Annotated in this window: 53 protein-coding genes and 2 pseudogenes (2 of these 55 cut by a window edge); 30 read left to right on the forward strand and 25 right to left on the reverse strand. The window is 60.5% G+C overall.

The features are described 5' to 3' along the window. Nucleotides 1-370: the 5' portion of a type II toxin-antitoxin system VapC family toxin gene (locus tag AAE029_RS02105; RefSeq protein ID WP_371071131.1), read on the reverse strand. Its footprint begins 26 nt before the window's first position; the window shows 370 of its 396 coding nt (coding positions 1-370); the start codon lies at nt 368-370; its stop codon lies off the left edge, out of view. Further along, on the reverse strand, nt 370-609 hold the full coding sequence (locus tag AAE029_RS02110; protein ID WP_371071132.1) for a type II toxin-antitoxin system VapB family antitoxin: 240 nt from the start codon (nt 607-609) through the stop codon (nt 370-372). The genes AAE029_RS02105 and AAE029_RS02110 overlap by 1 nt, the downstream gene beginning before the upstream one ends. A 390-nt stretch (nt 610-999) precedes the next feature. Between AAE029_RS02110 and AAE029_RS02115 the strand changes: the two genes are divergently transcribed. Continuing rightward, nucleotides 1,000-1,191, forward strand: coding sequence for a hypothetical protein (locus tag AAE029_RS02115; protein WP_371071133.1), 192 nt, complete (start codon nt 1,000-1,002; stop codon nt 1,189-1,191). Nucleotides 1,192-1,233: 42 nt separating this feature from the next. Here the strand turns inward: AAE029_RS02115 and dxr are convergent, their stop codons facing one another. Further along, nucleotides 1,234-2,424, reverse strand: coding sequence for a 1-deoxy-D-xylulose-5-phosphate reductoisomerase (gene dxr, locus AAE029_RS02120; RefSeq protein ID WP_371071134.1), 1,191 nt, complete (start codon nt 2,422-2,424; stop codon nt 1,234-1,236). A 383-nt stretch (nt 2,425-2,807) separates the two neighbouring features. On the opposite strand from dxr, the gene AAE029_RS02125 reads away from it, so the two are divergent. The 16 genes from AAE029_RS02125 (at nt 2,808) to AAE029_RS02200 (ending at nt 21,340) form a co-directional block, all read left to right on the forward strand. After that, the gene (locus AAE029_RS02125) at nt 2,808-3,431 is read left to right on the forward strand and encodes a hypothetical protein (RefSeq protein WP_371071135.1); all 624 of its coding nucleotides are present in this window, start codon (nt 2,808-2,810) and stop codon (nt 3,429-3,431) included. Nucleotides 3,432-3,512: 81 nt separating this feature from the next. Next, nucleotides 3,513-3,779 carry a BON domain-containing protein gene (locus tag AAE029_RS02130; RefSeq protein WP_371071136.1) on the forward strand — a complete coding sequence of 89 codons (267 nt, stop codon included), beginning with the start codon at nt 3,513-3,515 and terminating at the stop codon, nt 3,777-3,779. A gap of 301 nt (nt 3,780-4,080) precedes the next feature. Beyond that, nucleotides 4,081-7,569 carry an indolepyruvate ferredoxin oxidoreductase family protein gene (locus tag AAE029_RS02135; protein WP_371071526.1) on the forward strand — a complete coding sequence of 1,163 codons (3,489 nt, stop codon included), beginning with the start codon at nt 4,081-4,083 and terminating at the stop codon, nt 7,567-7,569. Nucleotides 7,570-7,602: 33 nt separating this feature from the next. Further along, the gene (locus AAE029_RS02140; RefSeq protein ID WP_371071137.1) at nt 7,603-8,766 is read left to right on the forward strand and encodes an isovaleryl-CoA dehydrogenase; all 1,164 of its coding nucleotides are present in this window, start codon (nt 7,603-7,605) and stop codon (nt 8,764-8,766) included. 57 nt (nt 8,767-8,823) lie between these two features. Beyond that, nucleotides 8,824-10,431 (forward strand): carboxyl transferase domain-containing protein, encoded by a 1,608-nt coding sequence (locus AAE029_RS02145; RefSeq protein ID WP_371071138.1) that lies wholly within the window; start codon nt 8,824-8,826, stop codon nt 10,429-10,431. 10 nt (nt 10,432-10,441) lie between these two features. Continuing rightward, nucleotides 10,442-10,825: a RidA family protein gene (locus AAE029_RS02150; protein ID WP_371071139.1), complete on the forward strand. Its 384-nt coding sequence runs from the start codon at nt 10,442-10,444 to the stop codon at nt 10,823-10,825. A gap of 9 nt (nt 10,826-10,834) precedes the next feature. Then, nucleotides 10,835-12,820: an acetyl-CoA carboxylase biotin carboxylase subunit gene (locus AAE029_RS02155; protein ID WP_371071140.1), complete on the forward strand. Its 1,986-nt coding sequence runs from the start codon at nt 10,835-10,837 to the stop codon at nt 12,818-12,820. A gap of 1 nt (nt 12,821) precedes the next feature. Then, nucleotides 12,822-13,700 (forward strand): hydroxymethylglutaryl-CoA lyase, encoded by an 879-nt coding sequence (locus AAE029_RS02160; protein WP_371071141.1) that lies wholly within the window; start codon nt 12,822-12,824, stop codon nt 13,698-13,700. Then, nucleotides 13,697-14,485, forward strand: coding sequence for a crotonase/enoyl-CoA hydratase family protein (locus AAE029_RS02165; protein WP_371071142.1), 789 nt, complete (start codon nt 13,697-13,699; stop codon nt 14,483-14,485). Before AAE029_RS02160 ends, AAE029_RS02165 begins: the two co-directional genes overlap by 4 nt. 75 nt (nt 14,486-14,560) lie before the next feature. Then, nucleotides 14,561-14,932, forward strand: a complete 372-nt coding sequence (locus AAE029_RS02170) for an antitoxin Xre/MbcA/ParS toxin-binding domain-containing protein (protein WP_371071143.1) — start codon at nt 14,561-14,563, stop codon at nt 14,930-14,932. Then, complete coding sequence (locus AAE029_RS02175; RefSeq protein WP_371071144.1) at nt 14,925-15,443, forward strand: RES family NAD+ phosphorylase; 519 nt, start codon at nt 14,925-14,927, stop codon at nt 15,441-15,443. Before AAE029_RS02170 ends, AAE029_RS02175 begins: the two co-directional genes overlap by 8 nt. A gap of 98 nt (nt 15,444-15,541) precedes the next feature. Next, nucleotides 15,542-16,444, forward strand: a complete 903-nt coding sequence (locus AAE029_RS02180; protein WP_371071145.1) for a hypothetical protein — start codon at nt 15,542-15,544, stop codon at nt 16,442-16,444. A gap of 69 nt (nt 16,445-16,513) precedes the next feature. Continuing rightward, nucleotides 16,514-17,485: a quinolinate synthase NadA gene (nadA, locus tag AAE029_RS02185; RefSeq protein ID WP_371071146.1), complete on the forward strand. Its 972-nt coding sequence runs from the start codon at nt 16,514-16,516 to the stop codon at nt 17,483-17,485. Beyond that, entirely contained in the window at nt 17,482-19,023 is a 1,542-nt protein-coding gene (locus AAE029_RS02190) for an L-aspartate oxidase (RefSeq protein WP_371071147.1), read from the forward strand. Before nadA ends, AAE029_RS02190 begins: the two co-directional genes overlap by 4 nt. Nucleotide 19,024: 1 nt before the next feature. Next, nucleotides 19,025-19,882, forward strand: coding sequence for a carboxylating nicotinate-nucleotide diphosphorylase (nadC, locus tag AAE029_RS02195; protein ID WP_371071148.1), 858 nt, complete (start codon nt 19,025-19,027; stop codon nt 19,880-19,882). A gap of 273 nt (nt 19,883-20,155) precedes the next feature. Further along, nucleotides 20,156-21,340 carry a low temperature requirement protein A gene (locus AAE029_RS02200; RefSeq protein WP_371071149.1) on the forward strand — a complete coding sequence of 395 codons (1,185 nt, stop codon included), beginning with the start codon at nt 20,156-20,158 and terminating at the stop codon, nt 21,338-21,340. Nucleotides 21,341-21,342: 2 nt separating this feature from the next. Here the strand turns inward: AAE029_RS02200 and AAE029_RS02205 are convergent, their stop codons facing one another. From AAE029_RS02205 to AAE029_RS02220, 4 genes are all read right to left on the reverse strand, one after another. Next, entirely contained in the window at nt 21,343-22,185 is an 843-nt protein-coding gene (locus AAE029_RS02205; RefSeq protein ID WP_371071150.1) for an ABC transporter permease, read from the reverse strand. Between the two features lie 3 nt (nt 22,186-22,188). Next, complete coding sequence (locus tag AAE029_RS02210) at nt 22,189-23,067, reverse strand: ABC transporter permease (RefSeq protein ID WP_371071151.1); 879 nt, start codon at nt 23,065-23,067, stop codon at nt 22,189-22,191. Further along, nucleotides 23,064-24,170: an ABC transporter ATP-binding protein gene (locus AAE029_RS02215; protein WP_371071152.1), complete on the reverse strand. Its 1,107-nt coding sequence runs from the start codon at nt 24,168-24,170 to the stop codon at nt 23,064-23,066. The genes AAE029_RS02210 and AAE029_RS02215 overlap by 4 nt, the downstream gene beginning before the upstream one ends. A 66-nt stretch (nt 24,171-24,236) precedes the next feature. Then, nucleotides 24,237-25,412, reverse strand: coding sequence for an extracellular solute-binding protein (locus AAE029_RS02220; RefSeq protein WP_371071153.1), 1,176 nt, complete (start codon nt 25,410-25,412; stop codon nt 24,237-24,239). A 249-nt stretch (nt 25,413-25,661) separates the two neighbouring features. Between AAE029_RS02220 and AAE029_RS02225 the strand changes: the two genes are divergently transcribed. From AAE029_RS02225 to AAE029_RS02235, 3 genes and pseudogenes are all read left to right on the forward strand, one after another. Next, nucleotides 25,662-26,384 (forward strand): GntR family transcriptional regulator, encoded by a 723-nt coding sequence (locus AAE029_RS02225; RefSeq protein WP_371071154.1) that lies wholly within the window; start codon nt 25,662-25,664, stop codon nt 26,382-26,384. A gap of 136 nt (nt 26,385-26,520) precedes the next feature. After that, on the forward strand, nt 26,521-26,754 hold the full coding sequence (locus tag AAE029_RS02230; RefSeq protein WP_371071155.1) for an AbrB/MazE/SpoVT family DNA-binding domain-containing protein: 234 nt from the start codon (nt 26,521-26,523) through the stop codon (nt 26,752-26,754). Further along, nucleotides 26,751-27,156 (forward strand): annotated as a pseudogene (locus AAE029_RS02235) (type II toxin-antitoxin system VapC family toxin). Before AAE029_RS02230 ends, AAE029_RS02235 begins: the two are co-directional and overlap by 4 nt. Nucleotides 27,157-27,305: 149 nt before the next feature. Here AAE029_RS02235 and AAE029_RS02240 read toward each other — a convergent pair. Continuing rightward, nucleotides 27,306-27,974, reverse strand: coding sequence for an isoprenylcysteine carboxylmethyltransferase family protein (locus AAE029_RS02240; protein WP_371071156.1), 669 nt, complete (start codon nt 27,972-27,974; stop codon nt 27,306-27,308). A gap of 151 nt (nt 27,975-28,125) precedes the next feature. After that, nucleotides 28,126-28,566, reverse strand: coding sequence for a hypothetical protein (locus tag AAE029_RS02245; protein WP_371071157.1), 441 nt, complete (start codon nt 28,564-28,566; stop codon nt 28,126-28,128). A gap of 87 nt (nt 28,567-28,653) precedes the next feature. On the opposite strand from AAE029_RS02245, the gene AAE029_RS02250 reads away from it, so the two are divergent. Continuing rightward, entirely contained in the window at nt 28,654-29,118 is a 465-nt protein-coding gene (locus AAE029_RS02250; RefSeq protein ID WP_371071158.1) for a GbsR/MarR family transcriptional regulator, read from the forward strand. Nucleotides 29,119-29,397: 279 nt separating this feature from the next. Here the strand turns inward: AAE029_RS02250 and AAE029_RS02255 are convergent, their stop codons facing one another. Then, nucleotides 29,398-29,631 carry a hypothetical protein gene (locus AAE029_RS02255; RefSeq protein ID WP_371071159.1) on the reverse strand — a complete coding sequence of 78 codons (234 nt, stop codon included), beginning with the start codon at nt 29,629-29,631 and terminating at the stop codon, nt 29,398-29,400. A 351-nt stretch (nt 29,632-29,982) separates the two neighbouring features. Next, entirely contained in the window at nt 29,983-30,891 is a 909-nt protein-coding gene (locus AAE029_RS02260; RefSeq protein ID WP_371071160.1) for a LysR family transcriptional regulator, read from the reverse strand. A gap of 383 nt (nt 30,892-31,274) precedes the next feature. Here AAE029_RS02260 and AAE029_RS02265 point away from each other — a divergent pair, with 383 nt between their 5' ends. Genes AAE029_RS02265 through metB form a run of 3 tightly spaced genes read left to right on the forward strand, consistent with a single transcriptional unit; the run spans nt 31,275 to nt 36,059 of the window. Continuing rightward, entirely contained in the window at nt 31,275-33,113 is a 1,839-nt protein-coding gene (locus tag AAE029_RS02265; RefSeq protein ID WP_371071161.1) for an assimilatory sulfite reductase (NADPH) flavoprotein subunit, read from the forward strand. Nucleotides 33,114-33,123: 10 nt separating this feature from the next. After that, nucleotides 33,124-34,851: an NADPH-dependent assimilatory sulfite reductase hemoprotein subunit gene (locus AAE029_RS02270; protein WP_371071162.1), complete on the forward strand. Its 1,728-nt coding sequence runs from the start codon at nt 33,124-33,126 to the stop codon at nt 34,849-34,851. 50 nt (nt 34,852-34,901) lie between these two features. Continuing rightward, entirely contained in the window at nt 34,902-36,059 is a 1,158-nt protein-coding gene (gene metB, locus AAE029_RS02275; RefSeq protein WP_371071163.1) for a cystathionine gamma-synthase, read from the forward strand. A 45-nt stretch (nt 36,060-36,104) separates the two neighbouring features. Here the strand turns inward: metB and AAE029_RS02280 are convergent, their stop codons facing one another. The 3 genes from AAE029_RS02280 to AAE029_RS02290 all read right to left on the reverse strand — a co-directional run bounded on the left by AAE029_RS02280 (nt 36,105) and on the right by AAE029_RS02290 (nt 38,078). After that, nucleotides 36,105-36,809 (reverse strand): 5-formyltetrahydrofolate cyclo-ligase, encoded by a 705-nt coding sequence (locus tag AAE029_RS02280; protein WP_371071164.1) that lies wholly within the window; start codon nt 36,807-36,809, stop codon nt 36,105-36,107. Further along, the gene (locus AAE029_RS02285; RefSeq protein WP_371071165.1) at nt 36,799-37,497 is read right to left on the reverse strand and encodes a Tim44/TimA family putative adaptor protein; all 699 of its coding nucleotides are present in this window, start codon (nt 37,495-37,497) and stop codon (nt 36,799-36,801) included. The genes AAE029_RS02280 and AAE029_RS02285 overlap by 11 nt, the downstream gene beginning before the upstream one ends. 221 nt (nt 37,498-37,718) lie before the next feature. Further along, complete coding sequence (locus tag AAE029_RS02290; protein WP_371071166.1) at nt 37,719-38,078, reverse strand: hypothetical protein; 360 nt, start codon at nt 38,076-38,078, stop codon at nt 37,719-37,721. Between the two features lie 496 nt (nt 38,079-38,574). Between AAE029_RS02290 and AAE029_RS02295 the strand changes: the two genes are divergently transcribed. The 4 genes from AAE029_RS02295 (at nt 38,575) to msuE (ending at nt 42,436) form a co-directional block, all read left to right on the forward strand. Then, complete coding sequence (locus AAE029_RS02295; protein ID WP_371071167.1) at nt 38,575-39,438, forward strand: alpha/beta fold hydrolase; 864 nt, start codon at nt 38,575-38,577, stop codon at nt 39,436-39,438. A gap of 229 nt (nt 39,439-39,667) precedes the next feature. Next, a complete protein-coding gene (locus tag AAE029_RS02300; protein ID WP_371071168.1) occupies nt 39,668-40,432 on the forward strand; it encodes an SDR family NAD(P)-dependent oxidoreductase in 765 nt (254 codons plus the stop codon). Nucleotides 40,433-40,443: 11 nt separating this feature from the next. Then, the gene (locus AAE029_RS02305; protein ID WP_371071169.1) at nt 40,444-41,682 is read left to right on the forward strand and encodes a D-arabinono-1,4-lactone oxidase; all 1,239 of its coding nucleotides are present in this window, start codon (nt 40,444-40,446) and stop codon (nt 41,680-41,682) included. A gap of 190 nt (nt 41,683-41,872) precedes the next feature. Then, entirely contained in the window at nt 41,873-42,436 is a 564-nt protein-coding gene (gene msuE / locus AAE029_RS02310) for an FMN reductase (protein ID WP_371071170.1), read from the forward strand. Between the two features lie 32 nt (nt 42,437-42,468). Here msuE and AAE029_RS02315 read toward each other — a convergent pair whose 3' ends face one another. The 4 genes from AAE029_RS02315 to AAE029_RS02330 form a co-directional block, all read right to left on the reverse strand. Then, on the reverse strand, nt 42,469-43,491 hold the full coding sequence (locus AAE029_RS02315; protein ID WP_371071171.1) for an LLM class flavin-dependent oxidoreductase: 1,023 nt from the start codon (nt 43,489-43,491) through the stop codon (nt 42,469-42,471). 111 nt (nt 43,492-43,602) lie between these two features. Next, the gene (locus AAE029_RS02320) at nt 43,603-44,355 is read right to left on the reverse strand and encodes an ABC transporter ATP-binding protein (protein ID WP_371071172.1); all 753 of its coding nucleotides are present in this window, start codon (nt 44,353-44,355) and stop codon (nt 43,603-43,605) included. Beyond that, a complete protein-coding gene (locus AAE029_RS02325) occupies nt 44,349-45,413 on the reverse strand; it encodes a FecCD family ABC transporter permease (protein ID WP_371071173.1) in 1,065 nt (354 codons plus the stop codon). The genes AAE029_RS02320 and AAE029_RS02325 overlap by 7 nt, the downstream gene beginning before the upstream one ends. A gap of 3 nt (nt 45,414-45,416) precedes the next feature. Next, nucleotides 45,417-46,547, reverse strand: coding sequence for an ABC transporter substrate-binding protein (locus AAE029_RS02330; RefSeq protein ID WP_371071174.1), 1,131 nt, complete (start codon nt 46,545-46,547; stop codon nt 45,417-45,419). Between the two features lie 111 nt (nt 46,548-46,658). Here AAE029_RS02330 and AAE029_RS02335 point away from each other — a divergent pair, with 111 nt between their 5' ends. Continuing rightward, nucleotides 46,659-47,462: a class I SAM-dependent methyltransferase gene (locus AAE029_RS02335; protein WP_371071175.1), complete on the forward strand. Its 804-nt coding sequence runs from the start codon at nt 46,659-46,661 to the stop codon at nt 47,460-47,462. Nucleotides 47,463-47,508: 46 nt separating this feature from the next. Here the strand turns inward: AAE029_RS02335 and AAE029_RS02340 are convergent, their stop codons facing one another. From AAE029_RS02340 to AAE029_RS02370, 7 genes and pseudogenes are all read right to left on the reverse strand, one after another. Then, a complete protein-coding gene (locus AAE029_RS02340; protein WP_371071176.1) occupies nt 47,509-48,900 on the reverse strand; it encodes an LLM class flavin-dependent oxidoreductase in 1,392 nt (463 codons plus the stop codon). 30 nt (nt 48,901-48,930) lie between these two features. Next, nucleotides 48,931-49,914 (reverse strand): ABC transporter permease, encoded by a 984-nt coding sequence (locus tag AAE029_RS02345; protein ID WP_371071177.1) that lies wholly within the window; start codon nt 49,912-49,914, stop codon nt 48,931-48,933. 2 nt (nt 49,915-49,916) lie between these two features. Further along, complete coding sequence (locus tag AAE029_RS02350) at nt 49,917-50,936, reverse strand: ABC transporter permease (protein ID WP_371071178.1); 1,020 nt, start codon at nt 50,934-50,936, stop codon at nt 49,917-49,919. After that, nucleotides 50,926-52,476, reverse strand: a complete 1,551-nt coding sequence (locus AAE029_RS02355) for a sugar ABC transporter ATP-binding protein (protein WP_371071179.1) — start codon at nt 52,474-52,476, stop codon at nt 50,926-50,928. Before AAE029_RS02355 ends, AAE029_RS02350 begins: the two co-directional genes overlap by 11 nt. Nucleotides 52,477-52,528: 52 nt before the next feature. Beyond that, the gene (locus AAE029_RS02360) at nt 52,529-53,539 is read right to left on the reverse strand and encodes a sugar ABC transporter substrate-binding protein (protein WP_371071180.1); all 1,011 of its coding nucleotides are present in this window, start codon (nt 53,537-53,539) and stop codon (nt 52,529-52,531) included. A 115-nt stretch (nt 53,540-53,654) separates the two neighbouring features. Continuing rightward, nucleotides 53,655-54,713 carry an ABC transporter permease gene (locus AAE029_RS02365; protein WP_371071181.1) on the reverse strand — a complete coding sequence of 353 codons (1,059 nt, stop codon included), beginning with the start codon at nt 54,711-54,713 and terminating at the stop codon, nt 53,655-53,657. After that, nucleotides 54,710-56,195: pseudogene (locus AAE029_RS02370) on the reverse strand (sugar ABC transporter ATP-binding protein). The gene AAE029_RS02365 and the pseudogene AAE029_RS02370 overlap by 4 nt, the downstream one beginning before the upstream one ends. A 234-nt stretch (nt 56,196-56,429) precedes the next feature. On the opposite strand from AAE029_RS02370, the gene AAE029_RS02375 reads away from it, so the two are divergent. Continuing rightward, on the forward strand, nt 56,430-56,913 hold the 5' portion of the coding sequence (locus AAE029_RS02375) for a substrate-binding domain-containing protein (RefSeq protein WP_371071182.1). Its footprint extends 563 nt past the window's final position; the window shows 484 of its 1,047 coding nt (coding positions 1-484); its start codon is at nt 56,430-56,432; its stop codon lies off the right edge, out of view.

The following is a 56,913-nucleotide window of genomic DNA, read 5'->3' on the forward strand; positions in this document are numbered from 1 at the left end:
CAAAGTCACGCCCCTTGAAGAGAATTGGACTACGGTGGTGGGCAGCACAAGCGTAGGAAAGACAATCTCCAAAATTAAGGCCCGCGGGATGCCGCCCTTTCCCGAAACTGGCAAAGGCATCGACGGCAAGGCGGGCGACCTCGTCACTGGTTGGAAGCACGGTGATTTTTGCGTGTAGCAAAAAAGTGTCGAACAGCTCGGTTGCGGTGCTGATTTCCACGCCAAGTTTCTTCGTAAGGTTCATACATGCTTCCAGCCGAACATGGGCACCGGTGATTACATGGTCCGCTGCCCCTATTTTTTCGACAAATGCTTCCGATTCGGGCTCCAGGTTTAGTATGGCAATGATGGCTGACGTATCGACAAACATCAGCGATCCCACAAGGTGTCGCGCGCGTCCGGTGCGTTTACCTCCGGTGGGTTAACCGCCTTCGCCTTGGCTTTGGCTACCATTTCACGCACATGCGTCATCAAGGGAATTGTCTCGTCCGCCCGTTCGATTTCGTGTTGCAATGCGAGTTTGATGGCGGCAGTCATAGTTCCAGCACCGCATTTCTTCATAACGGTCTGGGCGAGAGTGCGAACTTCCTCATCGCGAATCGTGATCATTCCAAAAAGCTCCGTACTGACAAGCTATATATATACATATATACGGTCACTGTATAGATTAGCGGTTAGATCGCGTGTTGTCCGGGAATGAAAGATTTATGACTGCCCAGGAATCTCGATTAGGTAGCAATCATGAATGGCGGCAGGAAACCTTGGTTGTTGTGCGCCGCCGATCCCGCAAGGGGTCAGGTTATATGCCGGGTGCAGAACGCCCATCGCATGAGCTTTCAATCTGATAGCTGGAAGGCTAGTCGCACCTAAACCTTTGTACGATACAGCCGCCGAACACTGCTCGCTATAGTCCTCGTCATACAGCCGCTGTCAGCTTCAAAAGGCCAGCAATCGTGCGTGGCCGACCAATATACGCAACATCCGGGAAAGGATCTCGCTATGAGATTTGAGGATCCCAATTCACGCGAGGACGCCAGTCTCTCGACCAGATTCCCATTGCTTGTGATCGGCACTACCATGGCCGTTCTCATACTCTATCTTGTCATCGGTGAAAGTCTGAGGTCGGAGCCAAAGGTTCAGGCGCGGGTGTTCGTGCAGCCTGCAGTCGAGACGCTTGCGTTGAGCGAGTAACAGGCAAATAGCGGTCGCAGTGCATCCAATCGGACGCGCGCTCTATGCCGCCATTTCCTTTTGCGCGACCTGTTCCGCCGCATATCGGCGGGCTTCGCCATCCGCAGCAAAGACATCGTCCATTGTCGCGGCCGTACCGACCGCGATCATGCGATCCATGACCGCTTCGGCAATCGTCGCCATGTCGAGGAAGCCGATGCGGCCGTCGACGAATGCCTGGAAGGCGATTTCCTCGGCCGCGTTCATCACCGCGCCCTGCAGGCCGCCGCGTTGAAGCGCGGTGCGGGCAAGACGCAGGGCGGGGAAACGGGTTTCATCCGGAGCTTCGAAATCGAGCCGGGCGAGCTTGGCGAAATCCAGCCGCTCGACGTTTATGCGCGAACGGGCCGGATAGGTCAGCGCATAGGCGATCGCGGTCCTCATATCGGGGCAGCCGAGCTGCGCCAGAATGGACCCGTCCGCATAGCCGACCATTGAATGGATGATCGATTGCGGGTGAACGATGACCTCGATCTGACCTGGGCTGACATCAAACAGATGCTTCGCCTCGATCATTTCCAGCGCCTTGTTGAACATCGAGGCGCTGCCGATGGAGATCTTCAGGCCCATCGACCAGTTGGGATGGGCACGGGCGATTGCGGCCGTCACGCTGGCCATCTGTTCGCGCGTCCAGGTGCGGAACGGCCCACCAGAAGCGGTCAGGATGATGCGCTCGACGGCGTGACGCTGGTCGTCTTCAAGCGCCTGGAAAATGGCGCTGTGCTCGCTGTCGACGGGGATCAGCTTTCCGCCGCCTTCGGCCACGGCACGTACGAAGAGGTCGCCGGCCGAGACGAGGCATTCCTTGTTGGCAAGCGCAATATCGGCACCGCGATGGGCCGCAGCCAAAGTGGGAGCCAGTCCTGCCGTGCCGACGATCGCCGCCATGACCCAATCCGATTCGATCGTCGCAGCCTCGATCAGCGCCTGTCGGCCGGCTGCAACCGCAATGCCGGTCCCCGCGAGCGCGTCCTTCAATGTTTGATATTGCCCATCATCCGAGGTCACGGCCAGGGCCGCGCCGCAACTCAGCGCCTGGCGCGCCAGCAATTCAACATTGCCATGTCCGGTGACGGCGGCAATCTCGAAGGCCTCCCGGCCTCCAAGCTGGGCAATCACATCGAGTGTGCTTTGACCGATAGAGCCGGTCGAACCCAAGATCGTCAACCGTCGCTTATTGCTGCCGGTTTTCATTCAATAACCCGGATATTCGCTTGCATGGCTCGTCTCTACAGGGGATTGGAAGGGGCGGCAAGTGTGCGGTGCAGCAGATTTCTTGAGCCGAGGGGTTTACAAGCCGGGCATGGAATGTGATCATACTAACAGTCTTTGAGACTGCTGAACCGCAGCGGGTTGTCCACTTCCCGTATTGGATCGGTTCAGGGCGCATAGCGCAACCGGCAATTCGCCAATAGCCTCAGGCTCGGCAAAAAATTGACATTCTGGATATGGGGCTTCTAGGGCCTCAGCGCGCTCGACTGAGCGCATCTACAAATCAACATGCCGGGAATCGGCGCATTGTCTCAGTTGTTCAAATCGATCGGATTTCTATGACGAAACGCATACGATTTCTTCTGATGGTATTCATTGCTTTCTCGATGGGTATGGCGTCCGCGCAGGCTGATAGCCTCGTGATATGGAATCCCGTCAAGGTCGCGCCGCAGACTTACAAGACGACGATAGGCTTCCGCCTGCCGTTAGCCTGGGAGACGAGCGCCGGCGCGGATTTCGGTCTCGGTTCGAACAAGGGTGCAATCCTGCCCGATTCACAGCAGGCAATGCTCTGGGGCAAGCTCTTGAAGGAAAATATCACGCCCGCCAGCCGCTTCGTGCAGGAAGTCTCGGTCCAGGTCGATACCCTGCGCGGCACGGGAGCACTGCTGCTCAGCCGATCGCGTGGCTGGATATTGTCCGATTCCTTCGACATGGAAACATCCCGTTCGCTCAATATCGACTATGACGCCACGGGCGCCCAGCAGGCGTCCGTTAATGCTTCGCAGGCCGTCAAGCTGATCTATCCCTGGACGGGGACTTCCCTCTCTGCCCAGGGAACGATTGCCGATGCCAGCGGCGATGTAACGACCACTCTCGGCTTCAATCAGGCGATCCTGTCCAATCTCAATTTCAGCGCGTCGCTGACGGAGCCGCTTTCGGCGCAGCCGACAGGTGACGTCCGGCTGAACTACCAGGTCAAATGGTAAACGAGTTTATCCGGTCCCGCTGAAACCAAGCCGCCCCATTGCGCGTTTTCTTTCCTGGAATTCCATTGGAGGAGACGAACGATGGTTTTCAAGCAGGCAAGTTTTCACGGGCTGGAACCTGAAGTGGAGGTCGATCACTTCACGCGTGCGAGACTGGAAGCAGCAGTGGCAAATGCTCTCGCCGTCGCAGGAGGCATCGACGCGTCGGATGTAAGCGTTACGGCAAATGATGCCGACATTCTGCTTGGTGGAACAGTCGCGACAGTCGAGGAGATCGAGAGAGCAACCGCCGTTGCGCGTGCCGTCGAAGGCGTCGGCACGGTGCGGAATCAGATTCTAATCGGATAGGACGCTCGGCAGAGACCCTCACTCTGGGTGGGCTGCACCAGTGAACCGACCGGGAACGATTTCAGCTTCTTTTTTTTGCACTCAGTTGACGAGGGCCGCCAATTCGGCGGCGAATCTTCGTAATGCGTAACATTCATTTTTACCCCCGATATCTTTGCGATTCATGCGTACGGCTTTTCACCTTCGTTCAGAAATTAGCATGCGGGGGTGCTAATATTATGGAGTCCGATTCGATGGGAGGAGGGGCCTGTCAAGGAGGACTGCGAATGTGTGGAAACGCCATTCGTAACTGATAGCTGCGATCTCGGGAGGAGAGCAGATGCTTGCGACAAGTGTATCGCTTGACGACAAATATACCGCTGAGGACGGCCGCGTCTTCATGACCGGCCTTCAGACCCTGGTGCGGCTACCGATGACGCAGATGAGGCGGGATCGGGCTGCGGGTCTCAATACCGCCGCCTTCATTTCCGGCTACCGCGGTTCGCCGCTTGGCGGCTATGACCAGCAACTGCTGAAGGCAAAAACCTTCCTTGATGCGCATGATGTCACCTTCCAGCCCGGCCTCAACGAGGATCTGGCTGCGACCGCCGTCTGGGGCACGCAGCAGGTCGGACTTTCGCCTGGTGCGCGCAAGGACGGTGTGGTGGGCATGTGGTACGGGAAAGGGCCGGGCGTCGATCGTTCCGGTGACGTGCTTAAACACGCCAATGCTGCGGGTACGTCGAAATATGGTGGTGTCCTCTGTTTTGCCGGGGACGATCATTCCGCAAAGTCCTCCACGATTCCGCACCAGACTGACCACGACTTCATGTCTGCGGTGATCCCGGTCCTTTATCCTTCTTCGATCCATGAATTTCTGGAATACGGCCTGCTCGGGATTGCCATGTCACGCTATTCGGGCTGCTGGGTCGGCATGAAATTCATCGCCGACACGATCGAGACGACGGCGGCCGTCGACCTTGCCGGTGAAAGGCGCCAGTTCGTCCTGCCGACGGATTTCGAATTGCCTCCGGGCGGATTGAACCTGCGCTGGCCGGATCCGCCGCTCGTCCAGGACGACCGGCTGCAGACCTACAAGGCCTATGCCGCGATCGCCTTTGCCCGCGCCAACAGGGTCGATCAGGTCACCCATGATGTTCCCAACGCACGCTTCGGCATCATTGCCTCCGGCAAGGCCTACGAGGACGTGCTGCAGGCGCTGCGCGAGCTGGAGATCGGCGAACGCGAAATGGCTGCAATCGGAATGCGCATTCTGAAAGTACGGATGCCCTGGCCGCTGGAGCCGGAAGCCGTGCGGCATTTTTCCGAAGGCCTCGAGGAGGTGCTCGTCGTCGAGGAACGGCGCGAGATCATCGAAAACCAGATCAAGCAGCAGCTCTTCAACTGGCGGGCCGATGTCCGCCCGCGCATCGTCGGCAAGTTCGATGAGCATGACAAACCCTATCTCAGCCTGTCGGCGGCCTTGACAGTAGGCGGCGTCGCAAGGGCGATCGCCGGCCGCATCCTGCAGTTCGACATGGATGCCGCCCTGCACGACCGCATCGCCGGCAAGCTTGCTTATCTCGAGGAACGCGGGGCGATCAGCCGCAATCACGTGGCGCCGCTTACGCGCACGCCATTCTACTGCTCCGGCTGTCCCCACAACACCTCGACCCGCGTGCCGGAGGGCAGCCGCGCGACCGCCGGCATCGGCTGCCATTACATGGTCACATGGATGGATCGCAATACCGAGACCTTCACGCAGATGGGCGGCGAGGGTGTGCCCTGGACCGCCATCGCCCGCTATACCGACGAGAAGCATATCTTCGTGAATTTGGGCGACGGCACCTATTTCCATTCCGGCATCCTCGCCATCAGGCAATCGGTCGCCGCCAAGGTGAACGTGACCTACAAGCTGCTCTACAATGACGCTGTCGCCATGACTGGCGGCCAGCCGATCGACGGCTATCTCACGCCGGAGCTTCTGACACGGCAGCTTCAGAACGAAGGCGTCACCCCGATCTACCTCCTTTCCGACACTCCCGACGCCTATCGAGGATCCGATCTGGCGGAGGGGGTCAAGGTCCTGCATCGCGATCATCTCGATCAGGTCATGCTGACGCTGCGTGAAACGAAGGGCTGCTCGGCGATCGTCTATGTACAGACCTGTGCCGCGGAAAAACGCCGGCGCCGGAGCCGCGGACTGCTGGAGGACCCGCCCAAGCGGGTGTTTATCAATCCCGAGGTCTGTGAGGGATGCGGCGATTGCTCGGTCCAATCCAACTGCATTTCGGTGGAGCCGCTGGAGACCGAATTCGGACGCAAGCGGCGGATCAACCAGTCGAGCTGCAACAAGGACTTCTCCTGCGTCAAAGGATTCTGTCCGTCCTTCGTGACCGTGCATGGCGGCAGCCGCAGGAAGAGGAAGGCGCTGGAGCACTCCGAAACGGACATATCCATGCCGGAGATTCCGGTCATCGCCGGCCGACCCTGGAACATCGCCATTGCCGGCGTCGGCGGAACAGGCATCCTCACTATCGGCGCAATCCTCGGCATGGCGGCCCATCTCGACGGGAAGGTGCCGATGATCCTTGACATGGCGGGTCTTGCCCAGAAGGGCGGAGCGGTGATGAGCCATCTGCGCATCGGCTTGCATCAGGAGGATGTGACGTCGCCGCGCATCGTCAACGGCGGCGCCGACCTGCTTCTTGCCGCCGACGAGGTGGTCGGCGCATCGAAGGATGCGATCACGCTCTGTGCCGCGAACCGAACCGTTGCCGTTGTCAACACTGCGCTGATGCCGGTCGCCGATTTCGTCCGCAATCGCGATTTCGATTTCAAGATCGGTTCGCTGCAGCACACGATCGCCAAAACCATCAACGAGAGATCCACCTTCCTTGATTTCGCGAAGGTTGCCGAAGCCGTGACCGGCGATGCGATGTCGACGAACATTCTCCTGACAGGCTTTGCCTGGCAGCGGGGTCTCCTGCCGCTGTCGCTGGAGGCCATCGAAAAGGCGATCGAACTCAATGGTGTCGCCGTTGCCGCCAGCAAGGCCGCCTTTCATTGGGGTCGCCGGTTGGCCCATGATCCCGCTTCAATTCATGAGTTGATGGCTGAACCGGATCAGAAGAAGATGCTCGCCGACATGGGACTTGCCGAACTGATCGCACACCGCAAAGCGCATCTGACGGCCTATCAGGACGCATCCCTGGCGCAGCGTTTTAGCGCCCTCGTCGAACGGGCAAAGGCCGCAGCGTCAAAGGCACAGCTTTCCGACAAGATACCTTTTGCCGTCGCGGTCACCTACGCCAGAATGCTGGCCTACAAGGATGAGTACGAAGTGGCGCGGCTTCTTTCCGATCCCGCCTTCGAAGCGCAGTTGCACGAGGAGATGGAGGGAGATTTCAAGCTGGCCTTCAATCTCGCCCCGCCGATACTTTCCGGCAAGGACCCGAACGGGCGACCGAAGAAACGTGAATTCGGGGCCTGGATACTTCCGCTCCTGCGCGTGCTTGCGCAGCTCAAGGGTCTGCGCGGAACGGCCTTCGATCCCTTCGGCTATCTGGCGGAGCGCAAGCTGGAGCGCCGGCTGATTGTCGAATACGAAGCTGCGGCCGCACGGGTGCTTTCCGGATTGAACAGACGCAACGAGATGGATGCACTTGCGATCTTGACGATGTTCGACCAGATTCGTGGCTTCGGGCCGATCAAGGAGGACGCCGCACGGAAGACCATGGCGCAGATCGCCGACCGCCTGAAAACCTATGAGAAGCCGGAGGAGACGCCCAGGGTGTCCGACGCAGCCTGATACCCGACAGGAGGCGAAGAGGGGAGGAGCATCATGTATGAAGGCGGACTGAACTTTGCGCTCGGCCCGGAAATCGAAGCCCTGCAGGAGAGCGTCCGCAGGTTTTCGGCCGATTGCATTGCCCCGGTGGCGGACGAGACGGATCGCAGCAACAGCTTTCCGATGCCGCTCTGGCAAAAAATGGGGCACCTTGGACTCCTCGGTATCACCGCGGACGAGGCCTATGGCGGAGCGGGGATGGGCTATCTCGCCCATTGTGTCGCCATGGAGGAGATAAGCCGTGCCTCCGCATCGGTCGGGTTGAGCTACGGCGCCCACTCCAATCTCTGCGTCAATCAGATCAACCGCAACGGCACGGATGCGCAGAAGGCGAAATATCTGCCCAAGCTCATTTCCGGCGAGCATGTGGGAGCGCTCGCCATGTCGGAACCCGGATCCGGGTCGGACGTGGTTTCCATGACGCTTCGCGCCGAAAAACGCGATGACCGCTACGTTCTGAACGGCAGCAAGATGTGGATCACCAACGGGCCGGATGCGGACGTGCTCGTCGTTTACGCCAAGACGGAGCCTGAGGCTGGACCGCGCGGCATCACCGCCTTTCTCATCGAGAAAGGATTTCAGGGCTTCTCCGCCGGCCAGAAGCTCGACAAGCTCGGCATGCGGGGCTCCAACACCAGCGAGTTGATCTTTGAGAATTGCGAGGTGCCGGAGGAAAATGTGCTCGGCAGCACCGGCGCCGGCGTGCGGGTTCTGATGTCGGGTCTCGACTACGAGCGTATCGTGCTTTCCGCCGGCCCGCTCGGCATCATGGCGGCCTGCATGGACGTGGTGGTACCCTATCTCCACGAAAGAAAGCAGTTCGGCCAGCCGATCGGCGAATTCCAGTTCATGCAGGGCAAGCTTGCCGACATGTATGTGACGCTGAATACGGCGCGCGCCTATGTCTATGCCGTGGCAGCCGCCTGTGATCGCGGCGAAACCACCCGCAAGGATGCCGCCGGCTGCATTCTCTATGCGTCGGAGAAGGCGACGGCGATGGCGCTCGAAGCGATCCAGGCGCTCGGCGGCAACGGCTACACCAACGACTATCCCGCCGGCCGCCTCCTGCGCGATGCGAAGCTCTACGAGATCGGTGCCGGCACCTCGGAAATCAGGCGGATGCTGATCGGCAGGGAGCTCTTTGCCGAGACGGGATGATGCGCAGATCAATCTAAACGGCAGGAAATTCGGCGTCGCGCATAAAGCAGGGGACAGATGACCGTTCTGACATCACAGATTTCCACCAATTCGGAGAGTTTCAGGGCCAATCGTGACGCGATGGCGGCGGCGATCCGTGTCGCGGAGGAAGCTGCGATGCAGGCTGCCAATGGTGGGGGCCCGTCGGCGCGGGAGCGCCATGTCGGCCGCGGCAAGATGCTGCCGCGCGACCGGGTGGCCAGCCTTATCGATCCGGCAACGCCCTTCCTGGAGATTGCGGCGACGGCAGCACACGGGATGTATAACGGCGACGCGCCCGGCGCCGGTCTGATTGCCGGGATCGGTCGGGTGTCGGGACGGGAGTGCATGATCGTCTGCAATGACGCCACGGTCAAAGGCGGAACCTACTATCCGATGACGGTCAAGAAGCATCTGAGAGCGCAGGAGATCGCGCGGGAGAACAATCTCCCATGCATCTATCTCGTCGATTCCGGCGGCGCCAACCTGCCGAACCAGGACGAGGTTTTTCCGGATCGCGATCATTTCGGCCGCATCTTCTATAATCAGGCCAATATGTCGGCAGCCGGCATTGCGCAGATCGCCGTGGTGATGGGGTCCTGCACGGCCGGCGGCGCCTACGTTCCGGCGATGTCCGACGAGACCATCATCGTCGAAGGGCAGGGCACGATTTTCCTGGCCGGTCCGCCGCTGGTCAAGGCTGCGACCGGGGAGGTCGTCTCGGCCGAGGATCTGGGCGGAGGCGACGTACATACCCGCCTTTCGGGCGTCGCCGATCATCTGGCGCGCGACGATGACCATGCCCTGGCGCTTGCCCGTCAGGCGGTCGCCGCACTCAACCGCCCGAAACCGGCAGGTGTCGAGCGGCGAAAACCGGAGCCGCCGCTTTACGATGCCGAGGAGATCGCGGGCATCGTGCCGTTGGATCTGCGGACACCCTACGATATCCGGGAGGTGATCGCCCGCATCGTCGATGGCTCGCGCTTCGACGAATTCAAGGCCCGCTACGGCTCCACACTCGTTTGCGGTTTCGCCCATATCCATGGCATTCCGGCGGGCATTATCGCCAATAACGGCGTGCTGTTTTCCGAATCGGCCCTCAAGGGTGCGCATTTCATCGAGCTCTGCTCACAGCGTAAAATTCCCCTCGTCTTCCTGCAGAACATCACCGGCTTCATGGTGGGACGGAAATACGAGACCGAGGGTATTGCCAAGCATGGTGCAAAGCTGGTGACGGCGGTCGCGACGACGAGGGTGCCGAAAATCACCATGCTGGTTGGCGGTTCTTTCGGCGCCGGCAATTACGGCATGGCGGGCCGCGCCTTTTCCCCGCGCTTTCTCTGGACCTGGCCGAACAGCCGCATCTCGGTGATGGGTGGAGAACAGGCGGCCGGCGTGCTTGCGACCGTTCGGGGCGAAGCTCTAGCGCGAGCCGGAACACCGTGGAGCGAAGAGGACGAGGCTAAATTCAAGCAGCCGGTGCTCGATCTCTTCGAAACCCAGAGCCATCCGCTCTATGCGTCGTCAAGGCTCTGGGACGACGGCATCGTCGATCCGCGCAAAAGCCGCGATGTCCTGGGACTATCGCTTTCAGCCGTGCTCAATGCGCCGATCGAGGACACCCGCTTCGGTCTGTTCAGGATGTGAGGAGGAGAAGATGAAGCGCGAAATCATCAATGCGAAGAATGCACCGCAACCACGCGGCGGCTACGCGCAAGCCGTCAAGCTCGAGAATTTCGAGAGGCTGCTCCTCGTCAGCGGGCAGATCCCGATGACGTCGGATGACACGCTCCCCGATGGTTTCGAGGCGCAGGCGCGCCAGGTCTGGCTCAACATCGACGCGCAGCTCAAGGCGGCGGGAATGAGCAAGACCGATATCGTCAAGGTGACGACCTATCTCGCCGACCGGCATCACGTCATGCAGAACCGCGAAATCCGCAACGACTATTTGGGCCCGCTCACCCCTGCCATGACGGTGGTGATCGCCGGCATGTTCGATTCCGCCTGGCTGCTCGAAGTCGAAGTGGTCGCCGCGCAATAGGGTCCATTCATGTTTTCAAAGCTGCTGATCGCCAATCGTGGTGAAATCGCTTGCCGGATCATCCGCACGGCGAAGCGCATGGGCATTCGCACGATCGCCGTCTATTCCGATGCCGACGCTGACGCTCTGCACGTCGATCTGGCCGACGAAGCTTATCGGATCGGTGCTGCGCCTGCGACCGAGAGCTACCTCTCGATCGAGCGCATCATGAAAGCAGCGCAGATGACCGGAGCGGAGGCGATTCATCCGGGCTACGGCTTTCTCTCGGAAAATGCCGAATTCGCCGAGGCGGTGGAGGCCGCGGGCCTTGTCTTCGTCGGGCCGTCACCCGATGCCATCCGTGCCATGGGTCTAAAGGACGCGGCGAAGGCGCTGATGGAGCGCGCGGGTGTTCCGGTCGTGCCCGGATATCACGGCGAGGATCAGGATACGGCTTTTCTTGCCCAATGCGCCGAGGTGATTGGTTTTCCCGTCTTGATCAAGGCGCGCGCCGGCGGCGGCGGCAAAGGCATGCGTCGCGTCGATCGACCGGAGGATTTCGAGGCGGCGGTCGATGCGGCGAGGCGGGAGGCGCAGGCCGCATTCGGCGATGATGCCGTCCTGATCGAGAAATATTTGTTGCAGCCTCGGCATATCGAAATCCAGGTGTTCGGCGACCGCCACGGCAATGTCGTGCATCTCTTCGAGCGCGATTGCTCATTGCAGCGCCGCCATCAGAAGGTCATCGAGGAGGCGCCGGCACCCGGCATGACCGCCGAAATGCGGCGCGCCATGGGGGAGGCGGCGGTTCGGGCGGCACGCGCCGTCAACTATCGCGGTGCGGGCACGGTGGAATTCATCGCCGACGTCTCCAGCGGGCTGCGGCCGGATCGCTTCTTCTTCATGGAGATGAACACCCGCCTCCAGGTCGAACATCCAGTGACCGAGGCGATCACCGGCATCGATCTGGTGGAATGGCAGTTGCGGATCGCCGCAAGCGAGCCGCTACCGCAAAACCAGTCCGAACTTGCGATCAACGGATGGGCTTTCGAGGCGCGGATCTACGCCGAGGATCCGTCGAAAGACTTCCTGCCTTCGACCGGCACACTCTCGCATCTGCACTTTCCGAAAGATGATGCACGCATCGACGCAGGTGTGCGCAAGGGCGACCGCATTTCGCCCTATTATGACCCTCTGATTGCCAAGCTGATTGTTCACGCACCGAGCCGTCGCTCCGCCCTTGGCCGGCTGACCCAGGCGTTGCAGCGCTGCCGGATTGGTGGGACGACGAGCAATCTCGAATTCCTCCTCCGTCTCAGCCGGCAGGGAGACTTCGCGGCGGGCCATCCCGATACCGGCCTGATCGACAGGCAGATAAAGTCGCTGGCATCAGTCAATTTGCCGGGCGAGCCCGTGATCGCGCTGGCGGCCGTACTTTCTCTTGGTATCCTGAAGCCGGAGGACGGAGACGATCCGTGGCAATCCCTCGGTCACTGGCAGCAATGGGGCGAGATGAACCGTCCCGTTGTTCTCGACTATGCCGGTCAACGCATCAATCTGAGGGTATTGGGCAAAGGACGGGACATGTTCGTGATCCAGTCTGGTCGTAGCATGGTGCCCGTGCGGATTGCCGGTCGGTTCGAGGATGGCTGCCATGCGGAAATCGATGGCCGCTCTATACGCGTGCACGTGTTTGAAACGCCGCATGCGATCACGCTGTTCCTGGATGGCGAGACCTATGAATTCCATTTGCCGAGCCCCTTGGCTGCAAGCGCGGAGAATATTGCGGGCGGCGACCGGCTGGTCGCCCCGATGCCCGGTCTCGTCAAAATCGTTCGCGTGCGCGATGGGGATACTGTCAAGAAAGGGCAGCCACTGATCGTCATGGAAGCAATGAAGATGGAACTCACACTTCCGGCGACGCGCGACGGCGTCGTGGAAAGCCTGCACGTGGCTGCCGGGGACCAGACGAGCGAAGGTGCATTGCTCCTGTCCCTGAAAGCTGAGGAGGGATGACATGGCCGATCCTTCATCGCAATCGCCGCAGTACGTCTCAATCGTCGAAATGGCACCGCGCGACGGCCTTCAGAACGAGAAACAGGTCGTCGAGACCGATGCTAAGGTGACGCTCGTCGACATGTTGTCCGATTGCGGCTTCGAAAGAATAGAGGTCACGAGCTTCGTCAGCCCCAAATGGGTGCCGCAATTGGCCGACGCCGCCGAGGTCATGGCCCGGATAAGGCGAAGGCCGGAGATTCGCTATTCGGTTCTGACGCCGAACATGAAGGGGTTCGAGGCGGCACGGGCGGCTGCGGCCGATGAAATGGCGATCTTTGCCTCGGCCTCCGAGAGTTTCTCGCGGCAGAACATCAATTGCTCGATCGCTGAAAGCATCGAACGCTTTCGCCCTGTGGCGGAGACAGCGCGCGACTGCGACATTCCCCTGCGGGGATATGTCAGCTGCGTTGTGGAATGCCCCTATGAGGGAGCTATTCCACCCGAAAATGTCGCGAGCGTCGCGCTGCGCCTGAAGAAACTGGGATGCTACGAGATCAGCCTCGGCGACACGATCGGCCGCGGCGATCCGGAGGCTGTGGAAAGAATGCTGGCGACCGTGCTGGAGTATATTCCGGCTTCCATGCTGGCTGGTCATTTCCACGATACGTCCGGCCGGGCCCTCGAGAATATCGATGTCGCTCTCGAATACGGACTGCGCGTTTTCGATGCCTCCGTCGCGGGCCTCGGCGGCTGCCCCTATGCGCCCGGCGCAAAGGGCAATGTCGATACACTCTCGGTCGATCGCCATCTCAAGGCGAAGGGTTTCGAGACGGGACTTTCGGCCGAAAGGCTCGAACGGGCAGCGGCTTTCGCAAGGACATTGAGGAGCGCGTCATGACGGAAACAATCCGCATCGCTATCGACAAGAGGGGCGTGGCGCGCCTGACGCTTGCCCGCGCCGAAAAGCATAATGCCCTGTCGGCCGAGATGATCGACGCCTTGACGACCGCCGCCCACGATCTCGGCGCCGACAGAACCGTGCGCGCAGTCGTTCTGGCCGGCGAAGGACCAAGCTTTTGCGCCGGCGGCGATCTCGACTGGATGCGGGCGCAATTCAGCGCGGATCGGGCAGGGCGAATTGCGGAGGCCCGTCGGCTTGCCCTGATGTTCAGGGCGCTCAACGAGTTGCCGAAGCCTCTCGTCGCCTTTGTCCATGGCAATGCCTTCGGCGGCGGCATCGGTCTCTTGAGCGTCTGCGATGTTGCGATCGCCGCAGCCACGGCCCGTTTCGGATTGACGGAAGTACGGCTTGGCCTCATTCCGGCGACGATCAGCCCCTACGTCATCGCCCGGATCGGTGAGAGCAGGGCGCGCCCGCTCTTCATATCCGGCAAGACCCTGGATGCCTGGCAGGCTCATGCCGCCGGGCTGGTAGCGCGTGTGGTACCGACGGAGGAAATGGGCGAGGCGATCGGAATGGAAATCCGCCATTTTCTCTCCGCGGCACCCGGGGCTGCTGCACGCGCCAAGGCGCTCGTGCGTTCACTCGGCACGCCGATCACCGATGCCGTCATCGAGACCGCCGTCGAGCAACTGGCCGACACCTGGGACACCGAAGAGGCAAGGGAAGGCATAACAGCCTTCTTTGAACGCCGGGAACCGGCCTGGCGAAAGAAGAATTGAAGTTCTGCGCTTGAATTGAGCACCTCTTGCGCATATTTTGAACTATAGTAAGTTAAAATATGTAAGGAGCCTGCAATGTCAGCTGCAAGCCTCGATATTGCGGCGGCCCGGTTCGGCGACAGCCAGTCGCCATTTCTCTCGGCGCGACGGGTCGCAGAACAGCTTGGTCTTACGCTTTCGGAACTTGCCCGATTGATCGGTGTTGCCCGCAATACGCTGACGGCAAAATCAAGCGTTCGAAAGGTCGATAATGCGCTGAGCCCCGTCGTGCGCATATTGGCCATGGCGAGCGAGATGGCTGGCGACGAAAGCCGTGCCGTCATCTGGTTCAAGCATCAGCCTATCCCAGGATGGGCCGGCAAGACGGCCTATGACCTTGTAGGCGAAGGCAAGGCAGACAGAGTGCTTGCCTATCTGGAGGCTGTGCGGTCCGGCGTCTATGCCTGATGTGCCCGCCGATCCAGTGCAGCGGCTCTGGCGGGCCTTCGTGCCGCGATGGGCGTATGCGCCGCTTTCCGGTGAAGGTGCTGCGCGTTTCGGAGGTCGCTGGAATCCGGTCGGCGCGCCGACGATTTATGCGGCACGTGAACTTTCGACCGCGTGGGCGGAATACAATCAGGGATTCGTACAGCATCCGGCCTTGATTGCCCAACTCGAGCTCCGCAATGCGTCGCTTGCGGATCTGACCGATCCGACGACACTGGAAACCTTTGGCATTTCCTCCGACATCCACCGCTGCGAATGGCGAATGGAGCTCGACAGCGGTGAGGTGCCGGCGACGCATTGCCTGCGGGAGCGGCTGATCGCTCTCACATTCGACGGTGTCATCTATCCGTCCTTCATGTCGCCCGGCGGCACCTGCGTTGCGCTCTGGCGCTGGAACGGCCCGGGAGCGCCGCAGCTCGATGTCATCGACCCGGAAGGACGACTGCCGAAGACCGCAGCCTCCTGGTTGTAGAGAAACTTCGCTATCTTACTGTTTCCATTGGTTTTGACATCGACATGTGGCAGGAATCGCTTATCTGAACCACAGGAAGAGCGGGGATCGCAGCGTCCGTGACAATTGGCTTTGCACATGCGGAACTTATTGCGGTGCTTGTCGCCGTCACAGGCGACGAGCCGCGTGTCATGACCATCCGCTCGGGCGAAGCACTGCCGTCTGGCCCGTTCGAAATGGGGCATCGAACCCTGCAATCGGGTCTCAGGGAGTGGGTTCAGGAGCAGACCGCGCATCCGATCGGCTATCTCGAGCAGCTTTACACCTTCGCCGATCGTGACCGAAACACGGAAATCCTCGGCGGCCGGACGATCTCGATCAGCTATCTCGGGCTGGTGCGCGAACAGGCCGCACCGGGCGCCGACAGCCCGCGCTGGCACGGCTGGTATGAATATTTCCCATGGGAGGACCACCGCCAGGGGCCACCGGATGTGCTGGACGAGATTGCAGCGCAGCTCAGAAACTGGGCGGCCACCGATCCGGCCCAGCGCGAGCATCGCCTGCGCCGCGCGGCTTATACCTTCGCACTTGACGGCGTCCCGTGGAATGAGGATCTGGCGCTGCAGCGCTACGAACTTCTCTACGAGGCGGGGCTCGTTGCGGAAGCGGGTCGCTCGGGCTCATGCATTTCCGGCAGGCCGATGTTTGCCGATCACCGCCGTATTCTTGCAACGGGCATTGCAAGGCTGCGCGCCAAAATCAAATATCGCCCTGTCGTCTTCGAACTCATGCCAGACGATTTCACGCTGCTGCAGTTGCAGCGCGCCGTCGAGGCTCTGGCTGGCCTGAGGCTGCACAAGCAGAATTTTCGCCGCCTTATCGAACAGCAGGATCTCGTCGAAGAGACGGGGGGTACAGAAAGCGAGACGGGCGGCCGTCCCGCCAAGCTTTTCCGTTTCCGTCACGCTATCCTCGAAGAGCGCGCGCTCGCCGGGACAAAATTACCGCTCTCTCGTAATTGACAATATGCTCACCCTGAGTATATCTATGTCTTTGCGATATGCTCAAGATGAGCATAATAGGAGATCAAGATGAACCGTCCGGTATCCACATCTGAACTCTATCAGCGCGTCAGTCGCGTCATTCCCAAAGCCGAATGGATGATGTTCGAGGACGATGTCGAGGCGATCCTCGATCTCAAGCGCCGCCGCAATGCCGTCATCCTTGCGCATAACTACCAGACGCCGGAGATTTTCCATGGCGTCGCTGATATTGTCGGCGACAGCCTGGCATTGGCGCGCAAGGCGGCGGAGGTCGATGCGGAGGTCATCGTGCTCGCCGGCGTTCATTTCATGGCCGAAACGGCCAAGCTGCTCAATCCCGGCAAGACAGTGCTGATCCCGGATATGGGAGCAGGCTGTTCGCTTGCGGAATCGATCACGCCCGAGGATGTCGCGCTGCTGCGGCAGGCCCATCCGGGCGTACCTGTTATCACCTATGTCAACACCTCGGCAGCCGTGAAGGCGGCCTCCGATATCTGCTGCACCTCAGGCAACGCCAAGAAGGTGGTGGAATCGCTCGGCGTGCCACGTGTCCTGATGATCCCCGACGAATATCTCGCCCAAAACGTGGCGCGTGAAACGAATGTCGAAGTCATCGCCTGGCACGGCCATTGCGAAGTGCACGAGCTCTTCACCGCCGACGACGTGCGCCAGCTCAGGGAAAATCACCCCGGTGTCACCGTGCTCGCCCATCCGGAATGCCCGCCGGAAGTGGTGGCGGAAGCCGATTTCGCAGGCTCCACCGCCGTCATGTCCGACTATGTCGGAAAGAAGCATCCCGCACGTGTCGTGCTTTTGACCGAGTGCTCCATGAGCGACAACGTCGCCGTGCACCATCCGGACGTCGAATTCATTCGCCCCTGTAATCTCTGCCCGCACATGAAGCGGATTACGCTTTCCAATATCCGGACGGCGCTGGAAGAAAACCGCCACGAGGTCACGGTTGATCCGACGATCGCCGCCGCTGCCCGCCGGGCCGTCGAACGGATGCTTGCGATATGACCGAGATCCTCGACGGCCTCGCCGGACGGGTTTCGATCGTCGGCAGCGGCCTTGCCGGTTTGATTGCTGCGCTCGCGCTCGCCCCCGAACCCGTCGTCATCCTCACGCGGGCAAGGCTTGGCGCAGAAACGTCGAGCGCTTGGGCGCAGGGCGGCATTGCCGCCTCTCTTGGGGCGGACGACAATGCCGATCTTCACCTCGCCGACACCCTGGCGGCCGGTGATGGTCTTTGCGACATTGCCGCCGCGGCAGCGATCCTCAGCGAAGCACCGGCGGCAATTGCCGCATTGGAAGGCGCCGGCGTCCGCTTTGACCGAAACGCTGACGGCAAACTGCTACTCGGCCTCGAAGCGGCCCATTGCCGCCGCCGTATCGTCCATGTCGACGGAGACGGCTCGGGCGCCGCGATCGTCCGTGCCTTGGTGGACATGGTCCGAAAGACGCCCTCGATCAAGGTGTTGGAAGGCGTCGAAATCCGACGGCTGTTGACCGAGGGCCAGGCGATAGCCGGCCTGCTCGGCGCCACCGCGGCCGGATCCGTCGTCCTGCCCACCACGAGGGTGCTGCTTGCTACGGGCGGAATCGGCGGGCTCTATGACGCCACCACCAATCCCGTCGGTAATTTCGGCCAGGGCATCGTCCTTGCCGCGCGCGCCAGGGCCGTTCTTGCCGATATGGAATTCGTGCAGTTCCACCCGACCGCACTGGATTCGCCGCGTCGGCCTCTTGCCCTAGTGAGCGAGGCGGTGCGGGGTGAAGGTGCCCGGCTCTTGAATGAGAAGGGCGAACGCTTCATGGCCGATGTTCCCGGGGCGGAACTTGCGCCGCGCGATGTCGTCGCGCGCGCTATCAGCACCGAACGCGCCCGTGGCGGGAAGGTGTTTCTGGATGCCCGCCATGCGCTCGGCTCCCGTTTCGCCTCGCGTTTTCCAGCAATCGCCTCGCTCTGCACGGAAGCGGGCATCGATCCGGCGAGCGATCTCATTCCGGTGCGGCCGGCCGTCCACTATCATATGGGTGGTATCGCGACAGACAGGAACGGCCGCAGCTCGGTCGCGGGTTTATGGGCCGCTGGAGAGGTGGCCTCCACCGGTCTGCACGGCGCAAATCGGCTTGCGAGCAACTCCCTGCTGGAGGCGACGGTCATGGGATTGCGGGCCGCGCACGACATCGCCGTCAGCCCGGCAGGCTCTCCAGCTCCGGTCAATATCGAACCGCTTCCGCAGTCGGCGGCAGTCGACTTGGTCCGGCCCATCGTGTCGCGCCATCTTGGTGTGCTGCGCGAGGGCAGGGACCTCGAGCAGTCGATCGCCGCCCTGCTGCCGCTCGCCGAAGGCGACGGGCCGGCGGCCGATCCGGCGATTGTTGCGTTGATGATCGCGGTGGCGGCGAGCCTCAGGACGGAATCGCGCGGCGCCCATGCCCGGACCGACTTCCCGTTGAAGCAACCGTTCGCACAACGCCGGATGCTGACGCTCTCGCAGGCGCTGCACATGGCCCGCTCTATACGTCCTCCTCTTTTTGCACGGAGTGCCTGATATGATCCTTTCCGCTCCTCCGCGATTGATCGTCGAACCGCTGGTGCGTGCGGCACTGCTTGAGGATCTCGGACTTGCCGGCGACATCACCTCTGCTGCGGTCATTCCGAAGGACCACCGCTCCACCGTGGTGATGGCGGCCCGGGAGCCGGGCGTGATTGCAGGGCTCGACGCCGCCGAACTTGCTTTCGAGCTGATCGATCCGGCAATTACCATGGATCGTCACATCGACGACGGTGCTGTAGTAAAAGCCGGGGACGTCATCGTCACTATTCGGGGGCCGTCTCGAGGCCTATTGACCGGTGAACGCACGGCGCTCAATTTTCTCGGTCATCTCTCCGGCATTGCGACGGTAACGGCCGGAATCGTCGAGGCGATCAAAGGCACGAAGGCAGCCGTTGCCTGTACGCGCAAGACGACGCCGGGACTGCGTGCACTCGAAAAATATGCCGTGCGGGCCGGCGGCGGCATGAACCATCGCTTCGCGCTCTATGATGCGGTCCTGATCAAGGACAACCATGTAGCCATCGCTGGAGGCGTCGGCGAGGCGATCAGGCGCGCTCGCGCGGGTGTCGGTCATATGGTCAAGATCGAGATCGAAGTGGACACGCTCGACCAGCTGCGCGAGGTGATGGAAATCGGCGTGGACGCGGTGCTGCTCGACAATATGTCGCCGGATCAGTTGCGTCGCGCCGTCGACATCGTCGGGGGCCGTGCGATCACGGAAGCATCCGGCCGTGTGACGCCTTCGACCGCTGTTGCTATCGCCGCTGCCGGCGTCGATCTCATTTCCGTCGGCTGGTGCACCCACAGCGCACCGACCCTCGACATCGGGCTGGATTTCTCAAACGCCAGCTGAGATTGCCCGGATCGGCACGTAGGCCGGGGCCGCATTGCAAGTCGCTATGTGGTGGTCGGGAACATTTGCGGCCCCAGCGCCTTATGCGCTCACAGCCGTGAGGAGCGCGAATGACGCGGATGCGAATTCTCGGAGGAAACCACCAACAGCGAAGGGCCTGCGGCGAAAGTGGTCCTTCGGTAAGTCGGCATGCCGTATTCGCGCGTCCCGCCATGGTAGCTTCAAGGGACCGTTCTTGGTGCGCCATGTTGCGATACGACGAGTAACGACGCCATGGAATTCACGCGGCCACCTTCCAGTTGGATCAGGAACAAGGAAGTCAAAAAGAAGTCCGCGACGTTTCCGGAGCTTTTCTTCGACCTGGTGTTCGTTTTCGCGCTGATACAGCTCTCGCATACGCTGGCCGAGGACTTCAGCTCGACGATGGCGGCTGAATCGGTGCTTCTTATTCTCGCGATCTGGTGGGTCTGGATCTACACCGCCTGGACTACAAACTTGCTCGATACTGAAAGAGAGCCCGTTCGCATGATGCTGTTCGCGCTCATGTTTCTCGGTGTCCTGATCGCACTCGCGTTGCCCGATGCGTTCGGGGAACACGGCATGGCCTTTGCAGTCACCTATAGCGGAATGCAAATCGGCCGTTCGCTTTTCACACTCTATGCCTTCAGGGGCGTCGATCGCGCATCCTATCTCACCTTTTGTCGCATCACGCTCTGGCTGACCTTGTCTTGCCTGTTCTGGATCGCCGGTGGACTTGCGGACGTGCCGGTGAGAGCCGGGCTCTGGGCGGTCGCGCTTTTGATCGAATACGTCTCGCCTGCGGTTGGATATTTCATACCCGGCCTTGGTCGGTCGCCGCGTGAAACATTGAATGTTTCCGCTGAGCACATGGCCGAACGTGCGGGATTGTTCGTGATCATCTGCCTCGGTGAGACGATCCTCGCGACAGGGAGGAACGCCTCCGAGCACATGACGCTGGATCTGACCTTTCTGGTTTTCTGCAGCGCTTTTGCAAGCACGATCGCGATGTGGTGGATCTATTTTCACCATGGACATAAGAAGGCTGCCTACCAGGCCGAGGCGACAAGCGCGCCGGAAAGCGTCGCACTCAATCTTTTTACCTATGCGCATCTGCCGATCGTCGCCGGCATCATATTGACGGCGGTCGGCGAAGAATTCAGCCTGGGGCATGCGAATGAAGCAAGTTCCTTCAAGCACGCGATCGCTATTCTCGGCGGCCCCGTGCTTTTTTTACTCGGCAATCTATGGGTCAAGCTCGCCGCGAGCCGAGCTCTGCCTTTGTCACATTTCGGCGGGATCGCATTGATTGCGGCAAGCGCGTTGCTCGTACCCGTAGTACCGAACTATGTCATCACGCTCATTGCGACCGGCGGCCTGCTAATGACCGCCGCGTGGGAATATATCGCGTTGGAGCGCGCGTCGACATCGACGGCCTAACCTCAATGTGCCGACTGTTGCTTGGCGCGGGCGACGATCTGGGTCGGATTGACGAATTGCAGTGCGATCACCAGCCAGAAGAGCGTGGTAACCATGTAGATCACCGCCATCGCGTCAATCGACTGGCCGGCGCGCACACCGGAGGCGAAAACGGCATAGTAGAGCGACACGACGAGCGTCTGCGTCGTCGGCCCGGCGATCAGGAACGTCAGTTCGAACATGGCGATGGTGCGTACCAGCACGAGCAGAAGTGCTGCCAGCATTCCCGGCAAGAGCAGCGGCAGCAGGATCCGGATGAAGAGGCTCGTCGTGCCGGCGCCGAAGACGCGGGCGGCCGCCTCGATGCGCGGATCGATCTGCTCGATGAACGGGATCATCACCAGGATGACGAAGGGCACCGACGGCACGAGGTTGATCAGGACCACACCCCAGAAAGTGCCCCCGAGCCCAAGCCGGTAGAGAACAGTTGCGAGCGGAATGCCGTAGGTGAGCGGCGGGATGAGCAGCGGCAACAGGAAGAGCAGGACGATTGCGCGCTTGCCGACAAAGTCGCGCCGCGCAAGCGCATAGGCCGTCACGACGCCGAGGATGCCGGAGATGATGACGACGGTGAAGACGACCTCGAAGGTGACGAGCACGACGTTTGAAAGCTGGAATTCGCTCCACGCGCTGAAATACCATCGGGTGGTCCAGCCTCGCGGCAGCCACGTGCCCAGCCATCGCGTCGCAAACGAGTTGACGATGACCGCGGCAATGACGGCGATCAGATTGAGCACGAAGAGTCCCGCCAGCGCCCAGATCGCGATGCGCCAGATTTTCGAGGTAAGGCCCTGGTCGCGTATCATGGCTTAGCCTTTCGTGCCGGCGGCCGGGCCGCGATAGAAGAGCGAGCGCGCGCCGAGAACGGCAACGACGACGGCTAGTTCGACACCGCCCATGATGATCGCGATCGCCGAACCCAGCGAATGGTCATATTGCTCGAAGGCGGCTTGATAGGCAGCGATCGAGATGACGCGTGTCGGACCGGCCGGTGCGCCGAGCAGCACGGCCGATGGGAACACGGCAAAGGCCTGCACGAAGGCCAGGCAAAACGTGACCGCAAGTCCCGGAACGAGCAGCGGCAGGAAGACGCGCAGGAAACGCTGGCGCGGATTGGCGCCAAGGGTTGCCGCCGCCTGTTCGATCGCGGGATCGACGCCGGTGATGTAGGAGAGCGTCAGGAGGAAAGCGAAGGGGAAGCCGGTTATCAGCAGGGAGGCGAAGACACCCCAGTAATTGTTGGTGAGCTTCACCGGCGAATCGAGAATGCCGAAGAGGATGAGCGTCTCGTTGAACCAGCCGCGCGGCCCGAGAAAAGTCAGCAACCCATCGGCGACGAAAACGGTCCCGAGCGTGATCGGCAGCACGAGAATGGTCGTCAGCAGTCGCTGACGCCGCATCAAGCGCACGCGGAACGCAATCGGTACTGCGAAGGCCAGGTTGACGATCGTTACCGGCAGCGCCAGCCAGAGGGTGGCCGCAATAGTGCTGTACTGGAACTGATCACTGAAGAAATTGACGTAGTTGGCGTACCACGCGCCTTCCCTCGGCATTAGCGAATCCACCACGCCATAGAGGAACGGATAGACGAAAAACGCGATCATGAAGATAAGGCCGGGCAGCACCAGCAGCGTCGTTCCGTCGAGCCCCCGCGCGGCCAGCCGGTTGCGGAGTGAAGCCCCTTTCATGCCGTCGTCTCCTTGAAGACCAGCGCTCGCCCGGCAACAGGCTGAAGCGATGCTTTGGAGCCGCGCGGCAGCGCGTCGTCAGCGCGAAAATAAAGTTCCGAACCGTCAGTGGCCCGCGCCATGCCGAAAAAGGCGCGCCCACGATATTCGGTGCTTGCGACCGTGGCGGGAATGCCTTCGCCATCAGTCGTGGCGACAAGATCCTCCGGCCGAACGGAGAGGACGGCGCGATCGCCCACCTGCAGGGCCATGCGCATCGCGCCGCTCAGCCGCGCACCGGCGGCTTCGATCACCGCCTCATTGCCGGAAACGGAGACGACGCGGCCGGGAATGCGGGTGCGAAAGCCCATGAAATCCGCGACCTCGATATTCACCGGGCGCTGGTAGAGATCCTGGGGCGAGCCGATCTGCTGGATATGTCCCTGGCTCATGACGACGATGCGATCGGCGAGCGACAGCGCCTCATCCTGATCGTGCGTGACATAGATGGTGGTCGAGCCAATCTGGTCATGAATGCCGCGGATTTCGGCACGCATTTCGAGACGCAGCTTTGCATCGAGATTGGAGAGCGGTTCGTCCATCAGGACGATCGGGGGTCGGATGACGACGGCGCGCGCGATGGCGACGCGCTGTTGCTGGCCGCCGGAAAGCTGCCCCGGCAGCTTGTCGGCCTGGCTTTCAAGCCGCACCAGTGCCAGCGCATCGGCGACGCGTTTATCGGCCTCGCTTCCCTTGATGCCTTGCATGGTGAGACCAAAGCCGACATTCTTGCGCACGCTCATATGCGGAAAAAGCGCGTAGCTCTGAAACACCATGCCAAAGCCGCGTTTTTCCGGCTCGAGCTGGTCGATACGGGTTCCGCCGAGGCGAATTTCACCGCCGGTCAGGGCAAGCAGGCCGGCAATACAATTGAGCGCCGTCGACTTGCCGCAGCCGGAGGGACCGAGAAGCGCGATGAATTCGCCGGGTTCGATCGCAAGGTCGATCCCGTCAAGCGCATTGTATGCGCCGAAGGAGCGGCGCAGCCCATCGAGCTCAAGGCGCGCATTTTTCCGCGACGCAAGTGCCGCGTTTTGAACCTGCAAAGTCAAGCCATTCTCCATCTTTCGGCAAATATCCGCCGCTTGCGAGCCGGCGCCGCGCTGGATGAGCGGCGCCGGCTTGTTTCATCAGCCTTTCTTCGCGCCGATCTTCTCGTCCCAGATGCGGAACGCCTCGACGAGCTGCTTCGGCTCGAGCGGCACTTCGAGCGGATTGTTGGCGATCCAGTCGGCATATTCCGGCCGTCCGAACTCCTTGATCGTGTCCTGGCTTTCCTGCGGGGCCATCTCGAGGGTCACATCCTTGACCGCCGGGCCCGGGTAGAAATATCCGGCATCATAGGCGATCGCCTGTTGCTGCGGCTGGTAGATGAAATTGAGGATGTCGATGAGCACACCGACTTTCTCATCCGAGACGCCCTTCGGAATGACGGCGTAATGGGCGTCGGTCACCCAATGGAAGCCATCAAGCTTGCCGACCTTCGCTTCTTCCGGAACGATGCCGAGTGCGCGCGGATTGATGTCCCAGCCCGTCGTGGAAACGACGATGTCACGGGTGCCTTCACCGAGCTCCTTCATGACAGCCGCCGTACCCGTCGGGTAATATTCGATATTCTCTCCGAGGGCGGCCAGATAGTCCCAGGTCTTTGCCCAGCCCTTGACCGGATCGCGCGGATCGCTGTCGCCAAGGAGATAGGGAAGCCCCATCAGGAAGGTGCGGCCGGGACCGGAATTGGCCGGGCGCGCATAGATGAACCGGTTCTTGTTGGCTTTGGTCCAATCGAGCAGTTCCTGGGCGGACTTTGGCGGATTCGGCACCTTGTCCGGCATATATTCGATCAGCGGACCTGAGGGATAATAGGTGATGACGATCCCCTGATCCTTGGCAAGCGCCTGCATCTTGAGGGCCTGCGGCAGGAGAACGCTCTCGAGATTTGGAAGCTTGCTCTTATGGCCGGAGAGATCGACCCACAGACCCTGGTCGAGGCCTGCCGAAAGGGCGTCGGTGCCGGTCAGCACCAGATCGATATCCACCTTGCCGGCCGCCTGCTGCGCCTTGATCTTGGAAGGCAATTCCGGCGCAGGCGCCTTGGTGAAGGCGAAGTTCGAAACCCATTCGGGCTTCGCCTTGGCATAATTTTCGAACATCGCCTGGGTCAATGCCAGGTTGCCGGCGACGTCCACGACGGTGATCGTTACCGGGCTTGCCGGCGCCTTTGCCTGTGCCCATGTGCGAACAGGCAGCAGCCCTGCGGCCGCGACACCGGCCGCCCCGCCAACGAATGTTCTGCGCGTTATCTTCATGATGTCCTCCTCCATCGTTTAGTTTGCCATCGTTTTAGTTTGCATGCGTTTCGCCGCGCATTGCCTCGCAATGCACGTACAAGCGCTTGAGCCGCCGGCGTTCGTCGACGGAATCAAAATGCTCAATTTGCGAAACGCCGTTCCTCCGAATGCTATGCGGTGCCGTCGTTCTCCTCTGAGGCACGCCTTGGCAACAGAATTTAATTGATATACTAGTATGCACAACAGAGTCAACGCCCCGAGATTGTCATGCGGCAGTCCTCCAATCCAGAAGTCTTGGCTTTTCCGCCTTCGCCGGAAGGGGGCAGGAGGCCCCGTCGCGTGACGACTGCGGCGGCAATTTATGAGCGCCTGCATGCGGACATCGTCTCGTTGCGCATGCCGCCGGGAATGGCCCTCCAGGAAAAGCGGATCGCAGAAGAATTCGGTGTTAGCCGGACACCCGTGCGCGAGGCGCTGTTGAGACTTTCGGAGGGTGGGCTCGTCGATATCTACCCACAATCCGGCACGGTCGTTTCGCGCGTGCCGGTCTCCGCCATCCCCGAGGCCGTGCTGGTGCGAAAGGCGCTGGAGGGAACTACCGTCGAGTCAGCCGCCGCGATCGCGACAGCCGCTGACATCACTCGTCTGGATGCCATCATCGCCCGCCAGAAGGCGCATGCGGCCGTCGACAATACGTCGAACTTTCACGAGGAAGACGAAGCCTTTCACGAAGCGATCACGCAGATCGCCGGCTATCCCGGTATCTGGGCGATCCTGAAGATGGTGAAGATCCAGATCGACCGGGCACGGCGGCTGACGCTGCCGGCGCTTGGACGCATGGAGACCGTCGTCAACGAACACACCATCATCCGCGACGCCATTGCCGTCCATGACGCCGTCGCGGCGCGGGAGGCGATGATCCATCACCTGAGCGCCGTCATCCCCGATGTTGCGGAACTGCGGTTACGCTATCCCGATTATTTCTGCTGACCCGCGAATGCGGAAAAACCTAATACTTAGATGCTTCAAGTGCGGATTTCATTGTCTGACGCAGACGCTCCTCAGGTTGAAGCTGAGAGATCTCCATGTAATACCTTACAAGCAGTAATCCTTACCGGGGCATGAGATGAGCGCTACGGTGACTGCAAAAGGGCAAGTGACGATACCCAAACAGGTCCGGGACTTCCTTGGAATTGTGCCGGGAACGAAAGTCGAGTTCCGCCGCGGTTCTGATGGCACCATCGTCCTGACCCGCGCCGATGACGAGCGGCCAGCTAGTCGATTCAGTAAACTGCGCGGCCAGGCCGGCAGCGGGCTCGATACGGATGCCATCATGGCACTTACGCGCGGTGAAGAGTGATTCTCATCGATACAAAAGTTTCTTCTTGAGCTCGTTACCGATAACTCTCAATGGGCGGATTGGTCGATCCAGCAAATGGAAGCCGCAGCGCTGCGGGGACCGCTTCTTATCAACGATGTAATTTATGCGGAGCTTTCCGTCCGATACGAACGAATTGAGCTGCTAGAAACGTTTCTAGAGGAAGCGGGGGTCGATATGGTCACCATTCCGCGATCGGCACTTTTTCTTGGGGGCAAGGTCTTTACGCAATATCGTCGGTTGGGCGGACTACGCAGTGGTGTTTTACCCGATTTTTTCATCGGTGCGCACGCCGCAGTCCTTCAGCTGCCTTTGCTTACTCGAGACAAGGGACGATATCGGACATATTTTCCGAGCGTTGAATTGATCCTGCCGCCCGAATGACGAGCTTTGGGGTGAAGCAAAGTCATTTGATTCAGATCCGGGTTTCATGGCGCGTCTGGTCATGAATTTCGCCGATTGGATGCGACCGATTGTCTTGCCTGCGACGTGGTCAGTCTCCTTGTGGATGCTTGACTGCCATAGCGGCGAGTCTACCAGACGTACGGGACGAAGCGATAAGGCACGCGCGCGGCGTAATCCTCATAGCCCGTCAGTTTCGCACGCAGGGCGCGCTCTTCATGCACTGCTCGCCATGCCATTCCCAAGATGAACAGAATGGAAAGGGCGAGGCCGATCCAGGATCCGAGCAAGAGGGGCAGGCCGATGAAAAACAACAGGGCGCTTGCGTACATCGGGTGCCGCACTGCGGCGTAAGGGCCTGTGTCGATCACCCGCTGATCCTCCTGGATTTTCACCACGGGTGCTGCGAAGGTGTTTTCGCGAAACGTCCATGCGACGCCGAGCATTTCGAGCACGATGGCGAGGCCGCCGAGCATCTGAAGCCAGGCGGGTATGGCCGTGAAGCTGTTGCGCGCGGCATCCCAGCTCATGAATGCCATCCAGACAAAGAAGGCGAGCATGAAGATCGACAGCCAGATCCGATCCCATGGCTCCTGAGCCCGTTGCACCGGCAAGGCCATGCGCTCGCGCAGCAGGCGTGGACTGCGCTTCGACAACCAAACAATCATCGCAACGCCGCCGATCGCAAAGATCCCGATCAGGATCCAGGCGGCCGGATAGGCGAACGTGCCGGCGGGCCACAGGAGCAGCACCGCCATGAAGACCATCCATGCCACAAGCTGAAGCAGGTACACGATCATAGGTGCTCCCAGAGCAATTCCAGGAAAAGTGCGAAGCGGTTTTCCGTTCGGAATTGCGTAAAAGGCTTAGAGCGGTTCTGCGATTCCATTAAAGCTGAACTGCTCTAAGCGTTATCTCTCTCGTGCTAGTTTAGGCGAGCTTTAGCCTTGGTCATGGGCCGGTCTTTCCAATCGGCGAGGCAAGTGCCGCGATCCAGCCGACATAGGTCAGATAAAGACCGATCACGACGAGGGCGCCGAAGCCGATCCGCACGGGAGTGGTTGCTCCCGCCGAGGCGGCGGCGCCGCGTTCCATCAGTTGCGGTACGGCCATGAGCACAAGGCCGCGAAGCGCAAGGAACCAGCCGAACAGGGAAATCAAGATCGCCGATGCGCTCGACCAATATTGGTGTAACGCGATGATCAAAAGTCCGCCGAACAGCAACAGGGCACCTGCAAACCAAACGAACAGTGGGTTTTCGAAGAAGGCGGACGCCAGCGTGCCCATGTCCGGAGCGCGCACCATGATGATGCCGGGAACGATGACGAGCCATGGCCCTATGACGCGTGCGAACGCACGGGTGCGTGCTCTGGATTCCGGCGTGGCAGGCATTGGGGCTCTCGCTACGACGCTTCGGTTGCTGGACTTCTGACTTAACTTCAGTATATTCGAGATATGCCGAATATGTCAAATAAACATATGACCAAAACCGAAGAGCGCTTCATCGACGACGTGGCTCGGCTGCTGATTCCCTGGGGGGTGCCCCAGACGGCAGCGCGCCTCTACGGCTACCTCCTGCTCAACGCCGAGCCGGCCAGCCTCGATCGCATCACGAGCGACCTGCAAATCAGCAAGAGCAGCGCCAGCGTCGCTGCCCGGCTCCTGGAGCAATATATGCTCGTGAACCGTCATGGCGAGCGCGGCAGCAAACGTGCCCTATACGCGGTGTCCGAAAATTATGAGGGCATGCTCACCGAACAGAACCGCCTGCTGGATGCGCTTGCCGGGCTCATGAGGAAAGGCGCAAGCACCGCCGCATCGGAAACGGCGGGCGATCGTCTCAATGAGATGGCTGAGTTCTACCTGGCGATGCGCCGGGCAATGGAGACTGCGCTCGAGAGCTGGCGTGCGAGAGGGCCGCGGGACAGGCAAAGCGCGGGCTGAGGGTTCAGGTGACGGCGAGGCAGCGGGTTCGCCGCCGTAAGGGATGCACGCAGAATCTTACCAGAGTGTCGCTGTCAAAGACCTTCTCGAGCCAGACGGCTCTTCTGCGATGAACCATCATCGTGCACCGGTTCAGCGTGAAAGACGGACTCCTCTTCGGCTGGACCGATCCACTCAGCCGCAGTGACCGTCAACGAAAAGGCGGTTCACGCGGTGCGCGACTTAATGCCCATTCTGCTTCCTCGCGGTAAATATGACGACGTATCGGTCGATCTCACGTTAGTCCTGTTCGCGCGTGCCCGGAGAAGCCTCTCGCTGATCTTCATCCTCAAGATCGCTCTTTACCACGAATGCATCACCACGTTCTCGCGCGGCCTCTTTCATTGCCTTGAGATTTGCCACGTCATCGCCTTCAACCACTTTCTTGTGTCGGGTAGTGCTGTCGAGCTCGCCCTGGCGATTGACGTTGTTTTCCTTGATATCGAGGGGACCTTCGTTCTTCCTGTGTTTCATTGTAACTCCGTTCATTCGCTTCTAATCGCCGCCATCTGCAGGGACTTTCCGGAGGCAAGCTTGATGCCTCCTGGCCTGAGGGGGAAGGCCAGGAGGCATGGAGGTCGAGACGTCGGCGTTGCGGTGTCGGACCGCCTGGCCTTGGGAGGGGGGCCATCCGCGTCTCGGAATGCTAGAACTGCCCGGCCCGCTTATTTGTTCCTCGTAGCACCTTGGCTCCGAGCATTTTATCAAAGAGTTGAACGCAGCTTCGGCTGCATATGATGCCGAATTTAAACCACATCACTACAGTAGCTCGCGAGCAGTCCTCCGGTTCGGGGCGGCCGCAGCGATCGCAGGCCAACTCAGGCGTTATGGGCCGTCGTCCGAGCTGTGATGCTGGCTGCGAGGTCCGATTGGGCCGGGAAGGCCTGGCATTTCCCGGCCTGCCGCGATTTGCTTGAGGCCCTGTCTAACCTGGTGGATCACCTCGTTGTCGCCCCTCTCGGCATAGACTGCATAGGCGGAATGCGAAAATTCCGGGGCATCCTTCACGCGCTGCAGCCGGCCGTCGTCTAAAAAGGGCTGGGCTGTGCCTAGCCGAAAATAGCCGCAACCGCCCACCGTCAACAGATAGGTCAAGGCCAAGGGGCCGAGTGAAATCGACACCGGCGGATTGCTGAGTTCCGGAAAGGCCGTCTGATGGTTCACCGCAAAAGCCGGGCCCCAATCGACGTAAACGTAGTTTTGAGGCACGAGCGCGCCGTCAGGCGACGTGGTGACGAGGACCAGCTTCTCCTCGAGCAACAATTCCGCAACCAGGTTCGGCCATGGTGGCGGATTGTAAAGCACCGCGAAGTCGAGCGAGCCATCCTGGACGCGCGAAAGCAGACTCGTAGGGCTGTCGACCTCGGCCCGCAGTGCGATTTCGGGGAGCTCGTTGTGCATCCAGATCAACCAGTCAGCCAGAAGCGGATGCCACAGGCTCAACTCGCCTCCGACGATGACGCCGTCTTTTCGTCCGGGAGGAAGCGCCACCTGTTGTCGCGCCCGTTCCCAGACCTGAATCATGGTCGTGGCATGCCGGACGAGGCGCTCGCCGGCCGGTGTCAGTCGCGCGCCGGCCTTGTTACGGATGAACAGACGCCGCCCAAGGAGCTCCTCGAGAGTTCGAATGCGAGCGCTGACGGCGGTCTGGGTGATGTGAAGCCTCTCCGCAGCGGCGATGAAGCTGCCACTGTGCGCAATCTCGAGAAAGGTGCGTGCTTGATTGATGTCCATGTATTCATATGATCTTTTTTGTATCGAAGCACAATTAAATGAAGCAATGTTTAGACACGCGTGCTTTCAAAGCTGTCGGTGGGCGACGCATAGCCAAGGTCCTCTCGCGGAGTTTAATGGCCCTGTGCAGATAATTTTTCGACGCAACGACCGAACCACGCAAAATTGAATTGTCGCAAGAAATTTATCAGCTGCCGACGACTGCCGGAAAATTCATCTAATAATACGTTTCCAGCAATTTTATTGCATTAAACCAACAATATCCTTCGTTTGTCAGGGTCAGCACGGTGTGACAATCAATCGCCGTAGCAATCAATCGCTGCGCCTGCGTGGCTCAGGAAAGCCCTTCTTCGCAGCCCGGATGATAAGCTGGAGACGCGCATATGACCGCATTGGAGTTCCCCGGACCAGGCCTGACGGCCGAGCAATGGGCCAAAATCTCAGAGCTTGCGACGTCGCTCCGGTCCGGACAAGCGCTCTGGATCAGTGGATATTTTGCTGGCCTCGAGCACGGCGCGCGCGCTCTGCATCTTGAAGGCCTTCAGACCTTAGATCTGCGGGAGCCCGAAAGGGAAGGGGCCTTTCCGGCCGCCGCACGGTCTGTCACCATTCTCTTTGGCAGTGAAACAGGAAATAGCGCGGAACTTGCCGCGACCATCGAGGAGCAGTTCAAGGCGCAGGGCCGTACGGCACGTGTCGTGGACATGGCGGCCTACAAGGTGCGCGAACTGAAGGACGAGCAGGACCTGCTGATCGTCACGTCCACCCACGGTGAGGGCGACCCTCCGGCCTCGGCGGCAAGCTTCTTCGAATTCATCGAGGGGGCCCGGGCGCCACGCCTCGGCGGCGTGCGTTTCGCGGTGCTCGCGCTTGGCGATTCGACATATGAGTTTTTCTGCGGTGCAGGCAAGCGCCTGGATGAGCGGCTGGCCGAACTCGGCGCGACGCGGCTCCATGACCGCATCGACTGCGATGTCGACTATGATGCCTCCGCCGCCGACTGGATATCGGCAGCCGTCGCCAAATTCGCCGCAAGTGGTATGACAGGAACGCCGGCGGCGGCTGCGGCCGCACAGGAGCGTCTCCGTGAGCAGGCCACGCCGGGCTTCAGCAAGCGCAATCCGTTCGGGGCAACGGTTATCGACAACATCACGCTGACGGCGCGAGGATCGAGCAAGCAGACTCAGCATCTGGAACTGTCGCTGGAAGGTTCCGGCCTTTCCTTCGAGCCTGGCGACGCGCTCGGTGTGATACCCCGTAACGACCCTGACCTCGTCCGGACGCTGTTGTCTGCCCTTGGGCTCAAGGCGGACGCGCCCGTCACGCCAAAAGACCAATCGGTCTCTTTGGGGGAGGCCTTGATGGAAGCGTTCGAGATCACGTCGGCGACGCCGCGATTCCTTGATCACTGGTCCGAATTAAGCAAGGCCGAGGAGCTTCAAAAGCTCTGCAAAGAGGGTGCTTCAGAGGCACGAGCCAATTTTCTGCGCGGCAACCACATCATAGATATCATCCGGCACTTTCCGGTGCCCGGGATTGATGCCGCAACGTTTACGGCCGGACTGAGACCGCTTCAGCCGCGGCTCTATTCCATCGCATCGAGCCTGGCATTCGCACCGGAAGAGGCGCATTTGACGATCAGCACGGTCCGGTACGAGCTCAACGGATTGCCTCGTACCGGCGTCGCGTCGGGCCATGTCGCCGAACGCTGCGATATTGGCGCCACCCTTGGTGTCTACGTGCAGCCAAACGCCCATTTCCGCCTGGCCGACGATGACACGCCGATCATCATGATCGGCGCCGGCACGGGCGTTGCTCCCTATCGGGCGTTCCTTCAGGAGCGCGAAATGCGTGCAGCGGCGGGTAAATCCTGGTTGTTCTTTGGCGAACGCAACTTCGACAGTGACTTTCTCTATCAGACCGAATGGCAGGGCTTCCTGAAAGACGGCGTGCTGTCGCGCATGAACGTTGCGTTTTCACGTGACGGCGCCAACAAAGTCTATGTGCAGCATCGCCTTTTCGAGCACGCGAGGGACGTCTACGCCTGGCTGGAAGAAGGAGCCCATGTCTACGTCTGCGGTGACGGCGCGAAACTCGCTCCGGACGTTCACACAGCTCTTCGGGAAATCATCGAACAGCAGGGCGGCAAAGGCAAGGCTGCGGCGAGCGAGTATCTCGCCGCGATGCAAGCCGCCAACCGCTATCAGATCGATGTCTATTGAAAGGGCAGCCATGACAATCTCGGACCTCAGCCGCAGCCGCGATCTCTCCCAACCGCTCGACCGGCTTGGCCCGGATGAGACGCTGAAGGCCAACAGCGACCAGCTGCGTGGCACCATAACAGCCGGTCTCGAGGCGGAGCTGACAGCGGCCGTGCCGGGCGACGACATAAAGCTGATGAAGTTTCACGGGCTCTATCAGCAGGATGACCGCGATCTGCGCGACGAGCGACGCCGACAAAGGCTTGAGCCGGCCTACCGGTTCATGGCACGTGTGCGTCTACCGGGTGGTGTACTCTCTGCCAGCCAGTGGCTGAAGCTCGACGAACTCGCCCGCGCCTACGCAGGCGAGACACTGAGACTGACCACGCGTCAGACCTTCCAGCTCCATCGCGTCCACAAGAGTGATTTGCGCGCAGTCATTCAGGGGCTGCACGCTGTTCTGCTCGATACCAAAGCGGCCTGTGGCGACGACGCACGCGGCGTCATGGCCTCGATCAATCCGGAGCTTTCTGCTCTGCATGCGGAGGTCTATGCGCTCGCCAGCCGGGCAAGCGATCACGCCATCCCGAAGACTGGCGCCTACCGCGAGATCTGGTACGGAGAGGAGCGGACGCCAACGGACGGGCCGGAGGAGCCACTTTACGGCAAGACATACATGCCGCGGAAGTTCAAGATCGGCTTCGTTATCCCGCCGATCAACGACATCGACGTCTATGCCCAGGACCTCGGCTTCATCGCTATCTCGGATCGCAATGGCCTGAAAGGGTTCAACGTCGCCATTGGCGGCGGCATGGGGCGGACAGACCAGGCGCCCAAAACCTATCCGCGGCTCGCCAGCGTCCTCGGTTTTGTGCCGAAGGACAAGGTCATCGAGACCTGCGATGCCGTGATGTCTGTGCAGCGCGATTACGGCGATCGGGTCGACCGCAGCCATGCCCGCTTCAAATACACCATCGACGACAAGGGGCTCGATGTCATCAAGGCCGAGATCGAACGGAGGCTTGGCTTCCCGTTCGGTCCGGCACGGCCGTACACATTCACGTCGAATGGCGACAAGATCGGTTGGCAGCGTGGGGAAGATGGCCGAGAACATTTCACGCTGTTTGTTCAGAACGGCCGTGTCAGCAACGTCGAGGACGTTGCCCTGCTGGACGGCCTGCGTGCTATCGCAGAAAAGCACAGGGGCATGTTCCGCGTGACGCCCAATCAGAATCTCATCATTGCCGATATCGAGCCTGAAGACAGGGCCACGATCGAGGCTTTGTTGAAGGAATATCGGCTGGACAGTTTGAATGCGGGAAGCGGTCTTCGTCTCAACTCCATGGCTTGCGTCTCATTACCGACATGCGGCCTCGCCATGGCAGAGAGTGAGCGCTACCTGCCGACCCTGGTTGGCAAAATCGAAGCGATCCTTGCGGCTCATGGTCTGTCCAGCGAGCCGATCACAATCCGTATGACCGGCTGTCCGAATGGCTGTGCCCGACCCTACATTGCCGAAATCGGACTGACTGGTCGCGCGCCAGGCAAATACAACCTCTATCTTGGCGGCGGCTTTCACGGACAGCGTCTCAACAAGATGGTTCTGGAAAATGTCGGCGAGCAAGCAATTCTCGAACTGCTCGGCAAGTTGATCGAACACTTTGCGCGCGAGCGCCTGTCCGGCGAACGGTTCGGCGACTTCGCGATCCGCGCCGGCTACGCTGCGGAAGTCACGGAAGGCAAATATTTCAACGACTGACAGGCAGATGTTTCTAGAGCTGGCGGTTGCGAACACGGGAAAGAAGGAGCATGGCGGTGGGAGATGGAAGAACAATTGCCGCGGCGAATGGAGTGGCCATCGACGAGAACTACCGTGCGGTGACGCCGCCGCTCTATCTCACAAGCACGTTTGCATTCACCGGATACGAGCAGACGACCGGGTACGATTATTCGCGCACCGCCAATCCCACGCGCGACCTTCTCGCTGACACCCTGGCCAAACTTGAAGGTGGTGCGGGCGCGGTCATAACATGCTCGGGGATGGCTGCGATTGATCTGATCCTTTCACGGCTTGCCTCCAATGCACTCGTGGTTGCTCCTCATGATTGCTATGCCGGCACGCGACGTTTGCTGAAGGCGCGCAGCGAGAAAGGAGAGTTCGACGTCGTCTTTGTTGACCAGGGCGATGGTGCGGCCCTCGACCGGGTGCTTCACCGCATTCCGGCGCTCGTGTTCATCGAGACGCCAAGCAATCCTCTGATGCGTGTTGTTGACATCCGCTCGATTGCCGAGCGCGCCAAGGCAGTTGGCGCACTCGTCGCGGTCGACAATACGTTCCTCTCGCCTGCCCTGCAGCAGCCGATTTCCCTCGGCGCGGATTTCGTCATTCATTCCACCACCAAGTATCTGAATGGTCATTCGGATGTCGTTGGCGGCGCGGTGGTAGCAGCCAGCCATGCGGAGGCTGCAGCACTTTCCGATTGGGCCAACGTTACCGGTGTCATTGGAGCGCCGTTCGATTCCTACATGACGTTACGCGGTATTCGCACCTTGTTCGTTCGGGTTGCTCAGCAGGAAGCCAATGCCATGGCCATCGCGAACTTTCTGCGTGTGCAGCCGCAGGTAGCCGCGGTGCACTACCCGGGCCTTGCCGATCATCCCGGCCATGCCATTGCCGCGGCGCAACAATCTGGCTTTGGCGCCATGCTCAGCTTCGAACTGCGGGGTGGTACACCGGCGGTGAAGCGGTTCGTCGAGGCGGTGCGGGTCTTTACCCTGGCCGAGTCTCTCGGCGGCGTGGAGAGCCTGGTTGCGCATCCGGCGACGATGACGCATGCGAGCATGAATGCCGAGACGCGTCGGGATGCCGGCATCGGCGACGGTCTGCTGCGCCTGTCGGTCGGCCTGGAGGACGAGAGTGACCTCATCGCGGGACTTGCCGCGGGGCTGGCGGCCAGCGGCCGTTGAGAGCCGTTTTCGGAGGGCGTCCTTCGTTCAGTCCTTCAGGGCCACCTATGCCGATTGCAACGAACCAAGCGACGGTTTGATGATGAAACTCTCTGTCACGATGAGGCTCATCGGAATATCGTGCGGCTGGGGATGAATCGTTGGCAATTCCGCCTGGGAATAGCCAATCCCGATCGCGCGAACCGAACAACCGAGTTCGGCGAGCGTTCGGTCAAAGAACCCGCCGCCATATCCCAGACGATAGGCTGCGCGGTCAAAACCCACCACCGGAGCGAGAACGACATTCGGCCGGATGATTTCGCCTTCCGCCGGGTAAGGGATATTCCAAACACCCCGCTCCAGCCGGTCGCCGGGCTTCCATAGCCGAAAGGTGAGCGGCTTTTTCTTTTCCGTAACGACTGGAAGGGCGACACGGGCGCCTTCTGCGATGACATCGCCAAGCAGCGGCCGAAGATCCGGCTCACCCCGAAATGGCCAGTACGCACTGATGACGGCGCCGCGGACATCGCCCAGGACACCCTGGAGTGCGTGAGCGATGTCGATGTCCCATTTGCTCCGCTGTTGGCTGCCGACCGCCTGACGTTGTGAGATCAGCCGGGAACGCTCGCTCTTGCGCCATGGCCCGACTTCATCCGCTGGCAGTGCGGGCGGTGTGATTGTCAACCCTGCGTAAGACGGATCGAGTTCATGTAAGAAGCAGGGCGGCGATGCGTAGACGCCGAAGGATTCGTTGTCCTGATCATGCGGCATTATCATGCGTCCTGATCGGAACCTGTTTGATGTCTTCTATATCTGCGCCGATCAGTTCGACACGCCAGACCTCATCGACTGTCGGAAGAGTACGTGCGAAGGTCCAAACGTCCGACGACCTCCAAATCTCGCTTGGATGCCCGGCGATGACGGCACCGTTCTCATCGCGGTTGGTGGAGATAAGCTCAGCCTGCAGACGAACCGAAAGATGAACCTTGGTTTGTTCGATGTGGGCGTCGACCACATAAGGCAGAAAAAGACGCACGATCATGATCTCAGATCTCTCGCGGCGGTCTGTCCGTTGCGATATCGCATCCGCAAGGTCTTCGAACACTTGGTCGGCAATCGCCGTAGAGAACAGCCGTTTCTTGTCATTGCGCCAGAAGGCAAGAAGAACCTCCTCGAAAGTTCGCGATGCCTCCGATAGAAAGCTCATCAGCGTGAACGAGCGATCAGCCGCGTAGACCCTGCGAAGGGCCGGCAAAATCCTTGCCGAATTCACAGCAGAAATCTGAGTGAGTGCTCCATGGGGGCAACTGCGAGCGTGATCATCACCGCGAGCTGAGCTTACTGCACTGCGAGAGCTATTCTGAGCCTTAAAGCCTTCTTCCAGGGTCCAGAATTGCCACGCAAGCCATAGTACCCACAGGACTGCGATCATTGCAGAGTTTGCGGATAATTCCTCCATCACTTACCTCCGCGCACGGGAGCTACCGATGTCTTCTTCCCTGTGCATAATCGCGCGCGATTTAAAGCAAAGCTAATGAATTTGATTTCATTTCAGATTAAAGAAATTGTATCAATCTAGCCAGCTACGCTGCAGGAGCGAGGCTCGATGAAAGGCGCCACGGGAAAATTCCCGATTCCGCGATAGGCGGCCGCCCGAAGGCGCCGCCTATATCGACTGCATCAACGGACGTAGAAGGTCACGCTGCCGTCGGCGGCCTGTTCGGCATTGACGACATTACGGACTTCGACGCCCTGCTGGTTAAGCTCGCGGGCAAGCGGCCGGTTGGCGTCGATCGAGGCCTGGATTCCCTGGACCCCGCGCATCGTACGCCACGGCACCAAATGTGGGCCGGTCATGTCGTTATTCTGGCTGGCGTAGTCGTGGATCGGCTCGACGTTGAAGTCATTGCCCTGGAAGGTCCTGAGGGTGTACTCGATGCCTCGTGTTGTATTCATGTCCAGGCTCTGCGCCCGGCTGACGCCGGCAAATGCAAGCGAGGAAAGGGCGGCGGCGATGGCGATTTTGGCAGTGCGGTTCATGATGCTATCCTTTCGTCTGTTGTGACGGTCGGCTGCAGTGCAGGGGATCGTCTGCGTTACGAAAGGGAATTGGCGTTGTTCCGCACTGAGTTCAATGGGCTAAGTTACTGAAAAGAAATTACAAATTATTCATCGATCCCGCCTTCGAATTGCCGTTTTCGAGGCGTCCGTCAACGCCCCTCCTGTCTCCCGCGCACCAGTCGGCGGGGTCCTTTGTTATCCCATTGCAAATATTTCGGGTTTTCGCACTGCAGCATTGGCGGGAATTACCGGCATTGTACCAAGGGCACGCTTTAAGCCCGCTGACGGAGTGGAAATGTTCCCTCAATCCAAGGAGAAGCACGCTGCAAGAGGTTGTTCGCAATATTTTGATCCGAGCGCGAGCTGATGTGCTTTACGCAAAAATATATGGATCCGACCATGTCGGGGCGTGAAAACGTCGTGCGTCTTATCTTCGACGCGGTATGAGCCGCGCAGATAACCAGGAGGGATACCGATGTTCCGCACTGCTCTCATTGCCGGGGTCCTGCTCATGGCCGGCTCCGCGCTCGCCCAATCCGAACCGGTTGGCTATCGGGTCGAAGTCAACGGCATGCAAATGTACTACGAGGTCTCGGGCGAGGGCGATCCGCTGATCGTGCTGCACGGCGCTTACATGAACATCCCGTCTATGGGCGCGATCATCCCGAAACTTGCCGAAAACCATAAGGTCTATGCGCTCGAGCTGCAGGGTCACGGCCGCACCACCGACATCGACCGACCGATCACCTATCAGAACCTGGCGGACGACGTGGCGGTCTTCATGGACGCGGTGGGTCTTAAGAAGGCCGACGTCTTCGGCTATTCCATGGGTGCTGCCGCCGGCTTGCAGGTCGCCATCCGCCATCCGGAAAAGGTGAACAAGCTCGTTGCAGCCTCGGTCGCCTACGACGCAGAGGGTTGGCAACCCGAATTCACGGCCTTCATTCCGCAGATGACGGTCGAGATGTTTGTGGGTATGCCGTTTGCGGAGGACTATCGCAAGCTCGCTGCCAATCCTGACGGCTTTCCCGCTCTCGTCAAGAAACTGATCGCGCTCGAGCATGAGCCAATGGCATGGAAAGCGGATGTCGAGGCGATGAAGACTCCGGTTTTGATCATCAGCGGGGATGCCGACGTGGCGACGCTCGAGCATGCGGTTGCAATGTTCCGGCTGCTCGGCGGCGGGGGCATGGGCGATATGGGCAAGCCGCTGTCGGCCTCGCGTCTCGCCGTCCTGCCGGCAACGTCGCACACCGCCGTCATCGGCCAGGTCGAACTGCTTGATGCCGTCATCGAGCCTTTCCTGAAGGGCGAAACGCCGAAGGGGATGTTCGAGTAGGGACGCGGCAGGCAGCGGGAACTCCGCCGAGCGGTCAGTTGCCGCGGCGACGCGATCAAATCATCCGGCCTGACGCACCCAAAGCCGCGGGCGCGAAACGTTCCTGCCCCGCGGCTGCCCGCTGGTGTTTTTCAAACAATGTGGCAACATTCCTCGGCGGCACTGGTGTGGATCGTATGGCACGGTTCTTCTGGCATCGCGGCAAACCATTCAAGTGCGGAGGAGATCGATGCAACGTCTTTTGGGAAAAGTGGCAATCATCAGCGGTGGCGCGGGCGGTTGCGGTTTGGCCGCGTCGGAACTCTTCGCAATGGAGGGGGCGGTCGTGGGAATCATCGACCTCCCAACCAGCCAGGGCGCGGAAGTGGCCGAGCGGTTGAGGAAACTCGGTCATGAGGCGGCATTTGCCGCCGCAGACGTTTCAGATCCCGATCAAGTGGACAAAGCGGTGGCTGAGATCACCAGGGAATTGGGAACGGCCACCATCCTGTTTAATCACGCCGGCACGATTGACGTGAAACCCTTTCTCGAAGTGACGCCAAGCGAGTGGGACCGGTTGATGGCCATCAACGTCCGCAGCATGTTCCTCATGACGCGCGCCGTCCTGCCGGGCATGATTGAAGTCGGCGGCGGCAGCATCGTATGCACCTCGTCCGTCTCCGCCGTGGCCGCGACACCCATGGAGGTCCTCTACAACACTACCAAGGGGGCGTGCCATATGTTCGCGCGGGCGATCGCGGTCGAGTTCCGCGACCGGAACATTCGGTGCAACGCGGTATGCCCGGGCTTCATTGACACGCAGCACGGCAGGCGTGAGCTTACCGGACTCGCTTCGAACGATATCGACGTTTCGGAGGCGGCGATCGCCGCGCAACAGGGGCGCCTGTGCCGTCCCGAAGAGGTCGCTCGGGCTGCCCTGTTCCTTGTCAGCGACGAGGCAAGTTTCGTGAACGGAGCGCATCTCTTCGTCGACAATTGCTACACGGCTGTTTGAGGGGAACCGACATGAATTTCGAAAAAGGCGGAGTCTGGAGAAACTGGGTCGGCAATCAATATTGCGTTCCCCAATACAAGGCGGCGCCGGAAACGGAAAAGGAACTCGCGCAGATCGTGGCCAAAGCCGAGGAAATCCAGCTTCCCGTCCGCGTTGCGGGTTCCGGCCATTCCTTCACGCCGGTCGTCGCAACGAGCGGCCTGCTGCTTTCGCTCGAAAATCTTCGGGGCATTCAGGCCGTCGACAAGGAGCGCAAGCAGGTTACGGTTGCAGCGGGTACCCGCATCAATGAAGTCGGAAAAAGCCTCAAGGCGCTCGGCCTGTCCCTGGTCAACCAGGGAGATATCGACAGCCAGGCGGTTGCCGGCGCCTTTACCACCGGAACGCACGGCACCGGCATAACACTCGGCAATCTCGCTTCCTCGATCGCGGCAATGCGAATCGTGAAAGCCGATGGCGATATACTTGAGATCGACGGCAGCGACCGGGAGCTTCTGCACGCGTCTCAAGTTTCGGTCGGCACGCTGGGCATCATCTCCTCGATGACGCTCAATGTCACGGATGCCTATAATCTTCACGAAAGGCTCTGGCGCGACGACTTCGAAACCTGCATGGAGCGGCACGATGAATTGGCCGCGAAACACCGGCATTTCGGCTTTTTCTGGTGCCCGGTTCCGGAAAGCCGCCACCTCTATTGCCTGCCGGATACCGCCGCCGTTTCGAGTACGAACAAGACGGCCGACGTCTGCGAAATGAAGACGTTGGACATCACGACAGCGGCTCCGATGGAGGCCGAGTTCGAGAAGATCGCCTACAGCTCGGAGGTCTATCCGATCGAATATGTCCCGAATTTTGTGGAGCTCGAATATGCAGTTCCCCTGGAGCACGGAAAGGAAGCCGTCCGGGCTGTCCGGGACCTGATGCTGACGAAGCATACCGATTGCATCTACCCGATCGAATACAGGTTCACGGCCGGCGACCCCGCATGGATGAGCCCGTTCCACAATCAGGACAGCATCACGCTGTCCGTCTCGGGCGGCCCAGGGATGGACTACTGGCCGTTCCTGAAGGATGTGGACACCATTTTGAGAAAGTTCCGGTCTCGCCCGCATTGGGGCAAGATGCATTTCCTCGACCGCGACGACGTGACGGACCTTTATCCGCGTGCTACCGATTTTCGTGCCCTGAGGCGCGAGCTGGATCCGGAAGGCCGCTTTCTGAACGACCACCTCAGCCCTTTGCTGGGGTGATGGAATTTACCTGACGTGGTGGCAGGCGATGGCGTTTTGCAGTGCTGGCGCAAGACGGCACGATTTTCCGCCAAACCACCTTCGGGCGAGATGAAGTTTCCTTTAGTATATAAAATCAGTAGATAATATCAGATACCACGGCGAAGGCAGTCGGCCTTTCCGATCTCACACATTGGCAGAGGGAAATCCCATGTCGCGTCCAAAGCTTGTGGGTCTTGCTGGAACCCACAGTCGTCCGTCGAAATCCCGTACGCTGGTCGAGACGATAGCCGCTGTTGCCGGCGAACGGTACGGCTTCCGTCGAGGTATTTACGATCTTCATGATGCCGGCCCGTCGCTCGGCCAGGCATTGCGTTTTGACGATCTCGATCCGAATGGAAAGCAATTGATCGAGGACATCACTACGGCCGATATCCTGGTCATCGGCTCGCCGACGTACAAAGGCAGTTACCCCGGCCTCTTCAAGCACCTGATCGACTTGATCGATCCGCTCGCTTTGCGCGGCAAGCCGGTGATTGTCACGGCGACCGGCGGTGGTGACCGGCATGCGCTGATGGTGGAACATCAGCTACGCCCGCTCTTCGGCTTCTTCATGTCGCATACGCTGCCGACCGCCGTCTATGCCGCAGACCGCGATTTTACCGACTACCGGGTCACTGCCGAACCGCTCCGCCAGAGGATAGAGCAAGTGGTCAGTGAAGTCGCGGCGTTCTTTCCGGCAGTAGTCGCACCGACTGCCGTAGCCGCCGAATAAGGCAATACGGAAAAGACGGCGAGGTGATCTCGTCAACGCCAGCCGAGAGCCGGCGCGACGTGCGTCAGGATTGCCTCGATCACATGCGCATTGTAGTCCACGCCGAGCTGGTTGGGCACGGTCAAGAGCAGCGTGTCGGCCTCTGCGATGGCCTCGTCCTTGGCCAACTGATCGATGAGAATATCCGGCTCGGCGGCATAGCTGCGTCCGAAGATCGCCCGGGTCTTCTCGTCGATGAAACCGATCTTGTCCTCGTTCTGGTTCTGGTATCCGAAATAAGCACGGTCGCGATCGTCTACCAGCGCAAAGATGCTGCGGCTTACCGATATGCGCGGCTCCCGCTCGTGACCGGCCGCTTTCCACGCCTCCCGGAATGCACGGATCTGGTCGGCTTGCTGGATGTGGAACGGAAGCCCGCTCTCGTCGTCCTTGAGCGTGGAGCTCTGCAGGTTCATTCCGAGCTTCGCCGCCCAGACGGCGGTGGCGTTCGAGCCGGCGCCCCACCAGATTCGGTCGCGCAGGCCCTCGGAATGCGGCTCGACGCGCAGCAAGCCGGGAGGATTGGGGAACATCGGCCGCGGATTGGGCTGCGCGAAGCCTTCGCCGCGCAGCACGTCGAGCAGAACCTCGGCGTGGCGCCGGCCCATGTCGGCGTCGGTCCCGTCCTCGGGCGGCTCGTAACCGAAGTAGCGCCATCCCTCGATCACCTGCTCCGGGGATCCCCGGCTGATGCCCAGTTGCAGGCGTCCGCCGGCGATGATGTCGGCTGCGCCCGCATCTTCCGCCATGTACAGGGGATTCTCGTAGCGCATGTCGATGACGGCCGTGCCGATTTCGATGCGGCTGGTTTTCGCGCCGACTGCCGCCAGCAGCGGAAACGGCGAGGCAAGCTGTCGGGCAAAGTGATGGACGCGAAAATACGCCCCGTCCGCGCCCAGCTCCTCGGCGGCCACAGCAAGGTCGATGGACTGCAGAAGCGCTTCGGATGCCGAGCGCGTCTGCGATTGGGGCGAGGGCGTCCAATGTCCGAAGGATAGAAAGCCGATCTTTTTCATGGGTCATCCAGCGTGAAAGTGTGGCCTGTGCAGCTCAAGCGTGATCGCACAATTCAAGCTTCAGATATAGGCAGCATTCGGCATTTGCCGACCTGGAGCGTCGAAATGGCTCTAAGCCGGACCATCGACCAATATGAAGGGTTGACCTTTCGAGCAGGTCTCTATGCGAGCTGAAACCTTATAGACATCACCCAGCATCCGCGGCGTGATGACCTGCGAAGTCAGACCACTCATCGCCATTTCGCCATTGGCTATGACGATGGTGTTCTCGCAGAAGCGTAGCGCATGATTGAGATCGTGCAGCGCGATCAGGACGACGATGCCGGTCGTGCGGGCAAGATCGCCAACGAAGCTCAGGACCTCGATCTGGCGGTGAAGGTCAAGTGCGGATGTCGGTTCATCCATCAACAGCACCTCGGGCCTGCGGACCAGAGCCTGCGCCAGCGAAACAAGCTGCCGCTGTCCGCCGGAAAGCTCGCCCAATCCGCGGAAGGCGAGATCCTCGATACGCAGGGCCTTCAATATGGCGTCGATCTCGAAAAGCTCGTCGTCGCGGACACGCCAGCCACCGCCCTGCTTGGCAGACAGCAGAACGGACTCGTAGACGGTCAGGACGGCGTTGGCGCCGCTATCCTGCGGCATGTAGCAGATCGTGCGCTCACCCCGGTCCGTATCGGAAAGCTGGACCAGTCCCGGTCCCGAAATCAGCCCGGCAATGCGTTTGAACAGCGTCGATTTCCCGGCGGCGTTGGGGCCGATCACGGCCGTGATGCTGCCGCTCTTCAGCGTGTCGATGCCGACTTTCGAAAGAACGGTCGTGCGGCCATAGGAGGCGCCGACATCCTTCAGCGCAAGTGCTACCAAGCGCGCCTCCTGTTGCTGAAAATGAGTGCGAAGAAGAACGGAATTCCAACCAGTGCGGTGATGACGCCGATCGGCAGGATCGCGCCGGGAATGAGCATCTTGCTGACGACGGACGTGACCGACAGCAACAGCGCACCGCAGATGAGCGAGCCAGGCAGGAAGAAGCGCTGATCCTCTCCCACCACCATGCGCGCGATGTGCGGCCCGACAAGGCCGACGAAGCCGATCGTGCCGACGAAGGAGACCGGAATAGCCGCCAGCAGGCTGACAGTCAGCATCGTCTGCAGGCGGAGGCTGCGCACGTTCACGCCCATGCTGGCCGCCTTGTCGTCACCGAGGCGAAGGGCCGTCAGCGCCCACGCATTCCTCATGAACAGCGGCACGGTGACGACAACGACGGCGGCGGTGACGTAGACCTTGCCCCAGGTCGCCTTCGTCAGGCTCCCCATCGTCCAGAACACCACGGCAGCCAGCGCCTGTTCGGACGCCAGATATTCAAGCAATGACAATGCCGCATTGAAGGTGAAGACCAGCGCGATACCGAGCAGCACGATCGTTTCGACCGTGACGCCGCGCATTGTGGAGGCGAAATAGATGAACAGCGATGCCAGCATGGCCATTACAAAGGCATTGAGCGGCACCATGTATTGGATCGCACCGGGAAAGACCGCAATGCCGGCCACCAGAGCGAGCGCTGCGCCGAAGCTTGCGGCGGCCGAGATGCCGAGCGTGAAAGGGCTGGCGAGCGGATTGGACAGGATGGTCTGCATCTGTGCGCCGGCGAGTGAAAGCGATGCGCCCACCGTCACTGCCATGAGGGCGATCGGCATGCGGATGTCCCAGATCACGACGCGTAGCTGATCGCCGACGGCAGACGGGTCGAACAATGCCGAGAGTACCTGCGAGATCGTGTAATTGGCCGGTCCGAGGGCCATGTCGACGGCGATACTGACGGCCAACGCGATCGTCAGGAGGGCGAGAATGAGGATCCGCCGAAAAGCCAGGGCGCGATATTGGTCGCGCCCTGTAACGATCATCTCGGAAGCGGTGCTGGCCATCCGCTATTCATCCTTCAGGGAGACGAAATAGCCCGGCTTGTAGTCCAGCGGCAGGAAACGGGCATGGAGTTCCTTGAAGGTCGATTCGGGATCGAGATCCTTGAAGAGAGCGGGGTGCAGCCACTTTGCAATCTCCTGGATCGCAACGAACTGATAGGGGTTGTTGTAGAACTGGTGCCAGATGGCATGCACGTTGCCATCCTTGACGGCTTTCACGCCGGTGAAGGCCGGACGCTTGGTGAGGTTTTCCAGCTTGTGGCGAGCCTCGTTGAGATCGGCGCCGTAACCGACGCCCACCCAGGCACCGCCCGGCACATAGGCCTCCCACTTGCCGCCGGTCACGATGATCTGGTCGGGATTGGAGGCGATGATCTGTTCCGGGTTCACCGTGCCGAAGGTGCCGGGAATAATGTCCTTGGCCATGTTGGTGCCGCCGGCGATCTCGACCATCTTGCCGAAATTCTCATTGCCGAACGACATGCAGCAATCGTCGGAATAGCCGCCGGCACGCTCTACGAAGACTACCGGCTTCTTCGGGTTGTCCTTTTCGAGGACATCCGTGACGCGCTTGATCGCATCGGCGCGGAATTTGATGAACTCCTCCGCCAGCTGCTCCTTGCCCATCAGCTTGCCCATGATGCGCATGCTCGGCTCTGTATTTTCCATGGGCTTTTCGCGGAAGTCGACATAGACCAGCGGAATGCCGACCTTGCCGAGCTTTTCGATATAGCCTGCCTCTTCCGTTGCCGTCTTGGCGTCGATGTTCATCAGGATGACATCCGGCTTCAGCGCGACGGCCTGCTCGATGTCGAAGGTGCCGTCCTTCATGCCGCCGAAGGTCGGCAGCTTGGCGATATCGGGATATTTCGCGAGATAGGCCGCGTAGGTTTCCGGATCAGCCTTCGGAAGGTCGTCGCGCCAACCAACGACGTGTTCGAACGGCGCTTCCTTGTCCAGCGCGGCCAGGAAGTAGATCTGACGTCCCTCACCCAGGATGATGTTCTTGACCGGGACGTCGACCTCGACATCGCGGCCGGTTACGTCTTTAAGGGAAATCTTGTCGGCCAAGGCCGGCCAGACAGAGGCCAGAAGGAGGCCTGCCGAGAGGGTTGCCGCTTTGAAAATGAGGCGCATCAAAATGACTCCGGTGGAAATTGAATGCCCTGTATTATTTTATGATTGCAATGGTCAAGTTTTATCTTTTAGAGCAATTCGAAACTGAAATAGGCAACGCATCAGGAAAAAATGACAGAGATAACGGGCCACAACTATGGATTACGGGACGAGATAAAGGCCTACTGGTCCGCCCGTGCCGAGACTTTTGATCTTTCGCCGGGCCATGAAATATTTTCCGAGGCCGAACGTCGCGCCTGGCACGAACTTATATTGAAGCATCTGGGTCGCGGTGAAGGCCGCAGAGCTCTTGATCTCGCCAGCGGTACGGGCGTCGTTTCCCATCTGATGGACGATCTTGGCTACCAGGTCACCGGTCTGGACTGGTCGGAGTCAATGCTGGAGCGCGCTCGTGCGAAGGCCAAGCAACGTGGCCGCACGATCCGGTTTCAAATGGCGGATGCGGAAAATACGATGGAGGCGGATGAAACCTACGATGTTATCGTCACTCGCCATCTGGTGTGGACGCTTGTCGACCCGGCTGCGTGCTTCCGTGAGTGGCTGAGGGTCCTGAAGCCCGGCGGCAAGCTTTTGATCGTCGATGGCGATTTCGTCAATGTCGGGCCGGGAGAGAAGCTGGTCAAGCGCCTGGCAGCATGGCTGGAAAGCGTCGGCATCCTCAAGCAGGATCCGCTGCATGCCCCGCCCGGCCTTGCAGATCGACACAAGGAAATCCTGGCGCGCGTTCATTTTTCAAATGGCGCCCGCGCAAGTGACGTCGCTTCCCTTTTGGAAACAGCCGGATTTGCCGCTGTCGAGGTGGATACGAACATGCGCAGCATCCATCGGACGCAGGCGAAGAATTGGAATTATCTCAAAGCGCTCGCGCGCGGCTTGCAGCACCGATATGCGATCGTAGCCACAAAGCCCGAATGAACCTGACGGGGGGAGACGAAGCTTCGCCCCAACTCCCCATTCGAGCTTATTCCGCGGACTGAGCGAGCGCTGGCAGAAAGTTGCGATATGCCGCTGCCGGATGCGGTGCGACAAGTCGCGGACCATGACCGCCGAGTTTTTCGCGGAGCGTGCCTTGGCGGTATTCCGTCTTGTAGACGCCGCGCCTCTGAAGTTCGGGCACCAGGAGTTCTACCGCGTCCTCGAAGCTTTCCGGCGTTATCGCATAGGCAAGATTGAAACCGTCGACATCGGTATCTTCTACCCATTCCTGCATCAGGTCTGCGACGGTGGAAGGCGAGCCGACGAAGACCGGGCCAAAGCCGCCGACGCCGACCCAGTCGGCCATTTCGCGCACCGTCCATTCCTTGCCTGGGTCGATGGTTGTGAAGGTCTCGACAGCAGACTGAACGGCGTTGGTGTAGCGGTGACGCAGCACCTCGTCTGGTCCGAACTGACCGAAATCGATACCGGTCCAGCCGGAGATCAGCGTCAGCGCACCTTCGAACGAAGCATATTGGCGATATTCGTTGAACTTGCGCTGCGCTTCGGCATCCGTCTCACCCAGGACAACGGTCTGAAGATTGAAGGATAGAATCTCGCGCGGATTGCGCCCGAGGCGCTCGGCCGCCTGCCGGACATTGGCGACATAGCGTTTGAGCACGGTCTTGGAGGGGGCGGCAACGAAAATGCACTCGGCATGGGCGCCGGCAAAATCCTTGCCACGGCTGGAGGCGCCGGCCTGATAGAGCACCGGCGTGCGCTGCGGAGAAGGCTCGCTTAGGTGAATGCCGGGTACCGTGAAATACTTGCCGGAATGACGGATCGGATGAACCTTTTCCGGATGGGTGAAGATGCCCTTCTCCCGGTCGCGCACGACGGCGTCATCCTCCCAGCTGCCCTCCCAGAGCTTGTAGCAGACCTCGAGATATTCATCGGCAAGATCATATCGATCGTCGTGATTCGTCTGAGCTTGCTGGCCGATATTGAGTGCACCGCTGTTGAGATAGGAGGTGACGATGTTCCAGCCGACGCGGCCGTGCGTCAGGTGGTCGAGCGTCGAGATCCGCCGCGCAAAGGTGTAGGGATGTTCGAAGGAGAGCGAGGCCGTCAGACCGAAGCCAAGGTGTTCGGTTTCATAAGCCATGGTGGGGATCAGCTGCAGCGGGTCGTTGACGGGCACCTGCGCTGAATGCCGCAGGGCAGCATCCACATTGCCGTTCAGCACGTCATAGACACCGAGGACATCGGCAATAAACAGGCCATCGAACTTGCCGCGCTCCAGGGTCTTTGCCAAATGTACCCAGTAATCGAGATCCTTGTAGGTCCAGGACTTGTCCCGCGGATGCCGCCAAAGGCCCGGTGATTGATGTCCGACGCAGTTCATATCAAAGGCGTTCAGCCTGATTTCGCGGCTCATGTCGTTATTCCTGCATATGATGGGCGCCGGTCAGGCGCCGGCGGTCTTTCTGTTGATGAAGCTGAACGCCAGGACGGCGAAGATGAGAGTGCCCGTGCCGACCTGTTGCCAATAGAAATTCAGGCCCGTCAGCAGCAGGCCATTGGCGACGATGCTGAGAAGCAGAACGCCAAGCACCGTTCCGGCGACATTCGGGCGCCCCAGCGGTGAGAGCGTCGTGCCGATGAAGGTTGCGCCGATGGCGTTGAGGAGAAAGGCGTTGCCGGAGGAGGGGATGTAGACAGTGACGGTCGCCGTCAGGATGAGGCCTGCAGCGGCCGAAATCAATCCGGCAAGAATGAAGGTTACCACAACATGGCTTGCGAGCCCGATGCCGGAATAGCGCACGACGCTTGGCTGGATGCCGATCGAAAGAACGACGCGGCCGAAGCGTGCGCGGGCAAAGAGAAGAGCCGCCGCCGCGATGATGGCGATTGCAATCGCGAGCGGCACGGGAAAGCCGGCGATGTTGCCGTGGCCGAGGAAACGGAAGGCGTCGGGCACGCCGGACGGCGGCAGATAAACGGGATTGCCGCCATTCGTCAGCAGTTGTTGCACGCTGCGGCCGATGAATAGCGTGCCGAGTGTTGCAAGAAACGGCGACACACCAATGCCAGAGATCAGGACGGCGTTGAAAGCCCCAACAGCAGCACCGGCGGCAAGACCTGCCAACAGACCGAGCGCCACCGGCTCTCCGGCGAGCACGAGCGAGACGAAGGCGAAGCTCGCAAAATCCACGGCCGTTCCGACCGAAAGGTCAATACCACCGACGGATACGGCAAAGGTCATGGCGATCGAAACGATCGCGAGCAGTGTGAAATTGTTGACCAGGATGCTCTGCAGATTGGCTGATGTCAGAAAGGTGGGTGCGACCGCCGAAAAGATCGCGAAGATCACGACCAGTGCCAGGACGAGGCCATATCGGGCAAGACCTACGAGCGATCGTTCGGTCAGAGTGGCGGGTGAAGCGGGCATGGTCAGATCTCCCGTTTGCGCAACAATGTCGTCGCCGACACCACGATCAGAATGAGCAGCCCCTGAACGCCGCTGACCAGCGTGCTCGAGATGTTCAGAAGCTGGAAACCGTTGACGAGGAAGCCGACGAGAAGGGCCGAGAGGAGCGTTCCGGTGACTGTCGGCACGAGACGGCGCGAGAAGACGGAGCCGAGCAAGGCTGTGACCACGACCGGAAGGAGCATCTCACCAGATCCGGTCGTGCTGCCGCTCAGGTAGGAAACGGAGAGAATGCCGGCGATGCCGCCGCAAAGGCCACTCCCGATGAAGGCGCCCGCAAGCAGCCGCCTGAGCGGCAGGCCGGCGGCGCGTGCGGCATCGGGAAACTCACCAATGGCGTAGAGGCGGAGACCGAGCGGCGTATATTGCACGACTGCAGCCGCGATCGCTGTGAAGCCGATAAGAACATAGGCGAGAACCGGAATGCCGAAGCCATCGGCGGCCGATAGTGTCGCCAAAAAATCCGTCGAGGCGGGGACGACGGTATTCTGCGTCAGGAGGAGTTCCAGGCCGGCAACGACATTCATGACGGCGAGTGTCGCAAGAAGCGGGACGATGCCCGCCAGAACGACGGCGGCGGCATTGACGGCGCCGATTGCAAGTCCTGTGAGGAGTGCGCCTGCGGATGCCGTCAGATCCCCATAGCCAAGTTGCGTCAGTGTGGCATAGACAGCGGCGCTGAGACCCATATTGGCCGCAAGCGAAAGATCGATGCCGCCGGTGATGACGTTAGCGCCACCGGCGATCAATACGATAGTCAATCCGATCGCAAGGACTCCCGAAATGGCCGACTGGCCGAGAACAATGCCAATGTTTGCGATGGTGAGGAAGTAGGGTGCGGTGAGCGAAAATGCGGCTAGGATCACGGCAAAGGCCAGCAGCGAGCCGAAGCGCAGAGCCGCGGCTGCTATATTGCCCGTGGGCCGCCTCGCGCGACCCGTACAGGGGCCCGCGAGGGGAGCGAACTGGACGTCAGCCGACATGGCGCAATCCCTCCGAAGCACCGGTCGATGCCGCCAGCACTTCATCCGTCGTGGTTTGAGAAGAGACGAGTTCGCGGATCAGGTGCCCGCGAAAGAAAACGAGAATGCGATTGGTGATGCCGACAAGCTCCGGCAGATCCGACGAAAGCACGATGACGCCGGCGCCCCTGGCGGCGAGCTCACCGATAAGCGTGTAGATTTCCACCTTCGACCCGATGTCGACGCCGACGGTAGGCTCGTCGAGGAGATAGATTTCCGAGTGGCGGCTCAGCCATTTGGCGATCGCAACCTTTTGCTGATTGCCACCGGACAATGTGCGGACTAGCGCATCGCGGCCGGCCGCCTTGATCTGCAGGCGCCTGATAAGCTCATCGGTATCGGCGCGTTCGCGCTTCCGCTTCAGAAAGCCCAAGCGCGTATAGCGTGAAAGGCTCGAAAGCGTGATGTTTTCGGTCAGACTGAGATCGAGGCCGACGCCGTGACCGCGCCGGTCCTCGGGCACCAAAGCAATCTGCCGGTCGACGGCCTCCACCGGCTTGCGCGGTTTTGCAGACTTCCCGTCCATCTCGACGTTGCCGGATGCCGCCTGTTCCAAGCCGAAAAGGGTGCGGATCAGATCCTTGGCGCCGGACCCCAGCAGGCCGGTGATGCCGAGCACCTCGCCGCGGTGGAGCGTAAAACTGATGTTCGTGAAGCGGTTTGGCGAGGTCAGGTCCGAGACCTTCAGGATCTCGCCGCCACGCTGCACCTGGCGCTTCGGGAACATGTCGGCGATCTCGCGCTCCACCATCAGCCTTGCGATCGCACCAGCCGAGGTTTTTTCGATCGGCAGCGATGCCACATCGAGACCGTTGCGCAAGACCGTCACGTGATCGCATAACTCTTCGATCTCGTTCAGGTAGTGCGAGATGTAGAGAATGGTGACGCCCTCGTCGCGCAGGCGCCGGATCAGACGGAACAGAATTTCGGCCTCACGCCGAACCAGCGCTGCCGTCGGCTCGTCGAAGACCAGCACTTTCGGCCGATTGAGCAGCGCGCGCGTGATTTGGACGATCTGGCGCTCCGCGGTGGAGAGGTCGCTGATCAGGGCGTTGCTCGGCAGATCTACTTCGAAGTAGTCAGCGAGAATTTCGTGTGCGCGGCGCTTCATGCGCCGGCGGTCGAGAAACGGCGTACCGGCGAGCCGCGGTTCGCGGCCGAGAAACAGTGCCTCGCCGACCGTGAATGTCGGCACCAGCAGCCGGTCCTGATGGATGAAATGAATGCCCAGCGTCTCGATGAGATGCGGCGTCAGATGGCCGAAGGCTCGGCCCTCGATCTCGATCGTTCCTGCGTCCGGTTTGTACAATCCGGCAAGCAGCTTGATGAGCGTCGATTTGCCGGCACCGTTCTGGCCGACGAGGCCGTGAACCGTGCCGCGTCTGATGGCAAGCGAGGCTCCGGCAAGGGCCTGTGCTCCGCCGAAGCGTTTCACGATACGGTCGAAGCGAATGGTGTCGTCATCGCGATTGTCTGTCTGCACGGGCGAAGTTGCGGTCATTTTCTGGATCCAGATGGGCGATGCGGCGTTGACCGCATCGCCGGTCGAGGGTTCATCCGATGCCAAGCTTCTTGGTCACTTCTGCAACATTGGCCTTGTTGGCGAGAAGTGCAGGCACATAGGTTTCGCGCGGCAGGGCCTGGCCGGCGAGCAGCCTGGCGACGTTGCGGATCGCGGTGCGCCCGATCTCGGCCGGCTGCTGGGCCGCGTCGGCGCCGGCAGGCGAATTCGGATCAGCGACGAGCTGCAGGACTTCCGGGCTTCCGTCGACGCCATAGGTGCGGATTTCGGTGCGACCGGCTGCCACAAGAGCCTGGGTGGCGCCAAGCTGGGGAATATCCCAGGCCGACCAGATCGCCTTGATCGACCCTTTCTCCGGATATTTATTAAGGATCGCCGTGATCTGCGTGAAGGCGTCCTGCACCGTGTTGGGAATGACGTCGCGCAGCTCCGGCTGGATGATCTTCACCTTCGGAAAATATTTGATGACATTGACGAGCTGGTCGTAACGGATCGCGCAGGGCGTGACGCCGTAGAAACCGTTGAAGACCACGACATTGCCTTCGCCGCCGATGTCGGAAACGAGCTGCAGCGCGAGATCCTTGCCGATACCCCAATTGTCGGAGGTGGTATTGTTGATGGAATTCGTCGAGCCGACGTCGACGGTCAGGACCGGAATGCCGGCGTCTCGGGCCTTCTTCAGCCATGGATCGATGACGCTGAGCGTGCCGAGGATCTGGACAATGGCATCCGGCTTCTGCGCTATCAGTGTCTGAAGTTGCGCGACCAGTTTGCCGTCGTTTCTGCCGGCATCGACCGCGATCGGTTCGCCCCCGAGGCGTTTCACTTCTTCGATCTGGGCATTGTAAGCCTGGAGATCGAAATAGTGGTCGGTGCCCGTCGCGCTGATGGCGATGCGCTTGCCTTTCAATGACAGATCATCGCCTTCAGCCGCAGCAGACTGTCCGGCAAAGACGCCCGCGCCTGCAAAGGTCGCTCCGGCGACGGCAGCGAGCTTCAAGATTTCCCGGCGCCCGAGACCGGATTTCTGTTCTTCATGCATGGGATGCCCTCTCGTTTCTATAATCCATAAATTATATATATTTAGAAGAAGAAAGAGGAACGCTATTCCAAAAGCAGCGGCCTGCGAGAAAAGTTCTCCAAGCGCCGGGCAATGATCAGCGGTCGCTGTTTCGTCCGAGCCCGTAGGTCAGTGCCAGCGCGCCGACAAGCACTGCACCCTTAACGAAATCCTGGGTGTAGTAGGGGGCATTCAGCATGGTGAGCCCATTGAGCAGCATGCCGACGAAAACCGCGCCGACGATTGTGCCGAGCACGTTCGGGCGGCGAAGGTTGAGGACGGCAAAACCGATCAGTGCGGCTGCAACCGAAGCCATCAACAACGAGCCGCCGGAGGAAACATCGCCGCGACCGACGCGCGCGGCTATGACGATACCGCCGAGAGAGGCCAACGTGCCCGAGATCACGTAGGCGAATGTCTTCAACCGTGTCGTGGATGCGCCGGCAAGTCGTGTGGCGACCTCGTTGCCCCCGGTTGCGAAAAGCAGCCGACCGATGCGGGTGCGCTCGGTGAGAATGAAGAGGACGATCGCAACGACCGTCATCAGCACGACGGCGACCGGTAGGATGCCGAAAATATTGTAACGGCCGATCAACAGGAAAGCGGGATCATAGGCGCCAGATGCCTTGGAGCCGTCAGGCAGAATGAGGCCGGCGGAGATCGAGCGTCCGGCCGTCGGAATGAGCTGCAGGCCCGACAGCAGGAACATCATGGCAAGCGTGGCCAGGAGATCCGGCACGCGCAGGCGCACGATGAGAAAGGCGTTAACAAGACCGACCACGGCGCCGAAGACCAGGACCAGCGCCACGGCGGCGAAGGCATCGAGACGCCAGACGATCATGGCATAACTTGCCGCCATGACGCTGGAGGCCGCAACCGCGCCGATCGAGAGATCGAAACCGCCAACGGCAAGGGTGACCGTTATCCCCGCCCCCAGAATGGCAACAACCGACACTGCCTGCAGGATGCTCATCAGATTGCCGATCTTGATGAAGGCTGGCTCTGCCAAGGTGAAGCCGATTACCATCACACCGAGCAGGATGAACACGGCACCGGCGCGCAGGAACGTGCCGAAAGTCGGGAGGCGATTGTCATCGCCATTGGCTTCTGGCGCTGCAGTAGCCTTGTGAAGAGCCTCGTCGTCGATCGTCGTCATGCGGACATTCCCTGAACGGCTGAAGAAGAGGCCGCGTCGCTCGTGACGGGCCGCAGCGTGTGATGGTCGATGGTGAGGATCCGGTCCGCGACCTCGTAGGCCTCCTCCGGATCAGAGGTGGCAATCAATGTCGCCCGGTCGGTGCGCGCACAGATCGCCTGGATGATGTCATGGCGAGCGCCGACATCCACGCCCTGGAAGGGTTCGTCGAGCAGCAGCAGGCGGCTCGGCTCCGCTTCCCAACGGGCGATCACCGCCTTTTGCTGGTTGCCGCCGGAGAGTGTCCAGACTGAGGCGAGGGGACCTGCCGCCTTGATGTGGAGGCGGGAGATCGCCTGCTCCGCTTCGTGCCGTTCACGGCCGCCGAGGAGGAAGCCGTGCGGATACCATTTGGAAAGATGCGGCAAGCCGATGGTCGCAGCCAGCGAATTGCCCGGCCAGCCGGGCGGCATCAAAGAGGACCGATGCCGATCCTCCGCAGCCATGGCGACGCCGGCGGCAATCGCATCCGCTGGCGATCTTGGCCGATACGACCGGCCGTCGAGGAACATCTGGCCGCAGGCCAATCGCGCGATCCCAAAGATCGTCGAAAGCAGCCGGCTCTTTCCGGCCCCGAGTGCGCCGGTGACGGCCACGACCTCGCCTTCGTGCAGAAAGAGATCAAAGGGTTCGCTTTCCCGGCAGCAATCGGGCATCGCGCAATTCGAAGACGATGGGTCCGGTCGCGGATCGGGCATCCGGGCGGGCGGCGTCCAACCGGCGGCCGATCATCGTTTCGATTGCGCCCGAAAAATCGATCGGTCGGGCAAAACTGCCGACGACGCGGCCACCACGCATGACGAGCGCACGATCGGCGACAGCTTCGAGATCGGCGGTGCGATGGGAAATGTAGAGAACTGCCAATCCCCGCGCACGCAGGCGGATCAGAATGTCGAAGAGGCGGCGGCTTTCCTCGCCGGAGAGGCTGGCGGTCGGCTCGTCGAGGATCAGGAGATCGGCTCTGTTTGCAAGGGCGCGCGCAATTGCCAGAAGCTGACGGTCGGCGGCGGTGAGATCGCCGAAGTCGTTATCGAGCGGCAAGGAAAAACCGGCCGCGTCGAGTATCGCTTTCGCCTCGCGGCGGATGCTCGCCCGGGAAACGAAAAATGGTGTGCCGCGCCCGGCGAAACGATGGAGGAGAAGGGTATCAGCCACTGTGAGGCCGGCGGCACCGACGAGATTGGTCGATTGGTGTACGGTGACGACACCGGCCCTTGCCGCTTCCGAAGGGCTTGCCGGCGCGTAAGGCCGGCCGTTTAGGCGCATTGCGCCGCCATCAGCGGCAAGCACGCCCGAGAGGAGCTTCACCAATGTCGATTTGCCGGCACCATTGGCGCCCATCAACGCGACGATTTCCCCCCGCTCGATCGAGAAATCAGCGCCAGCGAGAGCGCGCGTCGACCCGAAGCTGCGGGTGATGTTTTCAACATGAAGAAGCGACATCAAACAAGGTCCGGATCTGCTTTCAGGTCCGAATATTGCCCACGCAGCCGCTAAACTTCCAGGCAGCCCATGCCGCCAGTGAGCTGTGAAGGGAACAAAGAATCTCCTGAAGCCGGTAAAATCGGATCATTTAATCTACTAAAAACATAGAGTTTATATTTAATAATTTCATGCGTCGCGAGGTGCTGCCGACCTGTGAGACGACGCTTCCGATTGACCAGAAGGATCGCGACAATGAAATCCCTCGCATGGCTGGCGCTATCTACTGCGGCCATTCCGCTCTTTTTTGCCCAGTCGTCTTTTGCCGACGGCATTGCCGGCGCGCCTGCCCCTTTTGACAAGGGCGGTGTCAAGCTTGCGCTGATCAGCTATATCTCCGCCGGTGACTTCTTCCAGGCCTATCAGGTAGGGGCGGCAGCGCAGGCGAAGGCGCTCGATATCGACCTGCGCATCTTCCCCGGAAGACAGGACGCCGCCGAACAGCGCGAGCAGATCCTGCAGGCGATCAACCTCGGCGTTTCCGGCATCGTCGTCGACCATGGCCTGCCGGAATCGCTTGGCGACGTCGTGCAGCAGGCGCTCGACAAGGGCATCAAGGTCGTCGCCTTCGACGTCAATCTCAACAACCCGAAGATCCCGCAGGTGGAGCAGAGCGACCATGAGCTCGCTAAGCTCGCGCTCGACCAGGTTGTGACGGACAACGGCAAGAGCTTCAATG

The sequence above is a fragment of the Sinorhizobium sp. CB7 genome (assembly GCF_041357635.1).
Lineage (GTDB): Bacteria > Pseudomonadota > Alphaproteobacteria > Rhizobiales > Rhizobiaceae > Rhizobium.

Bases quoted from the DNA above. Each gene is read 5' to 3' on its own strand.
- AAE029_RS02110 (WP_371071132.1), bottom strand. From the start codon at position 609: ATGATCACGATTCGCGATGAGGAAGTTCGCACTCTCGCCCAGACCGTT.
- AAE029_RS02115 (WP_371071133.1), top strand. From the start codon at position 1,000: ATGAGATTTGAGGATCCCAATTCACGCGAGGACGCCAGTCTCTCGACC.
- dxr (WP_371071134.1), bottom strand. From the start codon at position 2,424: ATGAAAACCGGCAGCAATAAGCGACGGTTGACGATCTTGGGTTCGACC.
- AAE029_RS02125 (WP_371071135.1), top strand. From the start codon at position 2,808: ATGGTATTCATTGCTTTCTCGATGGGTATGGCGTCCGCGCAGGCTGAT.
- AAE029_RS02130 (WP_371071136.1), top strand. From the start codon at position 3,513: ATGGTTTTCAAGCAGGCAAGTTTTCACGGGCTGGAACCTGAAGTGGAG.
- AAE029_RS02140 (WP_371071137.1), top strand. From the start codon at position 7,603: ATGTATGAAGGCGGACTGAACTTTGCGCTCGGCCCGGAAATCGAAGCC.
- AAE029_RS02145 (WP_371071138.1), top strand. From the start codon at position 8,824: ATGACCGTTCTGACATCACAGATTTCCACCAATTCGGAGAGTTTCAGG.
- AAE029_RS02150 (WP_371071139.1), top strand. From the start codon at position 10,442: ATGAAGCGCGAAATCATCAATGCGAAGAATGCACCGCAACCACGCGGC.
- AAE029_RS02155 (WP_371071140.1), top strand. From the start codon at position 10,835: ATGTTTTCAAAGCTGCTGATCGCCAATCGTGGTGAAATCGCTTGCCGG.
- AAE029_RS02160 (WP_371071141.1), top strand. From the start codon at position 12,822: ATGGCCGATCCTTCATCGCAATCGCCGCAGTACGTCTCAATCGTCGAA.
- AAE029_RS02165 (WP_371071142.1), top strand. From the start codon at position 13,697: ATGACGGAAACAATCCGCATCGCTATCGACAAGAGGGGCGTGGCGCGC.
- AAE029_RS02170 (WP_371071143.1), top strand. From the start codon at position 14,561: ATGTCAGCTGCAAGCCTCGATATTGCGGCGGCCCGGTTCGGCGACAGC.
- AAE029_RS02175 (WP_371071144.1), top strand. From the start codon at position 14,925: ATGCCTGATGTGCCCGCCGATCCAGTGCAGCGGCTCTGGCGGGCCTTC.
- nadA (WP_371071146.1), top strand. From the start codon at position 16,514: ATGAACCGTCCGGTATCCACATCTGAACTCTATCAGCGCGTCAGTCGC.
- AAE029_RS02190 (WP_371071147.1), top strand. From the start codon at position 17,482: ATGACCGAGATCCTCGACGGCCTCGCCGGACGGGTTTCGATCGTCGGC.
- nadC (WP_371071148.1), top strand. From the start codon at position 19,025: ATGATCCTTTCCGCTCCTCCGCGATTGATCGTCGAACCGCTGGTGCGT.
- AAE029_RS02200 (WP_371071149.1), top strand. From the start codon at position 20,156: ATGGAATTCACGCGGCCACCTTCCAGTTGGATCAGGAACAAGGAAGTC.
- AAE029_RS02205 (WP_371071150.1), bottom strand. From the start codon at position 22,185: ATGATACGCGACCAGGGCCTTACCTCGAAAATCTGGCGCATCGCGATC.
- AAE029_RS02210 (WP_371071151.1), bottom strand. From the start codon at position 23,067: ATGAAAGGGGCTTCACTCCGCAACCGGCTGGCCGCGCGGGGGCTCGAC.
- AAE029_RS02215 (WP_371071152.1), bottom strand. From the start codon at position 24,170: ATGGAGAATGGCTTGACTTTGCAGGTTCAAAACGCGGCACTTGCGTCG.
- AAE029_RS02220 (WP_371071153.1), bottom strand. From the start codon at position 25,412: ATGAAGATAACGCGCAGAACATTCGTTGGCGGGGCGGCCGGTGTCGCG.
- AAE029_RS02225 (WP_371071154.1), top strand. From the start codon at position 25,662: ATGCGGCAGTCCTCCAATCCAGAAGTCTTGGCTTTTCCGCCTTCGCCG.
- AAE029_RS02230 (WP_371071155.1), top strand. From the start codon at position 26,521: ATGAGCGCTACGGTGACTGCAAAAGGGCAAGTGACGATACCCAAACAG.
- AAE029_RS02240 (WP_371071156.1), bottom strand. From the start codon at position 27,974: ATGATCGTGTACCTGCTTCAGCTTGTGGCATGGATGGTCTTCATGGCG.
- AAE029_RS02245 (WP_371071157.1), bottom strand. From the start codon at position 28,566: ATGCCTGCCACGCCGGAATCCAGAGCACGCACCCGTGCGTTCGCACGC.
- AAE029_RS02250 (WP_371071158.1), top strand. From the start codon at position 28,654: ATGACCAAAACCGAAGAGCGCTTCATCGACGACGTGGCTCGGCTGCTG.
- AAE029_RS02255 (WP_371071159.1), bottom strand. From the start codon at position 29,631: ATGAAACACAGGAAGAACGAAGGTCCCCTCGATATCAAGGAAAACAAC.
- AAE029_RS02260 (WP_371071160.1), bottom strand. From the start codon at position 30,891: ATGGACATCAATCAAGCACGCACCTTTCTCGAGATTGCGCACAGTGGC.
- AAE029_RS02265 (WP_371071161.1), top strand. From the start codon at position 31,275: ATGACCGCATTGGAGTTCCCCGGACCAGGCCTGACGGCCGAGCAATGG.
- AAE029_RS02270 (WP_371071162.1), top strand. From the start codon at position 33,124: ATGACAATCTCGGACCTCAGCCGCAGCCGCGATCTCTCCCAACCGCTC.
- metB (WP_371071163.1), top strand. From the start codon at position 34,902: ATGGCGGTGGGAGATGGAAGAACAATTGCCGCGGCGAATGGAGTGGCC.
- AAE029_RS02280 (WP_371071164.1), bottom strand. From the start codon at position 36,809: ATGCCGCATGATCAGGACAACGAATCCTTCGGCGTCTACGCATCGCCG.
- AAE029_RS02285 (WP_371071165.1), bottom strand. From the start codon at position 37,497: ATGGAGGAATTATCCGCAAACTCTGCAATGATCGCAGTCCTGTGGGTA.
- AAE029_RS02290 (WP_371071166.1), bottom strand. From the start codon at position 38,078: ATGAACCGCACTGCCAAAATCGCCATCGCCGCCGCCCTTTCCTCGCTT.
- AAE029_RS02295 (WP_371071167.1), top strand. From the start codon at position 38,575: ATGTTCCGCACTGCTCTCATTGCCGGGGTCCTGCTCATGGCCGGCTCC.
- AAE029_RS02300 (WP_371071168.1), top strand. From the start codon at position 39,668: ATGCAACGTCTTTTGGGAAAAGTGGCAATCATCAGCGGTGGCGCGGGC.
- AAE029_RS02305 (WP_371071169.1), top strand. From the start codon at position 40,444: ATGAATTTCGAAAAAGGCGGAGTCTGGAGAAACTGGGTCGGCAATCAA.
- msuE (WP_371071170.1), top strand. From the start codon at position 41,873: ATGTCGCGTCCAAAGCTTGTGGGTCTTGCTGGAACCCACAGTCGTCCG.
- AAE029_RS02315 (WP_371071171.1), bottom strand. From the start codon at position 43,491: ATGAAAAAGATCGGCTTTCTATCCTTCGGACATTGGACGCCCTCGCCC.
- AAE029_RS02325 (WP_371071173.1), bottom strand. From the start codon at position 45,413: ATGGCCAGCACCGCTTCCGAGATGATCGTTACAGGGCGCGACCAATAT.
- AAE029_RS02330 (WP_371071174.1), bottom strand. From the start codon at position 46,547: ATGCGCCTCATTTTCAAAGCGGCAACCCTCTCGGCAGGCCTCCTTCTG.
- AAE029_RS02335 (WP_371071175.1), top strand. From the start codon at position 46,659: ATGACAGAGATAACGGGCCACAACTATGGATTACGGGACGAGATAAAG.
- AAE029_RS02340 (WP_371071176.1), bottom strand. From the start codon at position 48,900: ATGAGCCGCGAAATCAGGCTGAACGCCTTTGATATGAACTGCGTCGGA.
- AAE029_RS02345 (WP_371071177.1), bottom strand. From the start codon at position 49,914: ATGCCCGCTTCACCCGCCACTCTGACCGAACGATCGCTCGTAGGTCTT.
- AAE029_RS02350 (WP_371071178.1), bottom strand. From the start codon at position 50,936: ATGTCGGCTGACGTCCAGTTCGCTCCCCTCGCGGGCCCCTGTACGGGT.
- AAE029_RS02355 (WP_371071179.1), bottom strand. From the start codon at position 52,476: ATGACCGCAACTTCGCCCGTGCAGACAGACAATCGCGATGACGACACC.
- AAE029_RS02360 (WP_371071180.1), bottom strand. From the start codon at position 53,539: ATGCATGAAGAACAGAAATCCGGTCTCGGGCGCCGGGAAATCTTGAAG.
- AAE029_RS02365 (WP_371071181.1), bottom strand. From the start codon at position 54,713: ATGACGACGATCGACGACGAGGCTCTTCACAAGGCTACTGCAGCGCCA.